Annotated in this window: 49 protein-coding genes and 5 pseudogenes (1 of these 54 running past the window's edge); 40 read left to right on the top strand and 14 right to left on the bottom strand. The window is 39.1% G+C overall.

From position 1 onward, the window contains the following. The 5 genes and pseudogenes from motA to IEX94_RS04240 form a co-directional block, all read left to right on the top strand. Positions 1-29, top strand: partial view of a flagellar motor stator protein MotA gene (gene motA / locus IEX94_RS04260; RefSeq protein WP_188856168.1) — the 3' end only. Its footprint begins 757 nt before the window's first position; the window shows 29 of its 786 coding nt (coding positions 758-786); the start codon falls outside the window, past its left edge; it ends in the stop codon at positions 27-29. Then, entirely contained in the window at positions 22-828 is an 807-nt protein-coding gene (locus IEX94_RS04255; protein ID WP_188856167.1) for a flagellar motor protein MotB, read from the top strand. Before motA ends, IEX94_RS04255 begins: the two co-directional genes overlap by 8 nt. A 199-nt stretch (positions 829-1,027) precedes the next feature. After that, on the top strand, positions 1,028-1,264 hold the full coding sequence (locus tag IEX94_RS04250) for a hypothetical protein (protein WP_156857920.1): 237 nt from the start codon (positions 1,028-1,030) through the stop codon (positions 1,262-1,264). A gap of 613 nt (positions 1,265-1,877) precedes the next feature. After that, positions 1,878-2,117 (top strand): annotated as a pseudogene (locus IEX94_RS04245) (PfkB family carbohydrate kinase); the annotation flags it as partial. 284 nt (positions 2,118-2,401) lie between these two features. Then, entirely contained in the window at positions 2,402-2,911 is a 510-nt protein-coding gene (locus IEX94_RS04240) for a type 1 glutamine amidotransferase domain-containing protein (protein ID WP_188856165.1), read from the top strand. Between the two features lie 65 nt (positions 2,912-2,976). On the opposite strand, the gene IEX94_RS04235 is transcribed toward IEX94_RS04240, so the two are convergent. Together IEX94_RS04235 and IEX94_RS04230 are read right to left on the bottom strand one after the other, a co-directional pair. Further along, entirely contained in the window at positions 2,977-4,497 is a 1,521-nt protein-coding gene (locus IEX94_RS04235) for an ABC transporter permease/substrate-binding protein (RefSeq protein ID WP_156857925.1), read from the bottom strand. Then, a complete protein-coding gene (locus tag IEX94_RS04230) occupies positions 4,490-5,449 on the bottom strand; it encodes an ABC transporter ATP-binding protein (protein WP_188856164.1) in 960 nt (319 codons plus the stop codon). The genes IEX94_RS04235 and IEX94_RS04230 overlap by 8 nt, the downstream gene beginning before the upstream one ends. A gap of 340 nt (positions 5,450-5,789) precedes the next feature. On the opposite strand from IEX94_RS04230, the gene IEX94_RS04225 reads away from it, so the two are divergent. The 14 genes from IEX94_RS04225 (at position 5,790) to IEX94_RS04160 (ending at position 20,334) form a co-directional block, all read left to right on the top strand. After that, the gene (locus tag IEX94_RS04225; protein WP_188856163.1) at positions 5,790-6,464 is read left to right on the top strand and encodes a GntR family transcriptional regulator; all 675 of its coding nucleotides are present in this window, start codon (positions 5,790-5,792) and stop codon (positions 6,462-6,464) included. A gap of 16 nt (positions 6,465-6,480) precedes the next feature. After that, positions 6,481-7,266 (top strand): carbon-nitrogen family hydrolase, encoded by a 786-nt coding sequence (locus tag IEX94_RS04220; protein WP_188856162.1) that lies wholly within the window; start codon positions 6,481-6,483, stop codon positions 7,264-7,266. Positions 7,267-7,298: 32 nt separating this feature from the next. Beyond that, positions 7,299-7,988 (top strand): DUF2848 domain-containing protein, encoded by a 690-nt coding sequence (locus IEX94_RS04215; RefSeq protein WP_229782561.1) that lies wholly within the window; start codon positions 7,299-7,301, stop codon positions 7,986-7,988. A gap of 31 nt (positions 7,989-8,019) precedes the next feature. Beyond that, the gene (locus IEX94_RS04210) at positions 8,020-8,856 is read left to right on the top strand and encodes an NHL repeat-containing protein (RefSeq protein ID WP_188856160.1); all 837 of its coding nucleotides are present in this window, start codon (positions 8,020-8,022) and stop codon (positions 8,854-8,856) included. A gap of 50 nt (positions 8,857-8,906) precedes the next feature. Further along, positions 8,907-10,124: an NRAMP family divalent metal transporter gene (locus tag IEX94_RS04205; RefSeq protein ID WP_156857959.1), complete on the top strand. Its 1,218-nt coding sequence runs from the start codon at positions 8,907-8,909 to the stop codon at positions 10,122-10,124. 285 nt (positions 10,125-10,409) lie between these two features. Further along, entirely contained in the window at positions 10,410-11,027 is a 618-nt protein-coding gene (locus tag IEX94_RS04200; protein ID WP_188856159.1) for a flavodoxin family protein, read from the top strand. Between the two features lie 147 nt (positions 11,028-11,174). After that, positions 11,175-11,735 carry a Uma2 family endonuclease gene (locus IEX94_RS04195; RefSeq protein WP_188856158.1) on the top strand — a complete coding sequence of 187 codons (561 nt, stop codon included), beginning with the start codon at positions 11,175-11,177 and terminating at the stop codon, positions 11,733-11,735. 541 nt (positions 11,736-12,276) lie between these two features. Beyond that, the gene (locus tag IEX94_RS04190; RefSeq protein WP_188856157.1) at positions 12,277-13,788 is read left to right on the top strand and encodes a fatty acyl-CoA synthetase; all 1,512 of its coding nucleotides are present in this window, start codon (positions 12,277-12,279) and stop codon (positions 13,786-13,788) included. A gap of 79 nt (positions 13,789-13,867) precedes the next feature. After that, a complete protein-coding gene (locus IEX94_RS04185) occupies positions 13,868-14,602 on the top strand; it encodes a plasmid pRiA4b ORF-3 family protein (protein ID WP_188856156.1) in 735 nt (244 codons plus the stop codon). A gap of 124 nt (positions 14,603-14,726) precedes the next feature. Continuing rightward, the gene (locus tag IEX94_RS04180) at positions 14,727-15,401 is read left to right on the top strand and encodes a FadR/GntR family transcriptional regulator (protein WP_156857964.1); all 675 of its coding nucleotides are present in this window, start codon (positions 14,727-14,729) and stop codon (positions 15,399-15,401) included. Positions 15,402-15,578: 177 nt separating this feature from the next. Then, a complete protein-coding gene (gene ilvD, locus IEX94_RS04175) occupies positions 15,579-17,249 on the top strand; it encodes a dihydroxy-acid dehydratase (RefSeq protein WP_188856155.1) in 1,671 nt (556 codons plus the stop codon). 787 nt (positions 17,250-18,036) lie between these two features. Then, positions 18,037-18,603: a diaminobutyrate acetyltransferase gene (ectA, locus tag IEX94_RS04170; RefSeq protein ID WP_308425578.1), complete on the top strand. Its 567-nt coding sequence runs from the start codon at positions 18,037-18,039 to the stop codon at positions 18,601-18,603. A 37-nt stretch (positions 18,604-18,640) separates the two neighbouring features. Further along, positions 18,641-19,900 (top strand): diaminobutyrate--2-oxoglutarate transaminase, encoded by a 1,260-nt coding sequence (gene ectB, locus IEX94_RS04165; protein ID WP_188856214.1) that lies wholly within the window; start codon positions 18,641-18,643, stop codon positions 19,898-19,900. 32 nt (positions 19,901-19,932) lie between these two features. Then, positions 19,933-20,334, top strand: a complete 402-nt coding sequence (locus tag IEX94_RS04160; protein WP_188856154.1) for an ectoine synthase — start codon at positions 19,933-19,935, stop codon at positions 20,332-20,334. Positions 20,335-20,385: 51 nt separating this feature from the next. On the opposite strand, the gene IEX94_RS04155 is transcribed toward IEX94_RS04160, so the two are convergent. Beyond that, positions 20,386-20,832, bottom strand: coding sequence for an Hsp20/alpha crystallin family protein (locus IEX94_RS04155; RefSeq protein WP_188856153.1), 447 nt, complete (start codon positions 20,830-20,832; stop codon positions 20,386-20,388). A gap of 461 nt (positions 20,833-21,293) precedes the next feature. Here IEX94_RS04155 and IEX94_RS04150 point away from each other — a divergent pair. From IEX94_RS04150 to IEX94_RS04115, 8 genes and pseudogenes are all read left to right on the top strand, one after another. After that, positions 21,294-21,872, top strand: a pseudogene (locus tag IEX94_RS04150) (family 4 glycosyl hydrolase); the annotation flags it as partial. Position 21,873: 1 nt separating this feature from the next. Continuing rightward, positions 21,874-22,045, top strand: a pseudogene (locus IEX94_RS20225) (NAD(P)-binding domain-containing protein); the annotation flags it as partial. A gap of 9 nt (positions 22,046-22,054) precedes the next feature. Continuing rightward, entirely contained in the window at positions 22,055-22,903 is an 849-nt protein-coding gene (locus tag IEX94_RS04140) for a four-carbon acid sugar kinase family protein (protein WP_373290795.1), read from the top strand. Between the two features lie 17 nt (positions 22,904-22,920). Next, positions 22,921-24,513 (top strand): long-chain-fatty-acid--CoA ligase, encoded by a 1,593-nt coding sequence (locus IEX94_RS04135; protein WP_188856152.1) that lies wholly within the window; start codon positions 22,921-22,923, stop codon positions 24,511-24,513. A gap of 125 nt (positions 24,514-24,638) precedes the next feature. Next, positions 24,639-26,111, top strand: a complete 1,473-nt coding sequence (locus tag IEX94_RS04130; RefSeq protein ID WP_194461790.1) for a GGDEF domain-containing protein — start codon at positions 24,639-24,641, stop codon at positions 26,109-26,111. 74 nt (positions 26,112-26,185) lie between these two features. Then, positions 26,186-26,515: pseudogene (locus IEX94_RS04125) on the top strand (branched-chain amino acid transport system II carrier protein); the annotation flags it as partial. 121 nt (positions 26,516-26,636) lie between these two features. After that, a complete protein-coding gene (locus IEX94_RS04120; protein WP_188856150.1) occupies positions 26,637-27,674 on the top strand; it encodes a lactonase family protein in 1,038 nt (345 codons plus the stop codon). A gap of 225 nt (positions 27,675-27,899) precedes the next feature. Then, positions 27,900-28,346 (top strand): OsmC family protein, encoded by a 447-nt coding sequence (locus IEX94_RS04115; protein ID WP_156856363.1) that lies wholly within the window; start codon positions 27,900-27,902, stop codon positions 28,344-28,346. Positions 28,347-28,914: 568 nt separating this feature from the next. On the opposite strand, the gene IEX94_RS04110 is transcribed toward IEX94_RS04115, so the two are convergent. The 4 genes from IEX94_RS04110 to IEX94_RS04095 are packed head-to-tail and all read right to left on the bottom strand — an operon-like array spanning position 28,915 to position 36,971. Further along, entirely contained in the window at positions 28,915-30,198 is a 1,284-nt protein-coding gene (locus IEX94_RS04110; RefSeq protein ID WP_229782560.1) for a TIGR02679 family protein, read from the bottom strand. Further along, positions 30,195-34,337 carry a TIGR02680 family protein gene (locus tag IEX94_RS04105; RefSeq protein ID WP_188856148.1) on the bottom strand — a complete coding sequence of 1,381 codons (4,143 nt, stop codon included), beginning with the start codon at positions 34,335-34,337 and terminating at the stop codon, positions 30,195-30,197. Before IEX94_RS04105 ends, IEX94_RS04110 begins: the two co-directional genes overlap by 4 nt. A gap of 1 nt (position 34,338) precedes the next feature. Beyond that, positions 34,339-35,490, bottom strand: a complete 1,152-nt coding sequence (locus IEX94_RS04100; protein ID WP_188856147.1) for a TIGR02678 family protein — start codon at positions 35,488-35,490, stop codon at positions 34,339-34,341. After that, positions 35,487-36,971: a TIGR02677 family protein gene (locus tag IEX94_RS04095; protein ID WP_188856146.1), complete on the bottom strand. Its 1,485-nt coding sequence runs from the start codon at positions 36,969-36,971 to the stop codon at positions 35,487-35,489. The genes IEX94_RS04100 and IEX94_RS04095 overlap by 4 nt, the downstream gene beginning before the upstream one ends. Positions 36,972-37,208: 237 nt before the next feature. Between IEX94_RS04095 and IEX94_RS04090 the strand changes: the two genes are divergently transcribed. Then, positions 37,209-37,940 carry an SDR family NAD(P)-dependent oxidoreductase gene (locus tag IEX94_RS04090; protein ID WP_156856368.1) on the top strand — a complete coding sequence of 244 codons (732 nt, stop codon included), beginning with the start codon at positions 37,209-37,211 and terminating at the stop codon, positions 37,938-37,940. 285 nt (positions 37,941-38,225) lie between these two features. On the opposite strand, the gene IEX94_RS04085 is transcribed toward IEX94_RS04090, so the two are convergent. Together IEX94_RS04085 and IEX94_RS04080 are read right to left on the bottom strand one after the other, a co-directional pair. Further along, entirely contained in the window at positions 38,226-38,657 is a 432-nt protein-coding gene (locus IEX94_RS04085; RefSeq protein ID WP_188856145.1) for a hypothetical protein, read from the bottom strand. A gap of 482 nt (positions 38,658-39,139) precedes the next feature. Beyond that, complete coding sequence (locus IEX94_RS04080) at positions 39,140-40,252, bottom strand: Rpn family recombination-promoting nuclease/putative transposase (protein ID WP_229782559.1); 1,113 nt, start codon at positions 40,250-40,252, stop codon at positions 39,140-39,142. Positions 40,253-40,458: 206 nt separating this feature from the next. Between IEX94_RS04080 and IEX94_RS04075 the strand changes: the two genes are divergently transcribed. The 3 genes from IEX94_RS04075 (at position 40,459) to IEX94_RS19645 (ending at position 43,993) form a co-directional block, all read left to right on the top strand. Continuing rightward, complete coding sequence (locus IEX94_RS04075) at positions 40,459-41,625, top strand: YeiH family protein (protein ID WP_229782558.1); 1,167 nt, start codon at positions 40,459-40,461, stop codon at positions 41,623-41,625. A gap of 95 nt (positions 41,626-41,720) precedes the next feature. Then, on the top strand, positions 41,721-43,247 hold the full coding sequence (locus IEX94_RS04070; RefSeq protein WP_229782557.1) for a TOTE conflict system archaeo-eukaryotic primase domain-containing protein: 1,527 nt from the start codon (positions 41,721-41,723) through the stop codon (positions 43,245-43,247). Continuing rightward, on the top strand, positions 43,208-43,993 hold the full coding sequence (locus tag IEX94_RS19645) for a DEAD/DEAH box helicase (RefSeq protein WP_229782556.1): 786 nt from the start codon (positions 43,208-43,210) through the stop codon (positions 43,991-43,993). Before IEX94_RS04070 ends, IEX94_RS19645 begins: the two co-directional genes overlap by 40 nt. A gap of 141 nt (positions 43,994-44,134) precedes the next feature. On the opposite strand, the gene IEX94_RS04065 is transcribed toward IEX94_RS19645, so the two are convergent. The 3 genes from IEX94_RS04065 to IEX94_RS04055 are packed head-to-tail and all read right to left on the bottom strand — an operon-like array spanning position 44,135 to position 47,627. Continuing rightward, complete coding sequence (locus IEX94_RS04065; protein ID WP_188856144.1) at positions 44,135-45,760, bottom strand: M20/M25/M40 family metallo-hydrolase; 1,626 nt, start codon at positions 45,758-45,760, stop codon at positions 44,135-44,137. Positions 45,761-45,782: 22 nt separating this feature from the next. After that, positions 45,783-46,454, bottom strand: a complete 672-nt coding sequence (locus tag IEX94_RS04060; protein ID WP_188856143.1) for a GntR family transcriptional regulator — start codon at positions 46,452-46,454, stop codon at positions 45,783-45,785. A 21-nt stretch (positions 46,455-46,475) separates the two neighbouring features. Further along, positions 46,476-47,627, bottom strand: coding sequence for an aminotransferase class I/II-fold pyridoxal phosphate-dependent enzyme (locus IEX94_RS04055; RefSeq protein WP_188856142.1), 1,152 nt, complete (start codon positions 47,625-47,627; stop codon positions 46,476-46,478). 341 nt (positions 47,628-47,968) lie between these two features. On the opposite strand from IEX94_RS04055, the gene IEX94_RS04050 reads away from it, so the two are divergent. From IEX94_RS04050 to solA, 9 genes and pseudogenes are all read left to right on the top strand, one after another. After that, positions 47,969-48,979 carry a DctP family TRAP transporter solute-binding subunit gene (locus IEX94_RS04050; RefSeq protein WP_188856141.1) on the top strand — a complete coding sequence of 337 codons (1,011 nt, stop codon included), beginning with the start codon at positions 47,969-47,971 and terminating at the stop codon, positions 48,977-48,979. 77 nt (positions 48,980-49,056) lie between these two features. Then, positions 49,057-49,527, top strand: a complete 471-nt coding sequence (locus IEX94_RS04045) for a TRAP transporter small permease (protein ID WP_188856140.1) — start codon at positions 49,057-49,059, stop codon at positions 49,525-49,527. Further along, complete coding sequence (locus IEX94_RS04040; protein ID WP_188856139.1) at positions 49,524-50,804, top strand: TRAP transporter large permease; 1,281 nt, start codon at positions 49,524-49,526, stop codon at positions 50,802-50,804. Before IEX94_RS04045 ends, IEX94_RS04040 begins: the two co-directional genes overlap by 4 nt. Positions 50,805-50,815: 11 nt before the next feature. Continuing rightward, a complete protein-coding gene (locus tag IEX94_RS04035) occupies positions 50,816-51,154 on the top strand; it encodes a cupin domain-containing protein (protein WP_188856138.1) in 339 nt (112 codons plus the stop codon). A gap of 146 nt (positions 51,155-51,300) precedes the next feature. Next, positions 51,301-52,200, top strand: coding sequence for a formyltetrahydrofolate deformylase (purU, locus tag IEX94_RS04030; protein WP_188856137.1), 900 nt, complete (start codon positions 51,301-51,303; stop codon positions 52,198-52,200). Positions 52,201-52,351: 151 nt separating this feature from the next. Next, on the top strand, positions 52,352-53,164 hold the full coding sequence (gene modA / locus IEX94_RS04025; RefSeq protein ID WP_188856136.1) for a molybdate ABC transporter substrate-binding protein: 813 nt from the start codon (positions 52,352-52,354) through the stop codon (positions 53,162-53,164). After that, positions 53,145-53,825 carry a molybdate ABC transporter permease subunit gene (gene modB / locus IEX94_RS04020; protein WP_188856135.1) on the top strand — a complete coding sequence of 227 codons (681 nt, stop codon included), beginning with the start codon at positions 53,145-53,147 and terminating at the stop codon, positions 53,823-53,825. The genes modA and modB overlap by 20 nt, the downstream gene beginning before the upstream one ends. 44 nt (positions 53,826-53,869) lie before the next feature. Beyond that, positions 53,870-53,971 (top strand): annotated as a pseudogene (locus IEX94_RS20090) (FAD-dependent oxidoreductase); the annotation flags it as partial. A gap of 4 nt (positions 53,972-53,975) precedes the next feature. Continuing rightward, positions 53,976-55,043 carry an N-methyl-L-tryptophan oxidase gene (solA, locus tag IEX94_RS04015; protein WP_308425577.1) on the top strand — a complete coding sequence of 356 codons (1,068 nt, stop codon included), beginning with the start codon at positions 53,976-53,978 and terminating at the stop codon, positions 55,041-55,043. Positions 55,044-55,208: 165 nt separating this feature from the next. On the opposite strand, the gene IEX94_RS04010 is transcribed toward solA, so the two are convergent. After that, entirely contained in the window at positions 55,209-56,882 is a 1,674-nt protein-coding gene (locus tag IEX94_RS04010; RefSeq protein ID WP_188856134.1) for a heparinase II/III domain-containing protein, read from the bottom strand. Between the two features lie 538 nt (positions 56,883-57,420). Beyond that, on the bottom strand, positions 57,421-57,671 hold a 251-nt coding region (locus IEX94_RS19640), incomplete at its 5' end, for a TOBE domain-containing protein (protein ID WP_229782555.1).

Raw genomic sequence — 57,671 nt, 5'->3', positions numbered from 1 at the left:
AGATAAAGCAGGTGACAGAAGATGAGTAGCCGGAGACGCAGAAGAAAGAGTGAAGCTCAATCAGATGATTCATGGCTGCTTCCCTATTCTGATATGCTGACATTGCTTGTGGCATTATTTATTGTATTATTTGCCATGGGCGAAATAGACGCCCAAAAGTATGAACAGCTTTCCAAAGTTTTTAAAAGTGAATTCTCTGGCGGTGGATCCATTATACTGGAACAAAGCCCAGCGGAGGATCCTTCAGAAACTGCCATAGATGAAGACCGAAGTAAAGAAGATAATGAGGCAAATGAAGAAGACTTAAGTGAAGGTATGAGAGAAGTAGAAAATCTTAAAAAACTTCAAGCGAGTATCAATGGTTATATCGAAACAAATGAACTAACTGATGCACTATCAACAGAATTAAGCAATGAAGGATTAATGGTCACGATTTTAAATGATGTCACGTTTGATATGGGGAGCGCTGAAGTTAATGAGGGCGGCAGGGAAATCATAACCGAAATCTCAAGGTTGTTAAACACCGATCCGCCTCATCATATTGAGATAAGCGGACATGCAGACGACCGGCCGATTCACAACGAAGAATTCCCTTCGAATTGGGAATTAAGTGTAATAAGAGCCGTTAACTTCATGGGATTAATTTTGGAAAATGGAGGACATGATCCAGCTCGCTTTAGTGCGAAGGGATTTGGTGAGTACCATCCAATTATGCCGAACACGAGTGAAGAGAACCGGGAGAAAAATAGACGAGTAGAGGTTCTTATTTTGCCTAACTACGAAATAGATGTTGAAGAAACTAAGCAAATTCACGGAAATGGAGTTTAAAATCGATTGGAGAAAGCAAGTGAGATTTATTTGTTGGTGGACTGACTCCCTATAGTTGAATCGGCACTTTGACTAAAAGGACGAAAAATAGTAGCATGCAAGATAACTTCTTCTAATCTCTTTTGTCGTATATTATCAGGCATTACGTTCTGTAATACCCCACTAAATGCGGTTTCATTTTTTGGTAGGAGGAATTAAGATGTATGAAGACAAAACCGAGTTAAATGCTACGATGGGCAGGATTTTTGGGCAAATTGTTAAAGAGCGTGTGGCAACAGAAGCACTTGCAAATCTATTAATCGAAAAAGGCGTTATTACTGCAGAAGAGCTGGATGAATCTTTTAGAAAAGTATATGAGGAAAAAGGGACAAAGTATTCTGCAGAAGCTTTGAATATGTCGGAAGAAGAGTATAGGAAGATTATTAATGGAGAGTGAGCCCACTCTTAAAATCCCACTCAACATGTAAATGTGATGAGTGGGATTTTGCATTACTGAACAGCCTTGAATTAAGAAAACTGGAACTTAAGGATTTTTCACTTTAATAAAAAGTTAAATTGGGAGAAAAATGCTCGATACATCTGTACCTACTGATAAAGGAGTTCATCATCATCTGTATAGGAATGTGCTGTTTCTCCACTATTATTTGGCCAAACTGGGGCGGAAAAATATATTTCCTCCCTAGCAAAATTGCAAAATAACTTGTGACTTTAATATAACTTTGCCTTTTTATTTAAAAAATAATTTGACATTTTTTTATAACAGTATTATTCTATATGTAACGGGTTACACAAATATGCGAACCCAAGTTTTTTCATCTATATGTAACCCGTTACACATATGGTTAAAGTATCCTTGATGTCGCCGAAATAGCAGCTGTTTCCAGGGGGTATGTTGAAAGGCTTGAAGGCTATTTAGATGAAGTACAGTAAGATAATTAATTTTAAACGGCTTTTTACAACGTGGATATATCCAAAACATAGGAAAACCGAATAAAAAGATCCCATCGGAAAAATATAAAATCAACTAATTACGAGAGAGAGGTGATCATATGGAAAAGCAACCGGCAGTTTGTGTCGTGGGAAGTATTAATATTGATATGGTCACGACTGCTAAAGAATTCCCTGAACAAGGTGAAACCGTTTTAGGTGGAGAATTTAAAACTTATCACGGTGGTAAAGGCGCCAATCAAGCAATAGCCGCTGCAAGATTAGGAGCTGAAGTTACCATGATTGGTGCGGTTGGGGATGATCAGTTTGGAAAGGATATCCTACAGAACTTCCAGAATGATAAAGATCGATAATCATTTTTTTAAAATCATCGTTATATCGTTTACCATTATTTTTTGTAATCATTGGACACATCCTCCTTGAAATTCATTGTATAAAATTTAACTTAGATGTGTCCATGAAACTATACTAGCATCAACATATATAATGATTCGCCTGCATACGCAATCACTTTTTATAATAAAGTTTACTATAATCCGGTTTTACCTGAAGCAGTTGTTTTGCTAATTTCTTGCTCGTAAATTAAAATAACCTTGTAAATAAATTTAAACTGGAGGTAGTTAATTTGGCTAAGGTAGCATTTCTTTTAGCAAGTGGCTTTGAGGATTCTGAAATGAAAAATCCATATGAAGCTGTTAAAGAAGCAGGGCACGAAACAGTCATTATTGGTTTGGAAAAAGGTGCACGCTGTGATGGGAAAAAAGGAACAATCTCCTATACTGCTGATCTTGGGGCATCTGAGGCAAAGGCTGACGATTTTGATGCGGTTATTATACCAGGTGGAGGTGCTCCGGAAGCATTGCGTGTAAATGATGACGTTGTTCGCTTTGTGAAGGAAATCAATCAAAACGACAAATTAATTGCTGGTATTTGTCATGGACCACAGGTCATGATTAGTGCTGACGTTCTAAAAGGAAAGGAAGCAACATGCTTCATCGGAATTCGTGATGATGTAAAACTAGCAGGTGCGGCCTACCACGATAAAGAAGTTGTAGTTAGTGAAAATTTGATTACCTCACGTACACCTAAGGATGAACCTGCTTTTATTCGGGAAATTTTAGCGAAATTATCCTAAACTTTAATTAATCAAGGAATACATAGAAAATCGGTTTCTAACAGTGAAGAAACCGATTTTCTGCTTTAGTTTGTATGGAGCACTTCATTCTCTAAAAACTCCCGCGCCACTTCCGCAGCACTTCTTCCTTCGACAGTCACCTGATAATTCATCTCCCGCATCTCGTCATCCGTTATTTTCCCGGCTAACTGATTTAAGATACCTTCCAGTTCAGGATATTCCTCGAGCGTTTCACTTCTCAGCAAGGCGGCACCTTGATAAGGAGGGAATAATTCTAGATCGTCTTCCAATACGGTAAGATTATAGCGTCTCAACTCACTATCCGTAGAATAAGCATCTAATACATTAATATCTCCCTGCTCAATCGCCGTATAACGCAGCTTCGGTTCCATTGTTACGAGATTAGGAAATTCGAGATTATAAAGTTCTTGAATACCAACATACCCATCTTCGCGATCCGTAAATTCCAAAGTGAATCCGGCTTTTACCTCGTTTTCTAATCCCTGTAAATCAGAGATTGATTTTACGTTATGCTCCTCGGCAAAGACTTTAGATACAGCTAATGTATACGTATTATTATAATCCATCGGTTCTAGCAAGACTAAATCGTTATTCTTTAGTAATCCGGATCTGGCCTGTTCGTATACTTCTTCCTTATCATTACTTACTGGGGTCTCATCCAGAAATTGCGTTATTGCCGTTCCTGTAAATTCTGGATAAATATCGATATTTCCTGATTCCAAAGCATTAAATAAAAAGGTTGTTTTCCCAAGACTAGGTTCTAATTCCACGTTCAAATCGGTTTCGTCTTCGATTAGGATTTTATACATATTAATTAAAATCTCTGGCTCGGAACCTAATTTACCCCCAATTACGATCGTATCTTCGTCTCCACCGAGCCAATTGGGGATCACGGATACACCGAAAGTGAAGACAACGATGATTCCAATTGTGACGAGAGTCTTTTTATACGAAAGTTTTTGGATGCCGCGTAACACGAGGTCAAATAATATAGCAAGTATTGCTGCTGGAATCGCTCCAAGTAAAATAAGTGCAGAATTATTGCGATCGATTCCAAGCAGGATCAGATCTCCTAAACCTCCTGCACCGATTAATGCAGCAAGGGTTGCAGTTCCAATAATTAATACCATCGCCGTCCGAATACCTGCCATAATCACCGGCATTGCAAGTGGTAGTTCCACTTTCAACAATCTTTTCCTTGTGTTCATTCCCATTGCCATCGCCGCTTCAATTAAAGAGGAATCCACTTCTTTAATTCCAGTGTACGTGTTGCGGAGAATAGGAAGTAAGGCATAGATGACTAAGGCAATAATAGCGGGAATTTTACCAATCCCTAGCAATGGAATGAAGAGTCCGAGTAATGCTAAGGAAGGAATCGTCTGCAGCATCGCAGCAATCCCAATAATACTCTCCGCAAAACGAAGCTTTTTCGTTAAATAAATACCGAGTGGTACAGCTATTAAGACAGCAAAAAAGAGCGCAATAAATGAAATCTGAATATGTTCGATGAGCGCTTGAAATAGTTCATGCTGGCGGTTTTGGAATACTTCGATCATGTTATTCATCGCTATTTCCCCCTTTCGCTACCTGTTGGGAGAGATAATCGATCATGATTTGCCGATTCACAATCCCAATCGGAACTCCGTTTTTTTCTACGGAAAGAGAATCATGGTCGGATAAACGCTCTAACACTTCGGCCAATGTTGCTTGGATGGAAATAGTAGGAGCTTCCTGTCCTGTCAGATTCGGCAGGGGATGAATAAATTTTTCCAAATCAAAATCTGTCCCTGGATGGCCGGCATTCCCAACGAAATCTCGGACAAAGTCGTTCGCTGGCTCGTTTATTAGTTCATCTGGTGTTCCTAACTGAATGATTTTCCCTTCCTTCATTAAACAAATCCGATCCGCTAGTTTCAGTGCTTCTTGAATATCATGTGTAACAAATACAATTGTTTTCTTAATGGTACGCTGCAAATGAATGATATCCTCCTGCAATTTTTCCCGACTGATCGGGTCTAATGCACTGAAAGGTTCGTCCATTAAAATGATTTCCGGATCGGCTGCTAAAGCACGGACAACGCCAACTCGTTGCTGCTCACCACCAGAAAGTTCGTCAGGTCTCCGGTTCCGGTACAAAATAGGATCAAGACCAACCATATCCAATAATTCAGTTACACGATTGCGGATTTTTTCTTTGTTCCATTGTTTGAGCTCGGGCACAATTGCAATATTTTCCTCTATCGTCATATGGGGAAATAACGCAATTTGCTGTAAAACATAACCGATATTCCAGCGAAGTTCATCTATTTTATAGTCGCTAATCCTTTTTCCATTCATATAAATGGTTCCTGTTGTCAGGGGAATGAGGCGATTGATCATTTTTAATGTCGTCGTCTTTCCGCTGCCACTCGGACCAATTAATACTAAAAATTCCCCTTTATTAACTGTAAAGTTGATGGAATCCACTGCAGGCGTACCGCCATTATATTTTTTTGAAACATTTTCAAAAGAAATCATTGGGAAAATTATCCTTTCTGTATAGGAGTTCTTTGACTTTCATTTAAGTGTAATGGGAGTTTGGTGAAAGCTCAATGAAAAAGGGCCGATTTTTGTTGGTTCAGGTGAAGGGCGGGATGTCTGCTTAATCTCAAATAAAAATACGATTGCTTGTGTATGTTTTTACCTTTTTTAAGAAAGGTATTATTATTTTCTTGAGCCTGGCTCGATTATTAATTAATCGCTGATAATCATAAGAGGCAAGGGAGAGAAAAAATAAAGTATTCATATTATTATATCTTTACTTATCTTTATGTATACTGTATTATGTATACATAAAGATTCGCAGAGGGGTAACGAAATGAGTAAGCTTAATTTTGGTAAATCTATTAAAAGAGAAACAGTTTTCGAAATTGCATACAAAGAATTGAAATCTGCTATACTTTCAAACCAGCTGGATTTTGAGGAATTTTATACAGAGGAAGACTTTGCGAAAGTACTAGGTATTTCAAGAACTCCTGTCAGAGAGGCGGTTCAGGGTTTGGTTTACGACGGCTTACTGCAAACGGTGCCAAGGAAAGGAGTAAAGGTAAGAGGATTTTCAAAAACAGAAATTAATCAGATCTTTATCCTTCGAAGAGCTATCGAAAAAGAAGTATTGATGGATTTTTTGAAAGTGGTTACAGAAGAACAGGTTCAGGAATTAAAGCACATTTTGTTGGAACAAAGAGAGACAGTTAGTAAGGAGAATAAGCAACTTTTTATGAAGTTGGATCAAAAATTCCACAATCAAATTATTCGGGGAACTAACTATTTTTTAATAGAAGAATTCTTCATGAGATTACATGATCTAACTGTTTTGATTGGCCATCGGGCCATCAGGAAAAAAGGAAGAATGCACGAAGTAATTGAAGAGCATGAAGCGATTCTCATGGCTATAGAAGCTAAAAATATTGAAGATGCAAAAACAGCTTTACTTCTACATTTGGATAATACGATGAAATCCTATAATAGTATGGACAAAAGTAGTAATTAAAACAGGGGGTTAAAGAATGAAATATGCAGTTTATCAAATGAATCTTATTGTTGGTAACCCGCAAGAAAATAGGGAGAAAGTGAGTAGTTGGATTAATGAAACGATGGAAAAAGAAAAACCCGATGTTCTTGTACTTCCGGAAATGTGGAACACCGGTTTTACACTAGCAGAATTGGACAAGCTTGCCGATGAAGATAACGAGCCAACTCAGTCCTTGCTGCAGAAACTAGCAAAACAGCATCATGTAAATATTGTCGGGGGTTCAATTGCAAACAAAAAAGAAGGGAAAATATATAACACAAGTCTAGTAATAAACCGAGAAGGAGCTGTTGTGCATAGATATGACAAAATACATTTAGTACCAATGCTTAATGAACATAAATATTTAACTGGTGGTACAAACCAGATAGAAACATTTGAACTGGAAGGAATCAAGATGGGGGTTATCATTTGCTATGATTTGAGGTTTCCTGAACTTGCGAGGAAGCTTGCCTTGGAGGGTGCCCAAATCTTGCATGTTGTTGCCGAATGGCCATTAATTAGAAAAAACCATTGGAAATATCTGCAATTAGCTAGGGCGATTGAGAATCAAATGTTCATTGTATCTTCTAATATTACTGGCTCTAATGATACCGAGACCTTTGCGGGGACATCGATGATTATTGATCCTTGGGGGGATGTAATAAAAGTTGGAAGTGAGGTAAAGGAAGAGACGCTCATTGCGACGCTAGATTTAGATGCTGTCCCTAAGATTAGAGAAAGTGTTCCGGTTTTCTCTAGCAGAGTACCGAAACTATATTAATAAATAAAAATATGAATAATGGAGGAATTATTATGAAAAACAAACTGAGCTTACATGTGCAAGGAGAAAATAAATCAATTGAATTTGACGTTAATCATGTATTTAATGCTGGATATGCGGGAAGTGACCAGGAAAAAGTCCAAGAACATATTGATGAATTGGTGAAATTAGGTGTGGAGGCTCCTACCACAACTCCGATTCTTTTCCCTGTTTCTGATTATATTGTTTCAACGACATCAGAAGTACAAGTCCAGCATAACGAAACAAGTGGAGAAATTGAATACGTACTTATTTGGCATGATGACGAGTTATTTGTCACTGTTGGTAGCGATCATACTGATCGGAAATTAGAAACATTCAGTGTACCAATGTCTAAACAGGCATATCCGAATGTGATTGCTGGAGATGTATGGAAATATGAGGATGTAAAAGACCATTGGAATCAATTAGAACTGATCTGTTGGGTAACTTCTGAGGGAGAAAAAAAGGTTTATCAACAAGGAACCTGTGCAGATTTGTTAAATCCAGAGCAATGGGAGGAGCATTTTTCCAAGCTCAATGTAAAAGATGATGGAAATATGTTCTTCTCAGCTACAATAAATACGGAGGAAAATACGCTAGATTTTGCTGACAAATATGAGTTTGAATTACGTGATCCTGTTTTAAATCGTTCTATTAAACATCATTATTATGTAAATGTACTAACTGAGCCAATCGTATAATTCTTATGAAAGAATTTGAGGTGATTCCTTTATGCATGTATTCCGACTTGGTCCGAAGCGGTATCAAGTAAATAAAGGGTGGGGGAAGCTTCCGACTTCCCTTTCTTACACGAATATTTCGGCATTAACAATTGACCATGAGGGAAAAATCTTTGTATTACAGAGAAGCCAACCTTTTATGTTGATCTTTAATCGTACTGGTGAACTGATTGATTCTTGGACAGATATGGATATCGTTGATGGGCACTATTTGTATACAACTCCTGATAATAAAGTATTTGTAGTAGACCGTGATTCTCATCGAATCGTATTTTTTAACCATACTGGTGAAAAGCTAGATAGTATTGGGGACAAACGATTTCCTGGAGCGTGGAGAAGACCTTTTAACCATCCAACGGACATTGCGATGACATCAAATGGACACTATTATGTGACGGATGGTTATGGGAATTGTTGCGTGCACCACTTCGATTCTAATTGGCAATTAGTGAATACATGGGGAGAAAAAGGGGCAGATGCAGGAGCATTTTCAACCCCTCATGCAATTGTAGCGGATAGCCAAGATCATTTATATATTACAGACCGTGAGAATAATCGAATTCAAATCTTTAACCAGCAGGGAGCCTTTCTTCAAGAGATGAGGAATCTGTATCACCCGATGGATATATGGTTTGATAAAGAAGGCTATATCTATGTAACGGATCAAACTCCAAGTCTTAACTTATTTGATTCGAAACAGAATTTGATAGGAAGGTGCCGAACCTTTGGGATATACGGTCATGGAATAGCAGTTGATGAAAGCGGATCCATTTATATTGCGGAAATGTTTCCGGACAGTATTACAAAGTTAGAGATAATAAGTTCATAAGAGTTTTATTTAATACTTTTTATCACAGTGGAAGTGGAGGGAGAAAGAAAATGAGTAATTTACAACCCGGGAATCAAATTGTAGGGCGTAGGAGAATCATACTGGGCGCTGTCTTCCTAATGGCAACATCATCAATTGGTCCAGCGTTTTTAACACAAACTACGGTATTTACCGAACAGTTTCTTGCGAGCTTTGGTTTTGCCATTTTAGCTTCTATCATCATTGATATAGGGGCGCAGTTAAATATATGGCGTGTCCTTGTTGTAACGGGAAAACGCGGACAAGATGTAACAAATATGGTCTTTCCGGGACTGGGATCTCTCATTGCGGTATTGATCGTGATTGGAGGACTGGCTTTTAATATTGGAAACGTAGCCGGTGGGGGACTTGGAATGAACGTCATGTTCGGCGTTTCAGCTGAAACAGGTGCAGTCATAACTGCAATTTTGGCAATTATCATATTTTTATTGAAAGATGCAGGGAAAGTTATGGATATTGTCGTGGTTATTCTTGGAGTAGTCATGATTTCGATGGTTGGGTATGTCATGTTTACAACTAGCCCACCGGTAGGAGAAGCCGTAGTAAAGAGTTTCATTCCGGATGAATTTAGGTCCCTAATCCTTCCAATTGTTACATTAGTAGGTGGAACCGTCGGGGGTTATATTACATTTGCAGGGGGACACCGTTTAATTGATGCTGGCGTAACTGGAAAAGAACATGTGTCTCTCGTATCAAAAGCAGCTAGCTATGGAATACTCACGACAGGTGTCATGCGAGTCTTTCTTTTTCTCGCGGTATTAGGTGTTGTAACAGCTGGGTATAAACTTGATGCCAGTAACCCTGCAGCCTCTGTATTTCAAATTGCTCTAGGGGACGTCGGATATAAAATATTCGGTATCGTAATTTGGGCAGCAGCATTGACCTCTGTAATTGGTTCTGCCTATACAAGTGTTTCTTTCTTGCGTTCTTTCCATAAAAAGTTTGCAGAATATAGTAAATATATTATTATTGGATTCATTGCCTTTTCAACTTTAGTATTTGTATTTGTTGGAAGACCAGTCGTCATTTTAGTTATTGTAGGGTCTTTAAATGGCTTGATCTTACCACTTACATTGGGCGCTGTACTGATTGCATCGCGGAAGAAAAGTATTGTTGGTGATTACCATCATCCAACATGGCTACTTGCTTTTGGTATTCTTGCCGTCATTATTACGTTAATTGCGGGTTGGTTCTCTTTAGAAGGTATCGCAGCACTTTGGAATGATTAACTTTAGAGTCCAATAGTAAATGAAGCCTGCTATAGAGAGTAGGACTGCCAAACTACTTTTTAGTAGAAGTAAGAATAGATTTTAAGATTCTAAGTTGATTCAACGAGTTAATCGGGAAATATCCCTGATTGACTCGTTTTTTATATCTGTCAACTCTTGAGTTGTATCAATAATTGTTAGGTAACGTACCTAGCGCAGCGAAAATGATCTAGTTATCTGAACAACGATTATACATTAAGGAAATCGGGAAGAAACAATATATATTAAAGAAAGGAAGTGTCTTTTATGAAAGCATTAATCTTAAACTGTTCCTTAAAACCCTCTAATGAAGTGTCCAATACTGATGCTTTGTTAGAAGAGTTCATCAATGTCTTTAGAGAAAAACAAATAGAAACAGAAACGATTCGAGTAGTAGATTATCATATAGCATTTGGCGTTGAGGCTGATATGGGCGACGGGGACGAGTGGCCAGTAATTGCAGAGAAAATAGAAAATGCTGATATTCTACTCTTTGGAACACCTTTGTGGATTGGTGAAAAGAGTAGTGTTGCCAAAATGGTTCTGGAACGAATTAGTGGGTCCGGTTCTGAAACGAATGATAAAGGACAACCCGTCTATTATAATAAAGTTGCCGGGGCTGTAGTGACTGGTAATGAAGATGGTGCCAAACATGCGGCAAGAGATATTCTCTTTAGCTTAGGACATTTTGGATTCTCCTTGCCACCTAATCCACTGTCCTACTGGGTGGGGGATGCCGGTCCAGGCCCATCTTACATTGAGGCCAAAGATAAAAATAATGAATTCACACAAAAAAATGCACAGATTGCAAGTCATAATCTTGTTCACTTAGCGAAGATATTGAAGGATAATCCGATCCCTGCGGAGGGAAATTTGAGTGAGTAAGTGAAATTATGGAGATTGACCCTCAAAGGTAAGAATGAATATCTTTGGGGGTTTTTTGTAATGAAGGAGGGCAGAAGATTACCTTAATTTGTGTAGAATAAAATGAAAATAAAGTGTAGTATACTATACAAGGGGAGGTAGAAAACGATGCCTTTAAGAAAAGAAGATAATATGTTAACTTATGATCAATATTTAAGTATGGGTGAAAATATAAAATACGAAATAATTGATGGCGAACTTTATAATATGTCCCCCTCTCCAAGTGTGAAGCACCAAACAATTGCAAAGGAACTCGTAACAGAATTTAACATTTATCTACGGGGGAAGAAGTGCGAAGTGATACCTGAAATTGATGTTTCATTAGAAGGTCTAGAGGACGTTACGAAAATAAGAGAGTGGGTTCGTCCAGATATCTCTGTTATTTGCGATAAAAGTAAGAAGAAAGAAAATCATATTGCGGGAGCTCCGGATTTAGTTATTGAGATATTATCTAAGTCAACTGCTCAAAAAGATAAGGTGACAAAATTTAATCTCTATAAAAATAGCGGTGTTAAAGAGTATTGGATAGTGGATCCAGCTTATGATTTAATTGAAGTTTATTTATTGGAGAACAAGGAATTTGTCAAAAAGGGAACATTTTCAAAGCAAGATAAAGTAAAGGTTAATATATTCGATGATTTGTTCATTGATTTAGATTTGATTTTTTAAATGTAGGCTGGAGAGGATATTTCGTGTCTAATGTGTTAAGGGGAGGGATGCTCTTCTTGACGGTGAACACCTGAGTGACATATGTACTTACTTTGTTTCCCATGTAGTATGTAGATTCTATCTCTTCTTTTGGTCCATATCACTCCATCGTAACATAGGTGAATATTTACTTGTAATATTCACAATAATCACATAATTGGTGTTCGAGAGTTGAATTACTAATATAATAAATAATAGCGAAATTCGTCAACCCAGCAACGATTGGAAAAAATCTGCGAACGATCCGATAATGGCAAAAAAGTTTCTATTTTTAATGCTAAAAGAGGAAACTAACTAATATGTTTAGGTTAACAGACAGAATCCCTATGGTGAACTAGAGGATATTGGAGTGGCAGTTTGTTTCTTTGCATCCGAAGAAGTTAAGTATATTAAGGGGCAATCTCTCGTAGTTGATAGAGGAAAAGTCTTACCTGTAGTTCCGGGTGAGGTTTTATTATTAAGCTATTAAAGCTACCACCAAATTAGAGAGGATGAATGAACCGTGAGAACAAGCACTATAGCCGAAACGATCCGACGTACAGCCGCGCGTGTCCCAAATAGCACTGCTATTATTTTTGATGACAGGGAATGGAGTTACTTAGAACTGGATAAAGCAGTTACACGTGTTGCGCAGGGCTTGCGTGGACAAGGTGTTACAAAAGGAGACCGTGTCGCCGCTTATGGAAGAAATTCCGATATGTATGTACTTTTATTCTTGGCAACTGCCCGTTTAGGCGCCATTCATGTCCCAGTGAATTTTCAATTACATGGAGATGAGCTTGACTATATTCTTAGCGATTCGGACCCGGTTCTTATCTTTGCTGACTGTGAATTAGCAGAGACAATCACTAAAACGAAGTCAAATCGTGAGCGGAGTGTTTTGCTTTTTGAAGAGGAAATCCTTACATGGGCTCTGAGTGACGATGATAAAACCTTGCAGGATGATGAATTTGCTGTGGAAGATACAGATATTGCGCAGCTTCTCTACACGTCGGGGACAACGTCTGATCCAAAGGGTGCGATTATGACACATCGTGCCTTGATTTACCATTATATGAGTTGTATTCAAGGATTGGACATTGAGGAGTCGGACAGGGCGCTTCATAGTTTGCCGCTCTATCATTCGGCACAGATGCATGTGTTCTTGCTGCCTGCTCTAATGGTCGGAGGCTGGAATAAGATTCTACCTGCACCAGTTCCTGAAGAGGTGCTAGCAACGATGGAACAAGAAGCGATTACTTCCTTCTTTGCCGCACCAACCGTTTGGGTTTCCTTAGCGAATCATCCGGATCTCGCGGTTCGTGAGCTTGATACGCTGCGGAAAGCGTATTACGGTGCTTCGATTATGCCTGGACCAATTCTTGAAAGGTTACAAAGTCATTTGCCGAAACTCGGTTTTTACAATGTGTTCGGCCAATCTGAAATGGGGCCAGCTTGTACGGTCCTGCGTCCAGAAGAGCATGCAGACCATCCAGGTTCAGCAGGCAGACCTCTATTGTTCGTTGAGGCACAAGTCGTGGGCTCAGAGGGTAATCGTGTCGCAATCGGTGAACTTGGTGAAATTGCTTACCGCTCTCCTCAACTTTGCCTTGGTTATTGGAACAAGCCCGCAGCTACAGAAGATGCTTTTGTCGATGGATGGTTCCGCTCTGGTGACCTCGTTAAGCAGGATGAGAATGGCTTTATCGAAGTGGTTGATCGTGTGAGGGATGTTATTAACACCGGTGGGGTGCTTGTTGCTTCAAGGGAGATTGAGGATTGTATTTATCAGCTGCCTGAGATTGCTGAAGTTGCTGTTGTCGGTGTGCCGGATGAAAAGTGGATTGAAGCAGTGTCTGCCTTTATCGTTGTAAAAGCTCCGATTACAAAAGAAAAAATCCTCGAGCATGTAAGGGCTCATTTAGCGAACTTCAAAGTTCCGAAACAAGTGGAAATAGTAGAGGAATTGCCGCGGAATGCTAGTGGTAAGATACTGAAGCGGCAATTGCGTGTTGTTGCAGATTCTCGGAACTAATTAAATTCTATTAATAGGCGAGGGAGAGGTGATGATACAATCACTAATAATAGAATCAAGCAAGGAGCGTATCAACAAAATGAAAGCATATATTATAACGATAGAACTAAAAGAATCCAATCCATTAATTTGGAGAAGCGTCATTATGCCAGCGGACGCAACTTATAAAAGATTGCATGATTCGATCCAAACTGTGACCAATTTTCAGGGAGGCTATCCTTCAGATGGCTATCACCTCTATGAATTTAACTTGATAGAAGAAAATATAAAAGTAACGAATAATGAAGAAGCATATCTGGAGTATCAGAATTATAAAAAGAACAAGGCTGTTTTCAAAAAACGATTAGAGACAATGCCAGATAATATGCGGGTATTCGAGCAAAAATATCAAGGGAGGGAGCAGGCAGAAGTTCGGAAACCTAGTGGTTTAAAAATTGATGGATACTTGGAAAAATACAAAGAAATTAACTATGTCTATGATTACGGCGATAATTGGAATTTCACGATTAAACTTGAAAAAATAGTCGATGATTACTATTTTGGTTATCCTACCCTTCTGGATGGAGCGGGAACTGCGCCACCTGAAGATGTGGGCGGGATGGACAATTTTTATGAATTTCTTGAAATTTACAGGGATCCAAATCATCCTGATCATGAAGATACCAAAGCTTGGGCGGACTCTTTCAATTTTAGAGAATATGACTTTGAATGGATTAATCACATGCTTAAGATGCTCAATTACAAGAAGACAGAGTGGGATAAGATTAACCATGTTGGGTATGTGGTGGTTAATGATAAGTATAGAAAGAAATAAGAAATCGATTCCGCGTGTTTCTTACTTATCATAGGACTTTTATTGCTTCCTGTCACTTATCGAAATCTGCTTTTATAACCTATATGCTATACTAATAAGAAAACAAAACAGGGTGATAAAGTATATGGTTCAAAAAAGATTATCTGACCATATTGCAGACGATATTATTGCGATGATTTCTATAGAAAAACGTTTTAAACCAGGAGATAAACTACCAAACGAAATCGAGCTATCCGAAGAACTTGATATCAGCCGGACAACGTTACGGGAAGCAATCCGCATTCTTGTGACAAACAGCATTTTAGAAATCCGCCGTGGAAAAGGTACATATGTCAAAGATGACGTTGACATCAACAATATCGAATCCTTAAGCTTCCTTGCCGATGCTAAAATCGACACGAAAGATTTATATGAAATCCGTCTCATCTTTGAACCAGAGGTTGCCTACCTTGCAACGATTCGAGCGAGTGAAGCCGAGTTAAAACGAATTATTGATTATGGTTTATTAATAGAAGAAAAAGTAAAAAACAACGAAGATCGCACAGAAGTGGAGCATAAATTCCATAAATGCATTGTGAAAGCGACACACAATGCATTTATGGAAAGACTAATGCCTGTCATTCAACGAGCGATTGCAAAAGGCGTTATTTTAACGAATGAAAAAGAAATGGCGATTAAAGATACAATCAGTGATCATCGTATGATTATGGACTTTATGCGAAACCGCAACCCAGAAGGGGCAAGAAGTGCAATGAAGATTCATATTTTACATGCGATGAAAGCACTGGGATTGGATTGAACCTCTTATGATTGAAGTCATAGGGGTTCTTATTTTTTATTACCCATTAACGGTCTGTAATCCTTCACTTTATAAACGCTTTAAAGTTCATAACGAAGTCATACAACGTTGTTGACAGCAGACAACTCAACATTTAAAATAACAATAATATTTAAATTTTTTTAAAGGGTGAATAAAATGAGAAGTGATAAAATCAAAATCGGACTTGATCGTGGTCCACACCGCAGTCTCTTATATGCGACTGGAAAAGTAAAACCCGGGGATTTACAAAAGCCATTTATCGGGGTATGTAACTCTTATATTGATATTATTCCAGGACATGTGCACTTGCGTGAATTTGCTGACGTCGTAAAAGATGCGATTTATGAAGCCGGTGGTATTCCATTTGAATTTAATACAATCGGTGTCGATGATGGGATTGCTATGGGACATATTGGAATGCGTTATTCTCTCCCAAGTCGGGAACTAATTGCTGACAGTGCAGAAACGGTCATTAATGCTCACTGGTTTGACGGTGTCTTCTACATTCCAAACTGTGATAAAATCACACCCGGAATGCTAATGGCAGCGGCTCGTACCAACGTTCCTTCTGTTTTTGTTTCCGGCGGACCGATGGAAGCGGGGGTTAGCCAAGATGGGAAGAATTTATCATTAACATCCGTTTTTGAGGGTGTTGGTTCGGTGAAAGCTGGTAAAATGTCAGAAGAAGAATTCGAATTCATCGAACAAAATGCTTGTCCGACATGCGGCTCTTGTTCAGGAATGTTTACAGCCAATTCGATGAACTGTTTAATGGAAATGTTAGGGCTTGCACTTCCTGGGAACGGATCGATTGTCGCCACAAGTGAAAAGCGGAAAGAATTAATCTATGAAGCTGCTAAACATCTCGTGCGCATGGTGAAAGAAGACGTTAAACCTCGTGACCTGATTACAAAAGAAGCGATTGATGATGCATTTGCATTGGATATGGCAATGGGTGGTTCCACCAATACAGTTTTACATACATTAGCAATTGCGAATGAAGCCGGTATTGAGTATTCGTTGGAAGAGATTAATAAAGTCGCAGAACGCGTGCCATATCTTGCAAAAATCATGCCTGCATCCGACATCTCGATGGATGATATAAACAAAGCAGGTGGCGTCAGTGCGATTATTAATGAACTAACGAAGACTCCAGGCGCCATGCACCCTGAACGCTTGACGATTACAGGCCAAACGATGGGGGAGCTTGTTAGCGATTATGAAATCACTAATGATCAAGTTATTCGTACGAAAGACAATCCATACAGCCCAGTTGGTGGACTGTCGATCCTTTTCGGTAACCTAGCGCCAGAGGGTGCCGTCATTAAAGTTGGTGCGGTAGACCCGAGCATTAAAGTGTTTGTTGGTGAAGCCATTGTTTTTAACTCACAAGATGAAGCGCAAGAAGCGATTGATAACGGTACAGTAAAAGAAGGGCATGTTGTCGTTATTCGTTATGAAGGACCCAAAGGCGGGCCGGGTATGCCGGAGATGCTCGCTCCAACTTCTGCTATAATGGGACGCGGACTTGGTAAATCTGTTGCACTTCTCACAGACGGCCGATTTTCCGGTGCATCGCGCGGAATTTCAGTCGGACATATTTCACCTGAAGCTGCAGAAGGTGGCCCAATTGCATTAATTGAAAACGGAGATATGATTACGATTGACCTACCAAATCGTACAATCAACGTTGACCTAACAGATGAAGTTTTAGCAGAAAGAAAGAAAAACCTGCCACCATTCGAACCGAAGATTAAACAAGGATGGTTAGGAAGGTATTCGAAGTTGGTAACTAATGCATCTAAAGGTGGCGTAATGAGTATATAGTTTGATGCAATAAATTACCTTAATGGATTAATCGTAAAGCATCAAAGCCTAAGGAAATAGACGTTTGGTCTCTTGGAAACCAAATGTTTATTTCCTCTTTTTTAACCAAATTTTTTAAACAACTAAAGGAATTCACACACTCCCCCGATAAAAAACTTACCCCATCCCGGGAGACAATTGTTCCGACCCCAATGTCACGTAATAGATGGATGAACTTTTCTAATTTCCACTGATAAAGCTCTTATTTAAACGAGGTGAAGTGGTTAATACACTTCCTAAATGCTGTCATCAATCGTAAAATGCCGAACTTTATCGAATTTGGATGGTTATTTAAAAACGAGGGTGTGCAAATACTTAAATATCAAATGAATTATAACGTAAAGAGGTACCTATGATAGATGGGGGGGAGCTCTTCCTTTTGGACCAAGAGCAGTCAAGTGAAATTTTTAAGGCTGTACTACAGTATGGACTGCCGGAGCACCGTTATAATATACAATCGTCCCGCACCAATTAATGATAAGAAAACATTACAAAAAATATCAAACAAAATTAAACGCCCCGATAAAAGGCTCTAGATCAAGCTCCAATGTTGTTTTTTTAATGAAGACGAAAAACAGAATCCGCAGTTATGCAGACAATCAGCAACTATTTACCAGTTATTTATAGACATCTATAGGCCACAGTAAGCTAATCCAGCTTAACCATGTTTAATCCCACTATATCCTGTTTTATCCGTTTTGACGTAACTTTTTATTAACGTTAAGCTTTAAAAGAATGAAAATTAAAAATTAACTTAGGTGGTGGGAGCATTAAAACGTTAGAAACGGCTGAGAAGCCAATTGTTAAAAAGGAACTTCATTTTAGGAAACCGAACAAGGAAGATGGGGCGGCTGTTTGGGAACTGATTAAGCAGACTAGCAACCTCGATTTGAATTCTTCTTACAGCTATATTATGTGGTGTGAGATATTTTCCGAGACATCCATTGTAGCGATTGAAGAGAGAGGTTATATTCGAAAGCCTGTTGCATTTGTATCTGGATTTATTCATCCGGATAATCCCGACACATTATTTATTTGGCAGGTCGCTGTTCACGCATCACAGCGGGGGCAAGGGTTGGCAACTCGAATGCTGAATCAGCTTTTAGAGCGTAAGTCTTGCGAAGAAATTCAGTATATTGAAACTACTGTAACAACGTCGAATACAGCTTCGAATAATTTATTCATTGGTCTTGCGAGGAAACATCAAGCCAATTATAAGATCAGTAAATACTTTGAATCGGAAATCTTTCCAGAGGCTGAAAATGAAACTCATGAAGAAGAATGGCTTTACAGAATAGGGCCTGTGAATAAATAAAAAATGATAAGGGATGAGTACTTTGACAACAGCAGTAATGGATAACGAGAAAATGAAAACTTTTAAAGAATTGGAATCAGCAGTAAGGAGTTACAGCCGCGGATGGCCGACGGTTTTTGAAAAAGCGAAGGGCTATCGTTTATGGGATACAGATGGCAAGGAGTATATTGATTTCTTCGCTGGGGCAGGCGCATTGAATTATGGGCATAACAACGACACGATGCAAGATAAATTAATCGAGTACATACAGGATGATGGAATTCTGCATAGCCTCGATATGGGAACGACTCCACGAAAGAAGTTTCTTGAAAAGTTTCAGGAAACCATCCTTAAACCTCGAAACCTCGATTATAAAATTATGTTTCCAGGTCCAACCGGGACAAACACGGTAGAAAGCGCACTTAAAATTGCAAGAAAAGTAACCGGAAGAGAAACAGTCATCAGTTTTACAAACGCTTTCCACGGCATGACAATCGGGTCTCTATCCGTAACAGGTAATTCAACGAAGCGAAAGGGTGCGGGAATTCCGTTAAACCACACAGTGTCAATGCCATTTGATCAATTCGTTGATGATCAAGACACGACTCTCTATTTGGAAAGTTATTTAGAAGGAAGCAGTACTGGTGTTGATTTGCCGGCTGCAATTATTCTAGAGACGGTACAAGGGGAAGGCGGCATTAATGCTGCTCGGATGGAGTGGCTGAAAAGAATCGAGGAAATCTGTAAACGTTTTGATATTCTATTGATTATTGATGACGTGCAAGCGGGTTGCGGAAGAACTGGAACATTCTTTAGCTTCGAACCAGCTGGAATTAACCCTGATATTGTCTGCCTGTCTAAGTCAATTGGCGGAATCGGCCTACCGATGGCAATCACATTGATTAAGCCGGAATATGACCAATGGACACCAGGTGAGCATAATGGAACATTCCGTGGAAACAACCTGGCATTCCTCGCTGCAACAGAAGCGTTAACTTACTGGGAAACAGATGATTTTTCCGAAAATATTATGGAGCGTGCAGACTTCTTGAAAGATACTGCCGAATCCATTGTTGAAAAATATCCAGAATTAAAGGCTGAAGCGCGGGGGAGAGGACTGATGCAAGGGATCGCAGTGCATGTCGATGGACTTGCGGAAGAAATTTGTGCTGAAGCATTCAAGCGCGGTTTAATCATCGAAACATCTGGACCGAAAGATGAAGTCGTGAAATTCCTTCCTCCATTAATAATAGATGAAGAAGGGTTAAGCAAAGGATTAGAAATTCTAGAAGCTAGTATCAAGCATGTACTTGCTTAAATTTAAAATGAACACAAAAGGAGAAGTAAAACATGATTGTAAGATCACTTGAAGATATTGTGGGGACGAAAGACGATGTAGCAGATGGGAATTGGAGAAGCCGCAGATTTGTTTCCGCACATGATAGATTAGGATTCAGTGTAAATGATACGGTAATTAAGGGCGGTACGAAAAACTATTTCTGGTATAAAAATCATATCGAAGCTGTCTATGTCATAGAAGGGGAAGGGGAGATTGAGCAGATCGAAACCGGTAAAGTTTGGCAGCTGAAGCCAGGAACGATTTACGTACTGAATGAAAATGACAAACATGAAGTACGTACGAAAACAGACATGCGCATGGTTTGCGTATTTAATCCACCGCTTGTCGGGACAGAAACGCATGATGAGGATGGGATTTATCCGGCGTTGACATTGGAGGATATTCAAAAATAAACGTCAAAAAAGGAAGGGGAATTTTTTCGAATCTCCCTTCCTTTTTTAGGGTTAATTAATTTCAATTTGTTTCGCTGATCCGCTGTCATCCGGATTTGCTTTTGGCAGCTTAACTTTCAGGACACCATCTTCCAAACTAGCTTCCACTTTATCCTGATCGATATTTTCTACGTAGAAGGAGCGCACAAACTCTCCAAAATGGCGTTCTTGGCGGATCACTCGGTCGTTTTCATCCCGTTCTTCCATCTGATCATCACGCTTTGCCCGGATGGTAAGCTGATTGTTTTCTAAATTGATTTGAATGTCATTTTTGGAGAATCCTGGAAGATCAGCTTGCACGACGTAAGCATCCTTGCTTTCCGTGATGTCTGTTCTGAGTGACTGAAAATCATTCTTGCCAGACGGAAGGAAGTCTCGATTGAACATATCCTCGAATGCTTTCGAAAATTGCTCCATCATATTCTGACTTCTGTTGCTGTACGGTCTTAGATCAAACATATTCCATTCCTCCTTAAATCATTTATTCCAATATATGTATACCCTCTTGTCCAATGTTTAAACATCCGAGAAAAACAAAATGTGCCTTGCCGGCTCTCTCAATCTCTATTTATTGATGCTGAATCAATAAATAGAGTGGGGAGTTAATAGTAGAGTGCCGGCAAGACACAGGCCTTAGTATAACAGATTAAGTAAAAAAATGGAAATTGGGCTGTGGAGTAATTTTTTAATGTAAACGTTGACACTAAACATAAAGTATGGTAAATTACAATTGTAATTAAATAAGTTAACTTCATTTTAAGGGATGTAACCTTAATTGGGCATAACCTGAATTGATATGGAAGCGCTGTACGTGCGTTTTCATACAGTTCGGGTTTTTTTATTGCCGAAACCGTTATGTATGCATAAGGAATCAATTGTCAAAGGAAGAATGAGAGGTTTTAGTATTAGGAGGTCATTTTATGAGTAAAGGCGTTAAAATTGTCACGATAGGGGGAGGATCAAGCTATACTCCGGAGTTAGTAGAAGGGTTTATTAAGCGGTATGTTAGTTTGCCAGTTCGTGAGCTTTGGTTAGTCGATATCCCGGAAGGAAAAGAGAAACTGGAAATCGTTGGTGGCTTAGCTAAGCGAATGATTAAAGAAGCTGGATTGCCAATCGATGTACATCTTACTTTAGACCGCCGGGAGGCATTGAAAAATGCAGACTTTGTAACAACCCAGTTACGTGTCGGTTTACTGGAAGCGCGTGCGAAAGATGAACGTATTCCTTTAAAATATGGTGTAATTGGACAAGAAACGAATGGGCCAGCTGGACTATTCAAAGGTTTAAGGACGATTCCAGTTATTTTAGATATCGTTAAAGATATGGAAGAACTCTGTCCGAACGCATGGCTAATTAACTTCACCAACCCAGCAGGAATGGTGACGGAAGCAGTTCTCCGCCATAGTAATTGGAAGAAAATCGTCGGTCTATGTAATGTCCCAGTCGGAATGAAAATGGGGATTGCCGACCAATTAGGTGTTGAGCCAGAACGAATTCATGGCTGGAGGTGCGGAGGAACATTTTAATAAGGTTCGGCCGCTTTTTGAAGCAATGGGGGAAAACATTGTTTATGTAGGTGACAATGGTGCTGAAATTGGCAAATCAAATTATTGTTAACGTAAATATAGCTGCACTATCCGAAGCGGTTGTTTTGGCAAGTAAGTCAGGCGGTATTCATGTGTATACAAATTGGGATGAAGCGTCGATATTAGATGGTTTCCAATCGGATGAGAAAATGTTTTTTATTTTAACGAATTCACGGGCATTTTCAAAAGAGAAGACGGAGCAGGTCCATAAAGATATTACGAATCGGGTTCAAAGAGTATCGAAGCAATTTAATAAGCCTTTTCTTATTATTAGTAGAAGTGATTCTACGCTTCGGGGACATTTCCCGCTTGAAACAGAAACGATTAATGCAACACTTGGAAACAGCGCTGATGGTGAAATTATCATTCCGTTCTTCAAAGAAGGTGGACGATATACGATTGAGAACATTCACTACGTGGAGAAAGACGGTGCATTAGTTCCGGCTGCTGAAACTGAATTTGCAAAGGATCGGACATTTGGCTTTACGAAAAGTCATCTTGGCGAATATGTGGAAGAAAAATCTCAAGGCCGATTTAAACAGAAAGATGTAACCTATATCGCACTTGACGATTTACGCGCAGTAGATATTGAAAAAATCACAGAACAATTAATGGGAATTGAAGGTTTTAATAAAGTTATTGTTAATGCTATTTCTGATGATGATTTAAAGGTATTTTCAATTGCACTTACAAAAGCAATTGAAAACGGTAAGCAATTTTTATATCGGACGGCAGCATCCTTTACAAAAATAATTGGGCATATTTCAGATAAAGATTTATTGTCCAGTGAGCAGGTGATCCTTGGAAGCAAGAAATCAGGTGGATTAATTATCGTCGGTTCCCATGTAAATAAAACAACTCAGCAACTGAATGAATTATTAAAATTAGATGCTGTTAGGCCGTTTCTGTTGTGTTATGATGATAATAAAATTTTCTGTTAATAATGAGGGGGATAAATATGGAAGTACCATTAATTCTGACTCAATTTCTAGATCGAGCTGTCAAACTTTACGGGGATAAGAAAGCAATCATTAATGATGATCGTGTATATACCTATCGCGAACTAAACGAACGTGTCAATCAATTATCACGTGGTCTTAGCGATCTTGGAGTGACAAAGGGTGACAAAGTGGCATATCTTGCACCAAATACGGTTGAGATGTTGGAGGGATTTTATGGGGTTTTCCAGCTTGGAGCAGTTATGGTACCTCTAAATATCCGTTTAACATCAGAAGATTACCTATATATACTAAATCATAGTGAATCTAGGATATTATTCATTGATCAGGAATTATATCATTTAATCGCACCAATCAAAGATCAACTGGATACCGTAGAAGATATTATTGTTCATTATCATGACGGAAGCTGTGACGAACGGGACTATGACGAGTTTTTACGTTCTTATTCAAATAGGGAATTTGAGCGGGAATACGTAGAGGAAACGGATATCTGCAGCTTGCTTTATACGAGCGGGACTACTGGTAATCCAAAGGGAGTGATGTTAACCCATCGCAATAATTATCTTCACGCTTTAACGAGTATGCATCATTTAAGGGTTGACGATGAGGACGTGCTGGCTCATGTGTTACCAATGTTTCATGTAAATGGTTGGGGCTCTCCTTTTTATTATACAGCAAACGGTGCAACCCAAGTTTGTTTGAGAAAGGCGTCTCCTGAAAGTATTGTTGAAGCGATTGAAAGGCATGGGGTTACCGTGATGCATATGGCACCGACAGTCTTAAATTCCTTGTTGCAGTATTATGAGAACAATACTCCTATATTTAACCAGAATATACGGGTGGTTATTGCTGGCTCTGCGCCTCCACCATCGTTTGTTACAAGGGTAGAAGAGGAATTGGGCTGGGAGTTTATTCAAGTCTACGGTATGACGGAATCCACTCCTTTAACTACTATCTCAACGATTCGTTCTCATTTTCAAGATCTTCCACAAGAAGAACAATACCGGATAAAAGCGAAGTCTGGTGTTCAAATGATTGGAACAGAGGTAAGGGTTGTTAATGAATTAGGTGAAGAAGTTGCTTGGAATGCTAAGGAAGTCGGTGAACTTATTGTTCGAGGAAACGGGGTGATGAAAGGTTACTGGAAAAATGAAGAAGCGACAAGAGAAACGATACGTGACGGATGGTTATATACTGGGGATATGGCCAATGTAGATGAAGAAGGAAATATCGAAATCATTGATCGGAAAAAAGATGTCATTATTTCTGGTGGGGAGAATATTTCTTCAATAGAAGTAGAAGGAGCCTTATATGAACATCCGATGGTTTTAGAAGCGGCTGTCATTGCTGTACCACATGAAAAATGGGGCGAAACACCCCACGCATTTGTGGTATCGCGAGAGGGAGCAGAAGTTACGGAAGAAGAATTGATTCAATTTTCTAGAGCTAAACTTGCTCATTTTAAAGCAATTACAGGTGTTACCTTTGTAGATGAGCTTCCTAAAACTGCATCAGGTAAAATACAAAAAGTCCGGCTGCGGCATGATTATTGGGAGTCAGTAGGTAAGAGTGGAAGGTTTGTGAATTAGAAAGTCTTTGTTATTTTAAAGGTAGTAACTGGCATCTCTACTTGAATTCCCTAGTTAAAAAGTATATCATACAAATGAACTATATATTTGCAGCTTCTATAAAGGGAATGGAGGAACGAATCTTCATGTGGCGCAGCTTTCGTATTAAATTAGTCGTTACGATGGTTATTTTTGCTGCAGTAATAGCTTTTGTTATTGCAACAATCAATCATAAAAGAATATCAGACCAGGCTATTCAAAATAATGCATTTCAATTGGAAAGCATTGAGGCTACGGTAGAGTATTCCTTAAATACAATAGATAAAGCCTATTATTATTTTGATAACGATGTAGCGGAGAAGATGAAAGCGAATACAAGGGAGATGTTAGAGCTTTATGAAAATAATCCAGCCGTCGATACGTGGGATATACAAAATTTAAAAAAGAAATACGAGATGGACGTGTATTTCATTAATCCGGACAATGTCATTTCACATAGTTCGAATGAGAATGATATCGGGATGGATTTTAATGAATGTTGTGGCAAGCTTGCTAAGATACTTGACACTCGGAGGGAAGCTGGTGCATTCTACCACGATGGAATGGACATTGCTCAAGCAACCGGCGAGATAACTAAATACAGCTACATGGCGACTCCTGATAAAGAATATATCATTGAGCTTAGTTATTCCTTGCAGGAAGGGGATATTTTCAAGGATTTTAATTTCCTAACGGTGACCCATGATTTGGAAAAAAGTTACCCATCGATTAATGAAATAAATATACTGAATCTAGGTGGTCTTGCATTGGGGGATCCTGCAGAAGAGTCGAAATTATCGCCGGAGCGGAGAACCGCTTTTGAAGAAACATTAGCTGAAGGAGAAACTACTGAAGTTCGCACCTTAAACGATAAGGGCGAAGCAGTCATTTATCATTACGTGCCCTACGATTCTGGCTATGATTTTGGTTCGACACAGAATAAAGTGGTTGAAATCGCTTATAACGAACAGGAACTTGAATCTATTCTTAAAGGGCACAAGGAATCATTTATTCTGCAACTGGCATTTATTTTAGTTATAACAATTATAATCGCTCTTATTATTTCAAAATGGGTGTCCCGTCCGATGTACATGGCGTTTCATGATAGTTTGACGGGCTTAAGGAATCGGGCGGCATTTGAAGAGGATTTAGATGGAATTTTGTGTGAGAGTGAAGGTGAAACAGGGTTATTAATGATTGATCTGGATCATTTCAAGTCTGTTAATGATTTGTTCGGACATGCAGATGGGGATGAATTATTGAAAAACATGGCAACTTCTATTCAGTCGACTATCCATTCAGAAGGGAAGGCTTATCGATTAGGCGGGGATGAATTTGCGATTGTACTTCAAAATACGAACCGAGATAAAGCAGAATTAGTCGCAAAACAAGTTATCACTGCAGTGAATGAAGCTGTAACAGAGTATTACAAAACAAGAGGTCTTGATTTAACAGCAAGCATTGGAATTGCGCTAGTTGATGATGAAGTAAAGGACGTGAGTGAGATTTACAAGCGGGCAGACCGAGCATTGTATGAGTCAAAGGGAAGAGGGAAGAATCAGTATCGGGTGTATGGGTAGAAATATAAAAGGAAACAACTATCCTACTCTTCCGGCAAATCCCAATATACCGTATGTAATTAGGTTTTCAACCCTATTTTACAAATGAAGGTAGTGGACCGCTTATACTGTTTGCCCTATTATTTTTTGCTATTGCTTATTATATTTCTTTAAATCCTAAGAAGATAGTTGACCGTGTGGGACAATTGCTCACACCAATTTTACTTGTTGCTCTAGCTATTTTATTTGTGCGTGCTTTTTTCCTTTTAGAAAATGTAGGACAAATCATCGGGTTTGTTCCGTTCTTTGATCTAGGTTTAGGCTGGATTGTTCCAGCGTTTGCCGGTGCAATTGTTGGATATGTTATGGACCGGTTTGTGACAGGTCACAAGGAGACAGTGGCTCTTGATAAAAAAGTAAGCTAGGTTGAACGAGACAGCTTTGGGAGTAGAGATATATAATACTAGTTAGAGGACAAAGCCGTCATGCTTATGGTAGTGTATGATGTAACTTGAATTATTGGCAATATTGAAGGAGGAATTTTAAGTGGGCAAAAAATATACAGGTTATCTCGGTAGTTACACAAAGAAAACGAGTGAAGGAATTTATCGTTTCACCTTGGATACCGAACAGAAAAAGATAACAGACGTAGAAGTGGCGGTTAAATTGAATAATCCGACGTACTTAGCTGTAAGTCATAATAATGATTATGTTTATGCTGTTTCTCAGGAAGGTGAGGAGGGAGGTATTGCGGCCTTTTCTGTTTCAAATGGCAACTTGGAAAAATTAAACAGTGAAGTAACAGCTGGTGCCCCGCCTTGCCACGTGAGTGTCGATAGTAGGAACCGTTTAGTTGTCGCGGCGAATTACCATACAAAACAAGTGGAAACATTCCTCACGAACGAAGATGGCTCCATCCAGGCTCCAAAGTCTGTAACTCATGAAGGAAGCGGCCCCCATGAGCGTCAGGAAAAACCGCATCTCCACTTTGCAGGATATACGCCAGATGAGAAATATGTTGTAGTTGTGGATCTCGGCAGTGATACGATTACAACTTACTCCCCGAATGGAGATGAATTACAAGAAGTTAATGTGTTAACTGTAAAAGCCGGCAGTGGTCCGCGCCATATTGCATTCCACCCGACAGCTCCCTATGCTTATGTAATGACAGAGATAAGCAATGAGGTTATTGTGCTTAAATATGATGAGAATACGGGATCATTTGAAGAAGTCCAGTATGTAGCAACAATTCCAGAAGATTTTACGGAAAATAACCAAGGAAGCGCAATCCATTTATCTTCCGACGGGAAATTTGTGTACGTAGGTAATAGAGGCCATGATTCCATCGCCGTTTACCGAATTGCAGCGGATTATTCGGTCGAGCTGGTTAAGTATACACATACAGAAGGAAACTGGCCTCGTGATTTTGTACTCGATCCCAGTGAGCAATTTATTGTAGCTGCAAACCAGGAAAGTGGCACATTAACATTGTTTGAAAGAGATAGCGAAACAGGAAAACTAACTCTACTGCAGAAAGATGTAGAAGCACCGGAAGCAGTATGCGTTAAATTCTTGCATGCTTAATTGATTGCGTAACTAAAAAGCTTGGCACGTTTCCTAATTATGACAAGAAAAAGTGGAAACATGCCAGCCGATGATAATCGAGGTAAAAAATCAAGTATTATATTTGATTTTTTACCTTTTTCATTATTTTGTTCAATATTTCACAATGTGTCTACAGACTATCAATGTGAAAAGGTGTACAATATAATTGAAAGGAAAAATATTAAAGAAAAGGTGGTTATCATCATGCCCCAGAGTATATTTAAAGCAACTGCACATCTGGAAAAAGGTGTTCAAGTGAAGGTGAAATCTAGGGATTTTGAAATTACGGTTGATGAGCCTAAAAGTTTGGGCGGGACAGATACGGGAATGAATCCGGTGGAAATGATTCTAGGAGCCCTTGGTGCTTGTCAAGCTATTACCGCCGCAACGTTTGCTGGAAAACATGATATGACGTTCCATAATCTTTGGGTAGAGCTGGAAGGTGACCTTGATACAGACGGATTTATGGGGATATCTGATGTTCGTAAAGGTTATTCAGAAATTCGTTATAATATTCATATCGACACAGACGAACCACGAGAAAAAGTTGAAAAATTCATTGAGTTTATCGAAGCAACCTGTCCCGTTGGTGACACCATTGCGAACCCAGTAACAATGAAATTGAATAAAGTTATTATTGAAAATAAATAATTCACCTTTTACAGTAAGAAACCCTCTGGTATAGTGAGTGAAACTAGTAATTCATTATAATTGTGAATGCGATTCCAAGATTTTTTTCGAGTAGAATAGAGCGTTTCATCTTTAATCGCCCGTTTGTCCTAGATTCGACTTCATTTCGGTTGATTAGAGGGGTTCTAATCACCTGAATAAGTCAGCATAGAAATCGTTCGGTCGATTAGAGGTGCTTTAATTCCTCGAAGAAACTAGATTAGAGTTCATTCATGCAATTAAAGGTAGTTTAATCCCTCGAAGAAACTAAGATTAGAGTTCGTTCACGCAGAGGGGTCTTATCAATTTGTGAAAAACTTTCCTTGTTCGATTCCGCCGTCCAGTAAAGCTGCACATTTATTATAGTAAGCTCATCAAGCATTATTTAAAGTCTTCTTGTACAGTGATGTAGAGTAATTTTTAAGAAGAAAAAACAATAGTAAAAAAGCTTTCTTCCAAGTTCGTAATAGATCTATTGGAAAGAAAGCTTTTTTACCTGAAAAAATCATTTATCCTCTAAAAATATCCTTGCTGCCATAAAAATTAATCTCTATCCTAAATACATCATTAATTCCTGCACCATATCAGGAACCAATGCTTCCTGATAACCTGCTTTTTTCTTTCTTCTTAATTCATTCGCGACTGGTATTAATGCAGAGGATGTGATCGAAGCTAACTTTTGGATACGCTCGGTGGATAGTTCTACCTCTGTGATCGATTTTTTGTACGATTCCAGATCCATTTTCCAAATCCGCACATTACTTGGGTGCCGGAGCAATAATCGTTCCGCTATATTTAAACCTTCTGGATCAATGTCACCTGCATAATGGATTGTACATCCTTCTTGCACGAGTAAGTCGATTAGAACAAGACCTGCTAATTTAAATTGTCCATGCGTGCACAGCAATGGAACACTTGGAAGTTCGTCAAGCAAGCTTGAATAGACACCCGAGTTCTCAACAATCCAAACATCGCATCCATGGTTAGCTGGGTAAGCATGTGATAAATCGACTAATTCCCGAAGTGGAACATTCATGACGCTATGTGTTTCTGCGGCTGCCTGCCACATTGGATGAATACCACTTTCTGTTTCACCAATGATGTTCGCGCATGTAACATAATTCGTTATATCATCCCTTAAAATTCGATGAGATAATAGCAAATCATTTATCCCTTCGCTGGTCGATGGAATAAATACGTTCCCGTCGTTCATGGAGTAAATGGACAGCATATGAATAAACAGTCGTCCTAAGTTTGTATTTTGGTCAAATGCATGTGGATCACGAGTGATACGTTGACTGAACAACGGTAGTCGTTCATATTGCTCAGGTAAATGTGTAATTGCTTTTTCCAAGCGTTCCATCCATTTTATAAAGCGAGGTTTAGACTCTTCTATTAACCGATAAATCCAGTATGTATCAGCCGGCTTTTTTCTGACATGGTTTAGCCAATCACGTAGTGCAGGGAAATTATCATTCAGTTGAATGAAAAATTGCCGGGTCTCTTCATCTTGTTTCTCTTTCATTTCCTTTTTTGAAAGAAGGGTTTCCCCGAAATACGCTTCGAGTAACGCTTTTAAATGGACTCCTTCAAATCTCGTTGATTGTAGCTGTTGCTCAAATTTCTCAAGGGAAACATTGCCCTTCCTTCTTAATTCTTTATCTGTTACACCTAAAAATCGTGCGAGTGCATCTAATTCTTCATCTGAAAAATATTCTAATCTAACTGTACCGCCAATTCTGCCAAGAGATTCATATTTTTTCTTAAAAAGAGAAAACAAGCGACGAAAATGATCTCCGTCGCTAAAATAAGCTAAAGCTTCTTTCATCATCATTGTGTCACCTTCATGTCGCTTTCTTCATCTGTTTCTATTTTATCAAGTTCGATGCGTTTATTTCCATCCCAGTAATAGCCCATGACGCCGACGAAATCAGCATTCTTCGGTCTTAGAAGTTCATAAATGGAAAGCTCACTGATCGTATCATAATCTCCCCAAAGCACTTGCGAGTTCATCATATAATCAAAACCTAATTGCTCCACAATCTCAAACATTTCCCTAATATTATTTTCGTCCACTCCAGCAAAAGCTTCGTCTAACGATATTATATAGGGTGCCTCCGGATCAGCCTCCAAGTAGCGCGAATAGCAAGCAGTGAACAGAGGAATATACATTGCCATCGCTTTTTCACCACCACTGAATTTATAAAACTGATTATTTGTCAGTTCACGTTTATTCTCTCCTTCACGGCGAAAATAGAGAACAAAGGAGAACCATTTACGATAATCAAGCACTTCTTTCAACACTTGAAGGAATGTCTGTAATTCATTTTCATTTTCGGCTACTTCTTTTGCTTTTTCTATTTTGGAGCGAAAGTGCATAATAATTTTATCTCTATCTGTTTCTTTTAAAAGCTTGGCATCCTGTCTTAGTAGATGGACAAGATCAACCGTATCCATCTCAGTCTCCGAATCGGCTGTTCGGGGCTTCCACTGGATAGAGAAGGATAAGCCGGATGAGGTGTCGCGAGATTCCATTAATTTTTTCATTTGCTTCACCCATTGCTCTGCTCGACGGATTCGTGCACGCAGCTTTTGCCCAACGGTATGGAAAAGGATTTCTTCATATAGTGCTCTGTCCTGATCGTCAAGGAAGCTTTCTTGACGAGCTTGTTCCATTTCTATTTGCTGTTTAAGCATCGAAGGACTCATCTGTTTTCCGAGATGATTCAATTCAATAAGCTGCCGGGACATTTTTTGTTTCCAATTATCAATATGAAGTTTCTGCTCATCACTTGTCTCGTTATTCATCCATTCAGGTGTCTGGTAGAGTGCACTGAAGCTGTTCAGACGATATTCCATCAAGTCGCCATGCTGTTTATAATATTCTTTTGTCAGCTGTTCCAAAAGTTTAGGACGTTCTTTCTCTTTTAAAAGATGTCCAAATTCGTTTGTAACTTTCCTAGCAGCCTCATGTGCAGGTTGATCATTTCCAGTTAGTACGAATTCCCGATGCAATTCGCTTAAGAAAGACTTCTCCCAAGTTTCCTTCAGGTGCAACCAGAATTGAACGGTTTGTCGGACATGTGTGAGCTGTTCATCGATCTGTTTTCGTTCTGTTCGTTTAACCGGCAGCTTTTCCTTCGTTTTATCGAGGGCATGATCGATTTCTTTTAACATGTCTTGTACTTCGTTGATCTGTTTACGAATATCCATTTCTCCGTGTTTTTCAAGTTCGAGTTTGATTTGTTTTAAGTTTACTTCGAGCTCTTTAATCAAGTCTTCTGCTATGTTGATGTCTCCTTGAATTTCCAATATTTCTTCTGTCAATTCGCGAAGTTGATCTTGTTTATCCTGATATTGGAGAGAAAAGTTAATGTACTGGATATGTGATTTCTCTGTTTCGGATAAATCTTTTTCATAACGCTTCATTACAACGATTGCTTCTTGAAATGAAGAGAGACTCACTTCTAAATTATAACTCCTCGTTTTTTCATCAATGGTACGTTTTATAGTTGTATAATCCGCATATATTGTCTGGATTGCAGTAGTTAATATTGCGATCTGTCCATTGTGGTGATTGATCGTTAATCGAACATCCTTAATCTGGTTGAAACTTTCAGCTAAGTCTTTGTCGGGTGGAAAAGCAGCAAGTCGCGTGCTCGCTTGTTTAATAGCTGTTTCTATTTGTTCGATTCTGCTGTCCAGGGATTGTTTTTCGTTTTGTAATGCATAGATTTCTTCCTGGATGCGTTCGATTTGTTCTGCTTGGTATCTTTTTCTTGCATTTTTACCGATATACCGAACATTTTCCACCGGGAGAGCATGACCTTTGAGAAGTCCTATTTTATAGTTACCCTGTTCATCCACGGAGAAATGAGTTTCATCGCTTTCATCGATTAAAATACTTCTTAATATATCATCAACTAAGCTCGTTGGTAGTTTGCTGTTTGAATCAAGGTCAGGTTTTAAATAATTAGCAAGCGTGTAAGCCATCATCTGCGGATCCGCAGTCAGTACTTTATCATGTTTTATTTCGATATTTTTTTCTACAATCAATGCGTTCAGCATACCACTATCAATCAAAGCAGCTTCAATCCGCTTCTGAAGTGACGCTTCGACATCATCATGAAATTCAACTGCTGCGTATAAAGGGGAGTAGGCAATCCCCATTTCTGTTAGTTGCTGCCTAGCTTCTTTTGTTAACGGATCAGTGGCTGGCTCGGGATCTTTTTTCGACTTCCATTCAGCCAGTTCTGCTTCCTTTGCTTCGAGCTCTTCTATTAATTGATTTTGCATGAAACGAAGCTCAGACAGTTTTTCTCGTTGGCTCTGTTCATATTGATATGTTGCTTGGCGGAATGGTTCCTTTATCGTTTCATAGGAGGTATCCTCATATAAACTTTGCAACGCACGAGCAGTTTCCTGCATAACTTCATCTGGAATATCAAGCCAAGATGTTTCATTTACCCAAGTGTGGATTTCATTCAATTTTATCTCTTTATCCTCTTCGAAAAGTCGTACCCATTCCTGTTCTTGATACAGGGCGTCATCCAATTTTTTATTTTCATCTGCCAATTGTTTGTTTTTTTCTTGGTATTTCTCTTTTAATGCTTCAAATTCTCTTAGTTTCTCTTCTAACCATTCAAGATTCGACAAATGGTTGCCTGCTTCTTTTTTCCATAAGCTGAAATCAAAGGTTGCTTGCCCGTGACGTTTAAAATCTTGTTCATTTATATGATGAGATTCCGTAAACGCAGCTTCTTCCGCGTCATTTACAAGATCGGTCAGCTTGTCTTTGATGTCTTTTTCTTGACTTGCAATAGTTGTTTCTAGTTTCTGTAAATCTATTCTTAGATTATGCTCTCGATTTCGCCTTGTTTGCAGTTGATCCGTTTTTCTGCGGTGTATCGCAGTTTCTTGTGTAAGTTTATTTTCTATTTCCGCACGTTCCTCTTCTAAGTTCCAAATTTTATGGGAGCGTAATCGCTTTTCTTGCGCCATATAGGTGGATTTTTTTAATTCTAGTTCTTTCCTGTCTACTTCCAGCTGCTCGATTTCATTTATTAGCTGTTCTTGTTTCAATTTGGTTTCCTGTTCATTTTCTTGCTCTTTTGCCAAACGTTTTTCGGCTTGTAAATATTCATGTGCCTGTTCGGCGAGTATATATTCATTATACGTTTGATAGAAATTATTTAAGCTGGTGATGGCAGCTGCTTCCCGGTCTAGTTGTTCGATCTGCTGTTTGGTCTGATCCATCTGTTCAATCGTATCCGACAGATGACGCAGGTCTTCGTCGGACAATGGGGGAAGAGCGGCTTCTAAAATTTCATAGATGACGGTCGGTTTAAAGTCTTTGGAAAGCTTTGGACTTCTGAGCTGGATAAGCAGTTTAATCAAGTCTTCATAAGCTTCGATTGTTTCAAAGTTGAATAGATATTTATTTACGAGCTTCGTATATTCTGATTTCGTCTGTACAACATGACCTCCATCTTGAAGAAGGTTTTCGAGTTCAACGCGGGAGAGAGGGAGTTTATGTTCTTCACCTGCACTCCGCTCCAATTTATACAGATGAAAGTCGATGGCAATCCTACGGTTATCATTTATGACAAACCCCCAGAATTTCATCTGTTTATTGCGTTTTGCTTGTAAGCCAATCCCAATTGTTAAATATTGCTCGGTGTGCTCCCGTTTAAATTCGATAAATAGGTAGCCGGTCCGTTCATCCCGATTGACGATCTCTTTTTCACCTAAAAGATAATCTTCCATCTTTCTTGCTTTGGAACCGAATGGATCTAAACGGTCAGGCGATGTTCTTCCGTCAAGAAGTACAGGGAGGAAGCTTTGCATGGTCACGGATTTTCCGGAACCATTACTACCTCGGAGCAATAGTTTTCCATTAGAAAAATTAAAAATTTCTTCATCGTAATACCAGAAATTCAGTAACCCAGCACGGTTCATTTTCCATTTATTCATTTTAATTGTTCACCTCGAAGTCTTTAGGATAATGCCCGACCATTCTTGCAATGGCAGGTTTTAATATGATCATGTCTGAATCGGCTTCGACTGTCGCTAATTCCCAATCTTTATAGAGCTGTAAAAGTTCTTCGGCAATCAGGTTATAGGACATGTCCCGGTATTTTTTACTCCAGCCTTGTCCGTAAATCTCTTTTACCGTTCCTGTTATTTGGCTGAATTCTGCCATCGTCAATTTGAGTTCACCAAGTGCATTAATGGAATAAGTCTCGCTATTCTCGCGCAGATACGCTTGAAAATGGAGTGCGACATTCATAATTGCTTTCTGGTCGGGAAATAGGGTATAGCGCTGTTTTCGTTCCGGCATGACGAGCATGGCTGCATTTTTAAATACCTCTAGTTGAAACTGTGTATGTGCTTCTAAATCTTCACGCAGTCTGTTTCTGAAGCTCCGGATATAACCGAAATCAGGATCTTCCTCGCTCTCGCGATAGACAGCGGGGGAGAAAAGCAGTTTCCGGTATACCCGTTTACGACGCACATCATCTTGATGTCTCAGCCATTCGCTCTCGAGTATTTCCTCTGTTGTTTGGTAGCAGAACAAATCATCTGGATAGGAGCGCATGAAATAGCGGGCGTAAACTGTCACTTCATAAAGAACTTCATGCTCCTCATTACCTGCAAACAATTCAATATCGCCATCGACAACTTTAATAATATCGAGTTCAACCATTTTCTTCAGTGCACGTACAAGTGATTTACGCTGCTGATAATTCGTCCAATCCAGCGGAAAATCTCCTGGATAGAGATCCTCGATTTCTTCCGTAATATCGGATAATAAAAATTGCTCCTCAACGGATCGCTGTTCGGTGAAAGACAATCCACAGCAAAAAATTGCATAATCAAGTGGCTCAGTAAAATCTTGAATTCCCATCCATCCTTTTGGAGTAACTGGTATTTTTTCCAATTTGATAAAATGTTGGTGAACGATTAAGTCAAATCCCAATTTATCGGAAATATATCGTTTCAATGTTTTTTCCCGTTCACGGATGAATTGGTATGTAGCAGGTTCTTTCGTGCGTAACACCCAAAACTGTTCAAATAATATGCTTAAAGCTTCAATTGTTTCTTCATCAAATCCGGTCTGATTCATGATGCTGATCCCTCCAGATCTATAAATTGAAAGGTTACATTAGGCATTTTGAGGACGCCGTCTTTTGCTCGTAGTAAAACTCGACCATCACGGATAACTACACGTACCTTTACACCAAGCTCTGTTTTTATCGTCCGATCTTTGCGAACCATCGCTTTACCGATCCAGGAGAGTAACAGTTTTCTAACATGGGATTCAACAAGCGGAAGATTTTCAATGTGGATTTCGTTTCCTTCAATATATTGTTCGATTAGTTTCTTCTCCTGTTGCTTCTGTTCTAAATATTGTTTTTTTAATTCTTCTTTCTTTTTGGTATTACTGGTAACTGCACCAGGTCTTGTTTTTTCCCGGTAGTTCCGTGTGATCGGTTTTGTTTCGTGTTCCATTGGTTCCTCGTCCCAGACGTCGGTATAAATGTTTTCCGTTGGGATGTGATCGATGTGGAAATGACGAGTATGTAAGACACCAAAGGCTACAGAGGAAAGCTGATGTGCTTCCTCCAAGTCTTCCAATGAGCTAAACCATTTTGCGAGATGAAGGTAATCCTTTTTCCTGCTCCGGAAATATTGATGTCTCTCCCCAAGTCGCTGAACTACTCGAGTAATCCGACGAATGGATTCGGTTGTACGTTGTTGTAACATTTCGTATTGACTTTCCCCGTGTTCGTTCCCGAGAAACCAATCTTTAATGCTTGCCCATTTTTCCTCCTGTTCTTTATATGGATCTGTTTCTTCTTGTTCTTGCTCAAAGCGGAAAACTTGATCTTTATGCTGGATGACCTTTTGAAGAAAGGCGCGCAGTTCACTTTTTGTGATTGCAAGTAAAATATCCTGAATTTGCAGGGATGTTCCTTGCAGCGCTATAATAAAGTCTCTTAAATAGGTAGTAAACTGATCCTTGTAAACGAGAAAAGCTTCCGTTTGCATTTGCTCTTCAACTTCTTCACTATTTAGGTAGGCAATATAGTCGGATGTGTTCTGGGTAATTTGCCGGAAATAGGAAAGAGTATCATCCCAAAGTTGAGCGCATTCTTCATTTTTTTCCATTAAGTTTCCTTTGATAATACGTTCAATTTTTGCAAGGGATTGATAAAGGCGTTCAAATTGGGATTTTTCAAGAGAGCCGCCAAATACTTCTCCCATGCCTTCAAGCTGGATGAGCATTCTCTCAAATTCGATGGTATAAGGTGTGGATTGGTAACGAAATCGCTTCTTTTTAAATTCTTCAACGGTTCGCGATTTACCCAATTCTTGTCTAGCTATGAGGTTTCCCCATTTCACCAGCGTGTCGAGGTCAATGTGAAGGGCTTCAATTGGATAGTCTTTGAATTCGTCATATTGAATAAGGTATTCATAGATTTCTTCTGGGAAAAGAAATTCTCTCATTCTTTCATGCTGAATAAAAAAATAACGGAGAATTGCCCGGTAGCTCCACGCCTTTTCAGCCGTCAAATAAGTTGCTTCTTTTACACGTTTAAACATATTATCACCACTCGGTTCATAGTTAGTTCTATTCTAACATGGTTCAGGTATATGTCACTACTCGAATTCTGTCGAATGGTTGTGGGAATCAGTGGAGAATAGGTTGCCTCTAATAAGTAAATTCTAAGTTAACCAAACAAGAGAGATAGATTATTTAAGTTGTTAATGATATAATAAAACTTATATGTTCAACAATTCACAATAAATTTAACTAATAATAATAACGGAGGTTTTCATATGATAAAAACAGCAATCATTACAGGTGGTGGTAGTGGCTTTGGTAGGGAAACAGCTTTAAAACTTGCGGAGAAAGGAACAAACCTTTCTATTGTTGATCTGTCAAAGGAAAGAGGAGAAGAAACAGTAAGGCTATGTGAGGAGTTAGGAGTGGAAGCAATTTTTGTTGAAGCGGACGTGAGCATGATGGAAGATGTTCAGCGTTATGTTGCCGAGACAATAGACAAATTTGGAAGAGTAGATTTATTCTTTAACAATGCAGGTATCTCTGGTTCAGGAGTTCGCACACTGGAATGCTCGATTGAAGAATTTCATTCCATCGTCAATGTGAACTTGAATGGTGCTTTCTATGGATTGAAATTTGTTGTGAATGAAATGCTGAAGACTGGCGGTGGCGTGATAGTGAATACGGCTTCCTTGGGTGGCGTGGCCGGCATGCCAACACTTGGGGCTTATTCTGCAACGAAACATGCGATTATTGGTTTAACCAAAACAATTGCTGGTGAATATGGCCGGGATAATATCCGTATTAATGCGATTGCACCAGGGACGAACAAGATACCGATGGCATTCCCACGGGGAGAGATTGATGCAATGGCCGAAGAAGTACCGACGGATAGATTAGGTCAGCCACATGAAGTAGGGGATGTCGTAGCATTTTTATTAGGTGAAGAATCATCTTATATTCATGGAGCGGTAATTTCGATTGATGGGGGAGCAGCTGCATTATAAATGGAAAAGTAGGACCTTATAAGAGCTAGTGAATAATATCTGAAGAGAATTGTTTCATCTGGGGCCACTCAACTAGTTTTTATAATGCCTTAGTGTTAATGTGCTTAATATATCGAATCAAAATTAGTGGCATATCGAAAGACACCTATACTTGATTTTTCAACCAAGATAAAGGTGTCTGATGATACGTCTAAAAGTGGTTTGTAGACGCTATTTATATATTCTTTTTTGTAGATTTAAAGCGATGTCTAATGCTTTAAGGTATTCTTTTCGTTACTAAAGATATTATTCTAAGCACGCTTTAATACTTTCTACAATAGCTGCATGAATATCATCTTCGTTATACTGTAAAATTGGCATTGTATCTGCTGGATCTAAATAAGCATCACGGTTTTGTATCTCTGCTGTTAATTCTAGATGGATACCATGTTCTTTCCCTTCTTTTGCAGCTTGTTCATCACCTTGTATATATCCTGGCTTCATCTGCTCTAAATCGACAACTTGAACAACCGTATTTTTTTGACCTAATACTTCCGCAATGATTTCAAAGAAGGCTTTATGTTTCATATTCGTTCCAGAAATTGCATACTTTCCACCATGTTCGCCATGTTCTAAAGCACCGATCGCTGCTTCTGCGACTTGTTTCACGGTAACCATTGCTGAACCGCCACCTAAAACAGGTACGAATTCATTACCTTGAATTTGTGGTAAAAACATTTCCCATAAAGGCTTGCGACCAGGCATTGTTCCAAATATATATGGCAGACGGTGAGCATTGATTCTATCTTTATTATATACGCTTAATAAGCCAAAAGTTGTGTATAATATGTGAACAATTTCACTAACCTAACTCTAGGAATTTGAAGTAAGGGACGCTTTAGCATTTTTATTCGGTGAAGTATCATATGATATTTATGGTGCTGTTGGTTAATGCTTTAGAAACACCTACATATGGAAGAGTAATCGTGAAAGATAAAGAGCTTGGTGCCTTACATAATTAGGAACTGTCGCAAGTGAAAATGAATATAAGCTTGATTTTCCAGCAGGAAACATTGAGATAAAACGTCTGGTATTTCCTGAGAGATGGTGAAATATGTAATATGAAAGACCACTTCATCCTTGATATGGACTGAGGTGGTCTTTTGCATTATCGCCCATTGAGAGTCATGATGATGAGTGGATAGGTAGCTGAAGATAACTTATTCAGCTATATCTTTTTGAATTTCAAGTACTTCCTCTTTTGATAGCCCTGTTATATTCATTACGTATTGGATTTCTGTACCATCTGAAAGAAGACGTTGGGCTATTGATTTTTTAGCTTTTTCCTCGCCCCGTTCCATTCCCTGTTCTATTCCACGTTTCATTCCTCGTTTCATGCCACGTTCCATACCATCTTTCTCTGCTTCCTGTGCTCGGAGCTCTGCCTCCCGCTTTGCCGCTTCTTCATCCAAAATATGCTTTAAGCGAGATTCATAAGCTAAATACTGTTCTGGTGTCATGCTGAGCTCTTCCCAGTTATGAAACGGTTTTTGAAGTGTCTTATCTTCCATTGCAATCTCCTCCAATTCATGATAAATATCTTCATAGAATTTTTTATTCCGATGATCAACCATCCCGAGCAGCAATTGCCATCTAGCTAAAACGTCTTTCCAAGGATCCAGTTTATCTTCTTTCCAAGCTTTCAACAGTTTCGGCATTTCAATATAGTGAAACTCCATGGCATTTGTCAGTTTGAATTGTTCTTCATCCTCAAATAGGTGATACATCGTATGGAACCGTTCCGTCTGATCAAAAATATTAAAATTCAACAGGTTGATGGAAATAACATCGCTTAGCTCTTCGTATCCCATTCCCGAAAGCAACTGGCTGCGGTAGATTCCTGACCAATAATAGATAGAGCGTCTAATCATGTTATATCGATCGGTAAACTGAATTTCAACATTGATTTTTTCACCAGTAGTGGTGACGACTAATAAGTCAAGTCTTGATTGCTTATCATCGACATGTTCTCCGCCTGCTTCGATATTATTGAAAGTAATGTCTTTAATCGGATCTCGTCCCGTTTCCTGTAAAAAAGCATTTAAAAATACAATGGTAATTTGTTTGTTTTTTTCGATACCAAAAAGTTGCTTAAAAGCATAATCAATCTTTAAATTCATCAACCTTGGCAGCGGTATCCGTTTTAATGCTCTGAATCTTTTGTTGCTTTGGAAATCTGATTCGTTATTGCTGTAGTCTGTAGGCTCGTCTCTTACTGTATCGTGTATGATGCTTTCTAGGGGGTACTGGCGAAGTGATTTTGTTAATTCCATTATAACACATCCCTTTTGAAGTTTTTAGAATTTAGCGAGAACTTACCGAGATGTGATTCTAGATATAGCATAACAGAATTAAAGGTTAGGAACAAGTGTTCCGTTCTTTAATTTCTATCATCCTTTAAATTTTTGTCGAAACTATCTTAGTTATGCGATAATAAGGGATGGAGAAAAAGTGCGCATATGAGGGAGGGTAGGTTACCTTGCAAAATGCAATACAACGAAAAGAACCACATTTTTTAATAAATATTTTACCCGGTCTTCTATTATGTCTTCTGATCATGCTTAGCGGGATGTACGGTGCTCAGCTCATTGGGACAGGTTTAAAAGCTATCGGTTTATTATCTGAAGGCAGCGAAACACCAATCTCAGGAATTTTTGTTGCAATTATACTTGGTATTATTATTCGGAATTCAATCGGGCTCTCCGATATTTTTACAAAAGGAATCTCCTTTTCGATGAAATATATCTTACGGGCAGGGATTATTTTACTCGGTCTCCGATTGAGTTTGATGGAAGCTTTAAAACTCGGGGCATTCGGAATCCCGCTTATTGTTGCATGTATATCTGTCGGTTTATTAGTAACCTTATTCTTAGCTAATAAAATGAATCAGTCCATACGTCTGGCAACTTTAATTGCAAGCGGAACGAGCATTTGTGGTGTCACTGCAATTATGGCGACATCTCCTGTAATAAAGGCGAAGGAAAATGAAATTTCTTATGCGGTAGCGAATATTACCATCTTTGGTTTAACAGGGATGTTGTTGTATCCATTTCTCGCTCATTTCTTATTTGCGGAGGATGCGATTAAGGCTGGGTTATTCTTAGGTACCGCTATCCATGATACAGCGCAGGTGACCGGAGCAGCGCTAATTTATGATCAGCTGTATCAGATGCCGCAAGTGGTGGATGCAGCAACCGTTACGAAATTAACGAGAAATTTATTTATCATTGCGATCATTCCTTTTGTCTCTTATTTATTTTTTAGCAAGTCGAAGGAGCTGGCTGCTCAGGTAGAAAATAAAGAGGACAGTTTGCCGAAATGGTATACATTCATTCCGTTATTTGTCATTGGATTTCTGATTCTTTCTATTATGCGAACGATCGGGGATGCAACATTGGAAAGTACAGGAAATGCATTTGGTATTTTCGCGTCTGATAGCTGGAGCAGTATCTATACAAATCTTAGTTCATTTGGAACGACCTATCTCCTTGGGATGGCGATGGCTGGAGTTGGACTATCAACGAATTTCAAGATGTTTAAAGGATTAGGGCTAAAGCCGTTTTATATTGGGTTTGTCGCAGCGATTTCTGTGGGAGCGGTTAGTGGAGTGCTGATTTGGTTATTTGGTGGGTTTGTTCAGCTTTAATGAAATGTCTGTTATATGTTGTTTAATACTGATTTGAGTGGGAATGCTGTATTATTAATTAATAGAAAAATTAAAACATAAGGATATGGTCTGTCATGGATAGTAAACTTATACAAGAGAATAAGCGGTTGATTAAAGAGGTAGGAGAATTAAAAGAGGAAAATAGGCAACTAAAGCATCTGGTGGAATACTATCAATCTAATATGAAACAGCATATAGAACCGAATCTGAATAAAGAAGCGATGATTCAAGCTAAAATGAATGAAAGAATTCAATTGTTTTCTAATTTGTTTAAAGGTCGCAAAGATATTTATGCCTATAGATGGGTAAGTAAAGACGGAGATTCTGGCTATGCACCTGCTAAGAATTCAAAGTCAAATTCTTATTATCCATTAACTAAAACGGTGATAGAGGGACATCTAACCGGTGATCTTACGCTTGGTATATACCCTCTTTTAAGAAATAATACTTGCTGGTTTCTTGCAATTGACTTTGACAAAAATGACTGGAAAGAGGATGTAAAACATTTTATTGGCACCTGTAAACAACTTCGCATTCCTGCATATATGGAACGCTCTCGCTCTGGAAATGGCTGTCATGTATGGTTCTTCTTTACGGAGCCAATATCGGCAACACTGGCTAGGGAATTTGGAACTCTTTTACTAACCTATACTATTGATCGGAGAAATAAACGAGAATTAAAATCCTTTGATCGCATGTTTCCAAATCAGGATGAATTAACGAAAGGCAAGTTTGGTAATTTAATTGCTTTACCATTACAAGGCCAATCCCGAAAAGAACACAATAGCGTGTTTATAGACGAGAACTTTAATCCGTTTAAGGACCAATGGGATTACTTGGCGAAAGTGAATAGAATAAGTAAAAAAGAAATACAGAGTTTAATCAATACCTCTTCAAATAAAAATATGTTTATTCAAGAAGGACCAGTCGTAGCACCTCTTTCAAATAAAATAAACATTATTTGCACGAATGGGATCTATATTAATACAAATGAAATCTCACAACATATTTTAGAGCAAGTAGTTGGATTGGCAAAGTTCAGTAACCCAGATTATTATCGTGCTGAAAAGAAACGCCATTCAACAAAAAGAATTCCTAGAGTGATCGATTGCTCTGAGCGAGATGGTAATTATTTAATTTTGCCAAGAGGTTGTTTGGAGGACTTAAAAGAGTTGTTAAAGAAAGCATCTATCGACTATACGTTAGTTAATAATACTTATTTGGGAAGTAGAGTAGATGTAAATTTTACAGGAGGATCGATGACTAAATTTAACACAGGAATATTGGAAGCGGCAATGGGATTTGGAAAAACAGTAATTGGCGCAGCACTTATTGCTGAGAGAAAAGTAAATACTTTAGTCATTGTTCATCGAAAGCAATTGATGAATCAATGGCGAGAACAATTAGGTGCATTTTTGGACATACAACCAGAACAAATTGGATTAATTGGAGGTGGTAAGAATTCCCGTCAAGGTAAGATAGACATAGCAATGATCCAATCAATTAAAGATGAAAAGAAATTAAAGGATTTAAATAAATATGGTCAAATAATTGTGGATGAATGTCACCATTTTCAGCTTATACATTTGAAAAAGTATTGAAACGATTTGATTCAGCTTATGTACATGGTCTAACCGCAACTTCTAAACGTAAAGACGGACATGAAGCAATTATGCGTATGCAATTAGGTCGAACAAGATATAAAATCAGTGCTAAAGATCTATCAAAACTTCGCCCATTCAAACACATTTTAATTCCCCGTTATACATCGTTTAAAAGTAAGTTAATAGATAAGGGGAATACGAATGAAGGACTGTATAAGGAACTAATACTGGACGAAAAAAGAAATACGATGATATTTAATGATGTACTAAAGGAGTTAGAGCAGGGGGCCGCACCGATCATATTAACTGAAAGAGTGGACCATGTGAAAATTCTGGCCGATAAATTTGCGGGTTTTACTAAGAATCTATTTATATTAACCGGAAACTTAAGTGACAGAGAGAAAGCAAGTAGATTAGATGCACTAAATAAGTTACCAGATGAAGAAGAACGTCTCATCATAGCCACCGGAAAATATATAGGAGAGGGCTTTGATAATCCCCGGCTAGATACTCTGTTTTTAATTTTCCCTTTTTCTTGGAAAGGTACTTTGCAACAGTATGTCGGAAGATTACATCGTATCCATGAACAGAAATCAGTTGTGAAAGTCTATGATTATATTGACCGTAAAGAAGGTATATTTGAAAATATGTATGAGAATAGGAAGAAGGGCTATAAAGCTTTAGGCTATGTAATGCCTAAGGAAGGGCAAGAAAAGTTAACTGAGCAGATGAAGTTATTTTAATAAATCTTGTTATACTAGGAATAAAAAGCTAGAACTCGTGTGTTTTACTTACATATCACAGTTCTAATTAAATTTCTACTTTTGGATAATTTCCATAAAAATAGATAGTGAACCCAAAAAAGAGTGAAGATCAAATCATCTTCACTCCTTTCCCACTCCAGCAATCACTCCATCAAACATAGTCTGCACCACCTTCTGCAAAACAAAAGGGGTATGCACGAAAGCACTTTGCTTATGAAGCCGTTCTGTCAATTTATGAGCATCTTTCCCGAAAGGTCCAATATTTAAGACCGGTGCTTGAAGCTTCTGCATTTCATCAAATGGAATCGTATATAAGTGATCCCAAACTGGAGTATTATTTTGATAAGATTCCCAGCCTTTATCATCCTTATCGTAATTCACATAACTCAAATCAGAAATTCCATTAAAATAATGCACTTGCTCTGCCTTAACATTAAAATGATCTTGAAGCAGCTGCTTCGTTAACAGAATTTTCTCCTGAACGAGCGGGTCATCTGAAGAATTTATTGCCGGATAATACGGCGGCGCAAAGAATAAAATGCATGCTGGTGCAAGTTCTTGGCAATGAGCCATTATTTGATCGCATACTTTCATGGAAATTTCCCGCTGATCCAAATTGGGAAGTGCGACGGTTTCTTTAATTATTTCCTCCGTCTTTTCTTTGCCAAGTTTACCCCTAGCATAATTCAATAGTTCTTCATATTCCCATACATCTATGTTGAAGTGCTCCTCACTATTTTCTTCCCTTGCTAACACACGTCTGTATTCTTCTGCGCATTCCTCCATAGCCTTTGTTGCGACTTCACGGAAAGAAGTCATCGTCTCTTTCGCATTTCGTTTCATTAAAAAGACGTTGTAAAGCGCTGCAACGTGGTTGGATGTTTGTGTGGAATAATCCGCTTTCAAATCATAGGTTTTTAAGCAAAGTGGAAGCGGTGTGCGCTCGCCATATACTTCCTCGCTAAACGCTTGATTATATTCCATTTTCTTCGTCAAAAAACTAGCCATATAGTGTGCATTGATTCCTTGCAAAGGTTCGCCGGCATGGGTTTCTCGCCCATAAAAAAGCGCTGAGGGCATGATTTTTCCAATCGTTCCGGAATATATATAATACTGCGCGTCTTGTGGCTGCATGGAAAAACTCGGTTCACTGTTTAAAAATAGGGTGTAATTTAAATCATAACGCTCCCGGATATCTACAAGTCCTTTAACAGCGGTAAGCATACCGCTTGAATTTACTTCTTCATCGGGAACGGTGACAAGGAGCAGGTTAATCGACCACTTTTCATAAATGGCTTGCTCAAGCAGATGAAGGTGCAGAACGAGACCCATCTTCATATCCATCGTACCACGCCCGAACAAATAATCACCGGATGTAACGTCACTTTGCACATCTTCTGGCAGCGAATCAAGCATTTCCTTAAATTTCTTTGTTAGTTCCCGAGGTTGAAAAGCTAAATCACCAAGTGCACCGAATTCCTCTGTATGTACCGTGTCGAAGTGGCTAATGAGTACGATTGTTTTTTTGATGTTTTCCTGTTTGTATAAAGCCGTTACGGCATTTCGTTCATTTCCTGCATCATGAAATTGAATGAGAGTGGGCCTTTCCTTAAAGTATTCTAACTCAAGCAGCTTACCTTTTATTTTTTCAGCAAACTGGATTTCCCCTTCTGTTCCAGTCCGACTATCCCAGCTAACAACTTCACATAGTAAATCTTCTAATTGTTGCTCTGTCTGCCAAAGCATGATTAATGCCTCCCTGTGTAGGTTAATTTTTATTTTTCGCGTGGTCGTAGTAACTTAAAAATCGTTTTTGGACGTTATTCATATGAATCAGCATACTATTTCTTGCCGCAACGACATCCTTCTGCTCCAATGCCTTTATAATTTCTTGATGTTCCTCGTAAGCATCTTCCGCACTCTTAGGGACGGTGCTGGACAAAATAAGAAATGCCCGGCTGACACCGGTATTCATACGATGGATTACCTTTTTTATCTCTTCATTATCATTGCAAGCCGCTAACAGTAAGTGAAAATCACGATCAAGCTCTATAAACTCATGATACTTGTTCTCATTAATTGCTGCGCGCTGGCTGACAAGATTTTCCTGCAGTTTTTCAATCGTCTCCTTATGCATCTTCACTGTTACTTTTTCAATGTTGTAAACCTCAAGCAAACTACGGAGTTCCATATATTCAAGAGAATCTTTTTTCGTAAAGCTAGCAACAATTGCCGGTGCGCCTTTTTGCTGTATAATAAGTCCTTCAGCTGCGAGGCGTGCAAAGGCGTCTCGGAGCGGGGTGCGACTGATTCCCAAGTTTTTTGCGAGCTTTTCTTCCGGCAATGATTCTTTATCTTTCAGTTTTCCATCTGTAATCGCTTGTTTAATAATCCGGTATGCCTGGTCAGATAGAGTTTCATGCTGAACTATTTTTTTCATTGTCTTCTCCTTTTCCTTTGATTATTTCTGCAGGAATCGCTCTAGCCTTACAAGGCCTTCATGTAAATTCTCCATGGAATTGGCGTAAGAAATTCGAATATATCCTTCGCCGTTTCCAGTGAACGAACTTCCAGGGACGACGGCTACCTGTTCATTTTCTAAAAGTTTAGTCGCAAATTCCATTGAAGTCAGACCGGTTGATTGAATCGATGGGAAAAAATAAAAAGCTCCGGTCGGAAGTGTTGTCTCAAGTCCCATTTCTCTTAGCCGCTTGTATACAAAATCCCTTCGTTCGATGTAAGCTTTGTTCATATCAGCAGGCGCTTCTCTGTTTGCGGTCAGTGCTTCAATGGCTGCGTATTGACTTGGCAGAGAAGCGCAAATCGAATTGTTTAAATGTACTTTTAAAACGTGTTCCATTAAATTTTTACTTCCGAGCACATAACCGATCCGCCAGCCCGTCATTGCATGGGATTTGGAGAGTCCATGGATCAGAAATAATTGCTCACGTATCTCCGGGAACGAAGCGAATGAACAATGTTCGCCATCGAATGTATTTTCACTATAAATCTCATCGGAAATAATGAAAATATTATGGTTCTTTAAAACAGCAACAATTTTTTCCATCTGATCGCGGCTAAGTGTGGCTCCGGTCGGATTCGATGGATAGTTAAGGATAATTGCTTTCGTTTTATCTGTTATTGCTTGTTCCAAACGTTCGGGATCGAGAATGAATCCATTGTCTGTTGTATCGATTGTGACAGATTTTGCGCCATTTAGATGGATAATCGATTCGTATCCAGAGTAAATGGGGGAGGTCAGGATGACTTCATCACCACTTGCTAAAATAGTACGCAGGACTGAGTCAATTGCCTCACTGGCACCGTTCGTTACGACAATTTCAGTTGCTGGGTCGTAATAAAAATGGTACGTTTCCTCAAAAAAGCGTGAGATCGCTTGGCGGACGTCTAATAAGCCAGCATTATGGGAGTAGCCGGTCAAGTTGTTTTCTATCGCTTTTATTCCAGCTTGCTTTACATTTTCAGGCGTTGGAAAATCAGATTCACCAATCGTGAAGTTGATACCGTTTTCATATTCGTTTACTTTATTTGCAAAGACGCGGATGCCTGGTATGGAAATACTTTTTACGCGAGAATTTATTTTGCTCAGCATGGATTTTATCTCCTTTATTCTAAAAAATGTACGCTGTCAGAGCTTGTATACTGTATACAGGTTTATCTTATATCATACATTAAGGGGAATATTTTGTAAACTCAAGAAATAAGATTAAACCTAATAAGCGTTGGGTATATAAGTGTACGACGTTGTTTACACACCATTTTTCTGTTTATTCAATTTCTATTGACTTTTATATTTTTGTATTGTAGTATACAGTATACGAATAATTCAAAAGACTCGTCAAAATAGAAGGAAGTACGCTAAATTACATAAGGGGAAACATTGTTTGACAGCGCTTTCTCGCGATTATTTTTGACAAAAAGAGGAGAGAGAAAATGTCTAATAAATGGAAAGTGAGTTTTTTTGCTGTACTACTAGTATTTGTATTAGCAGCTTGTTCGGATACCGATGGGGGAGGAGGTAGTGCCGATTCCGTCACATTGCAGCTCGGACATGCTTTGACGGAAGGGACTCCTGCTTCTGATTTGCTTGAAGAAATGGCGACCGAAGTAGAAGAGCAAACTGAGGGCCGAGTAACCTTTGATATTTATCCGAACAGCCAGCTCGGTTCTGAGACAGAAATGCTTGAGCAAGTACAGCTCGGTTCGATGGAAGCAGCAGCGATTATGGTTGGATCGATGCAAGCACTGGATACACGGATGGCAATTGAAGATTTACCATATATGTGGAAAGATATCGAACATGCGCGAGAAGCATATAAGGGAGCATTTGGCGATTATTTGGCAGATATTATGGCTGAACAGGACATGACTAAAATCGGGTACCTTGAATGGGGATACCGCCACATTACGAATAATAGAGGCCCGATTGTTGAACCAGAAGATTTGGAAGGGCTTAATATTCGAGTTGCTGAGACAAAATTACGGGTTGATGCGTTTGAGCAATTAGGAGCACTGCCTACTGTAATGGCTTTCAGCGAAGTATATGGGGCATTACAACAAGGGGCAATTGATGCGCAGGAAAATCCGCTCGCAAATACGTTGCTGCCGAAGTTTTATGAAGTACAGGATTATTTATCATTGACTGGACATTTTTATAATACAATCATGCTCATTGTGAGCACGGATGTATGGGATAGCATTTCCGAGGAAGATCAGGAAATTATATTGGCGGAAACAGAACGGATTCAAGATGAAGTGACGGTAATGAATGACGAACAGGAAGAAACGTATATTCAGGAATTAATCGACAATGGAATGCAGGTCAATGATGATGTGAATACAGATGCATTCCGTGAAGCGATGATGCCGGTTTATGATAAATGGGAAAAAGAAGTATTTGGTGAAGAGATGATGGATATTTATCGTGAGGCGTCGGGCTGGTAATGAAAAGGGAAGAGGGAATCGGCTCTCTTCCTTTCTTACTTTATAAGAAACTAATGGAATAGGGGGAAGTGATACCCATGAAAGTGAAAGAAATCATAGCCAAAATATTAGTCTACTTATGTGTTGTTGCAATTACGGGTTTAACGGTCATCGTATTTCTGCAAGTGTTAACGAGAATGGTGAGTATATCCTTCCCGGGTGCAGATGAGCTTGCTCGGCTTTTAGTCGTTTGGCTTACCTTTTTCGGTTCCAGTCTAGCAATCTATGAAAAGATGCACTTAGCGGTGACATTCTTTGTTAAGCGAGCAAGACCGACGATTCAAAAGATGATTCATTTTTCGGTTCATCTATTAACGATCCTTTTCTTTGGAATCTTGGCCTATTACGGCTTCGGGTTAACGATGGGCGCAATGTCGACTACTTCGTCCACGTTACAATTACCGATGGGATTATTTTACTTGGCGATTCCACTTAGTTCTCTCTTTTCAATTTACTTTATTGTAACGGATATTTTCCGTTCTACTGGAGAGGGGGAGCCGACTGTATGATTCTATTAATTCTTGCCGTATTCTTTGGACTTCTCTTTTTAGGAATGCCAATTGCTTTTATTTTAGGAATTGTAAGTGCGGGTATGATGATTCTTGGCAATGTTTCCCTGGAAGTACTCGTACAACGGATGTTTGCAGGGGTAAATAATTTCTCCTATCTTGCTATTCCGCTATTTATTTTGGCCGGAAATATTATGGGAGAGGGCGGTTTAACGCGTAGGTTGATGGAGTTTGCAAGAGCCTTTGTCGGACGCTTAACCGGTGGGCTCGGGATGACAACTGTTGTAACAAGTGCGCTTTTCGGAACAGTTTCTGGTTCGACGGTTGCCACGACTTATGCAGTTGGATCCGTTCTTGTGCCGCGTCTCAAAGAAGAAAAATATAGTAATTCATTTATTGCAAGTATTATTGGTCCTGCGGGTGTCCTTGGATTGATTATTCCGCCGAGTATTACAATGGTTATCCTCGGTATCACCGCGAATATCTCGATCGGTGACTTATTTATTGCTGGAGTAGTTCCGGGAGTTGTCCTTACGTTACTGCTCTGTATTTACGTAGCTTATATGTCAAAAAAGAAAGGCTATGGTGCTGACAAGCCTGCCCCGATGACAGGAAAAGAATTTCTGCGAGTAGGTGTGAAAGCTTTTTTCCCGCTGCTTACGCCGATCTTTATTTTAGGAAGTATTTTCAGCGGATTTGCGACAGCGACAGAGGCAGCGGTCATTGCTGTTGTCTATAGCTTTATTTTATCTATATTTTACAGAGAGTTAACGTTTAGAAAGTTTAAAGATATTATGGTTTCTTCTGCGGTGACATCTGCCACGATTTTAATTATTATTTCCGTGGCGAATGCATTTACATACGTACTAACTGCCAATAAAATTCCGGCGATGATCTCGGATTTCTTCTTGCAGTTTGCGAGTACACCGCTTCAGTTCCTGCTGATCGTATCTGTTATCTTGCTTATTCTTGGAATGTTGACGGAGGTGACGTCACTTATTATCTTGCTTAGTCCAATTTTCATGCCAATTGCCATGGAATATGGAATTGACCCAATCCACTTTGGAATGGTTCTCGTCATGAACTTTGCGCTTGCTAACGTAACACCTCCTGTAGGTTTATCATTAATTGCAGGTGCGAGTGTGACAGATCGAAATATGGGGATAGAAGATACATTACCTTATATTCTGCATGTGATTGGTATTCTCGTAGTTGTTATTCTGTTAATTATTTTTATACCAGGTATTTCCACATTCCTGCCAAGTCTTTTTAATTAGAGGGTGATTAAATGATTAAACGCTCCAATACAGTTGAATCGGTGGAGAATTTGCATGGTGGAAAAGGAATCGTGGACTTATCTCGTAAACTGACTAAAGAGGATCAGATTGCTGGTCTTGATATGTTTGCAGAAGTCAGCATACCAGTTGGCGGCTCGATTGGTTTTCATTCACATGATAAGGATGCGGAAGCCTACTATATTGTTGAAGGAACGGGGAACTTTCAGGATGACGAAGGAGAGCATGCCGTTTCGAAAGGTGATCTCTGCATTATTACGCGAGGCGGAAGTCATGGTTTGATTAATACGGGGGACGAGCCATTAAAAATAATCGCTGTTGTTTGGAGTTAAATAAAGTACCTGCCACACCCTAAATCTTTTTAAACGATTCAGGGCTGACAGGTACTTCTTATTTGTTAACAAAAAGCTTGAAAGTTTGAACTGAATTCCATAGAGTAGGTTATAAAGAAAATTTTTAGATGAGAAGAGGATCGTTTATGCATACCTATACAGAAGAGAAAATAGAAGCGTACCAAAATGAAAATAAAAATCGGGCAAGACTATTAATTCGTTGTCCAGATCAACCGGGGATTGTTGCAACTGTATCCCAGTTTCTTTATGAACATGGGGCAAACATTGTAACGTCTGACCAATATACACTTGACCCAGAGGGTGGACAGTTCTTTATGCGGATTGAATTCGATTGTCCGGGGTTAAGGGATAAGAAAGCCGATTTGGAAAAGGACTTTACTCCAATCGCTGAAAAATTCAATATGCATTATGATGTTAGGTACGTCCATGAACTGAAGAATGTAGCGATTTTTGCTTCAAAAGAGCCGCATTGTCTGCTTGAGCTGTTATGGGAGTGGGAGAGCGGTGACTTAATGGCTAATATTGCTGTTGTCGTCAGTAACCATGAAGTTGTAAGAGATATGGTAGAATCCCGTGGTATTCCGTTCCACTATATTCCAGCCAATCGGGATATTCGCAGCCAGGCGGAAGCACAGCAAAAAGAAATCCTAGAGCAGTATGATGTGGATCTTGTCATTCTTGCACGCTATATGCAGATTCTGACGCCTGATTTTGTAGAAGAATATAAGAATCAAATTATCAATATCCACCATTCCTTCTTACCAGCGTTTATCGGTGCCAATCCATATGAACGCGCGTTTAACCGGGGAGTGAAAATGATCGGTGCGACGTCACATTATGTGACAAATGATCTTGATGAAGGTCCAATTATTGAACAGGATATTGGGCGTGTTGACCATCGAGATGACGTGGCAGCAATGAAGAAGATTGGACAAGCAATTGAGCGCAGTGTACTTGCGCGCGCGGTGAAGTGGCATTTGGAAGACCGGATTATTGTGCATGGGAATAAGACGATTGTGTTTTAGTTAGGAAGTACTTCCCACGCCCTAAATTTTTTGGGGAAAATTATAATATGCTTCTCCTGATGTTCCCGCATCAGGAGATTTTCATTTTCAGCGTGAGTTATTATAATAGGATATAATGAAAGGTAAATGTGCGGAAGGAGGCAATTAGAATATGCAAAAACAAATGTCTTTTATTAGTATGCTCTTCTTCTTATTTCTACTATTAGGTGCATGTTCTAATACGAATAATTCTGCTCAAGATCCAGGAGACGAGGAAGCCGGGACAGCGGCTGAAAATGCTGCGTTAACGATTTCGGCAGCGGTAAGTTTGAAAGAGGCACTAGATACGATTCAAGCGGATTTTCAAGAAGAACATCCGGAAATAGCCTTGACCTTTAATTACGGAGCCTCAGGTTCACTGCAGCAACAAATCTCACAAGGTGCACCAGTGGATCTATTTTTCTCAGCGGCAGAAGATAAGTTTGCTAACTTGCTAGAAGAAGGATTGATTGCTGGAGAAGATAGGGTAGACTTGCTTGGAAATGAGCTTGTATTAATTACTCCAAAAGAGGATCAATCAGTCAGGGGACTGGAGGACCTTACGAAAGGAGAAATAAGTAACATTTCCATCGGTACACCTGAATCCGTACCTGCAGGCAAATATGCAAAAGAAGCACTGGAAGAGATGGATTTATGGGATAAGCTGGAATCGAAAGTCGTTTTTGCAAAGGATGTTCGGCAAGTTTTATCCTATGTGGAAACCGGGAATGTTGAGGCTGGACTTGTGTATCAAACAGACGCCCTCACTTCAGAAAAAATAGATATTGTTGCTTCCGTTGATGCCCAAACACATACACCTATTATTTATCCAGTCGGAGTGATCAAAGGTTCTGCCCAATACGAAATGGCAAAAGTCTTTTTGGACTATCTCCAAAGCGATGAAGCCTTAAAGGTATTTGAAGAATATGGATTTACAATTAAATAGTGCTTTTATGCAAGCATTTCTCAGTCCGATTTGGTTATCTCTTAAAGTTGCTGCGATATCAGGTGTTATCGTAATTGTAATGGGGACGTTAATCGGGAAAGTGCTTGCGAGGAGAAAATTCAAAGGGAAGGCCGTATTAGAAACGCTTCTGATGCTTCCCATGGTGTTGCCCCCGACGGTCGTTGGATTTTTATTAATTGTCGTTTTCGGAAAAAATAGTATTATTGGTCAAGCAATTGAATGGGTTTTTAATCAACCCATTATTTTTACATGGTGGGCCGCTGTGATCGCTGCAGTCGTTGTCGCATTTCCGCTGATGTACCAAGCAGCGAAATCGGGATTCGAGGAAGTGGACCGTGATATTGAAGAGGCGGCAAGGATTGACGGGGCGGGGGAGTGGAAAACCTTCCTAACGATCTCTGTTCCTTTAGCTTCTAAAATGCTGCTTGCTGGAAGTATATTAAGTTTTGCCCGCGCGTTAGGCGAGTTTGGTGCGACTTTAATGTTTGCGGGAAATATCCCAGGCGTCACCCAAACAATTCCAACAGCAATTTATATTGCACTGGACTCAGGGAATAAGGCGATGGCCTGGATGTGGGTGATTGCGATTATGATTCTTTCATTTTGTATGATGCTCGTTGTACGGGTGAAGCAAGAATAATGATAACGTGAATTTGGAATAAAGAAGCATATGAGGGGGATTCCATGAAGAAAAACTATGATGTCATTATAGCCGGGGCAGGTTCAATGGGGATGGCTGCTGGCTACTATTTAGCCCGTCAAGGGGTGAAGGTTTTGCTGATTGACGCACATAATCCGCCACATGATCAAGGAAGCCATTACGGGGAAACACGAATTATCCCGCCATGCATATGGAGAAGGAAGGGAATACGTTCCACTTGCTCTTCGTTCTCAAGAATTGTGGGAAGGATTGGAGAGAAAGAGTCACTTGAAAATATTCACCCAGGCAGGTGCGATGGGGTTTGGACCACAAGGAAATGCGCCATTTATCGATGAAGCGATAGCGAGTGGAAAAGAACATAACTTGCATATCGACTTTCTTAGCAGTGCTGAAATAAAGGAACGATTTCCTGGGCTTAATCTGCCGGATGATTATATTGGGTTTTATGAGGCAAATTCCGGGTTCTTATTTAGTGAGAATTGTATCGCTGCATATAAAGAGTTGGCTATTCACCACGGAGCTGAAACCTCCTTTCAAAATCCGGTAATCGATATAGAGACAAGTGATAGGTCGGTGAGCGTTATAACGGAAAACGCTACGTTTACTGGGGATAAGCTGATTATAAGTGCAGGTGCTTGGAGTGGAACGTTATCGGAAAAAATAGGCTTAAAGCTCCCATTAAAGACAACTCGTCAACCGATTGGGTGGTTTGAAGCGAATGAAGCGCTGTTTAATTTGCACAACTTCCCAACATTTGCGGCGGAAGTAGCAATTAATGGTTCTAAAGCACTTTATTATGGTTTCCCATCTTTTGGCGGATGCGGGCTGAAAATTGGGCGTCATGACTATGAAGATGTAATTGATCCGTCTACGATGAACCGTGAATTTGGTTCAGATATCCATGATGAGGGGCATTTGCGAGAGTTCTTGGATACCTTCATGCCAGAGGCTGCTGGGAAATTAAAGAAAGCGGCAATTTGCATTTATACCCGAACGCCTGACGGACATTTTATAATCGATCAGCATCCAGAACATGCCCATGTATTGATAGCGACAGGCTTCTCCAGTCATGGATTTAAATTCGCTAGTGTAGTAGGAGAAATCCTATCCCAATTAGCAATGCATGGAGTAACGGAGCATGATATATCGTTATTTAAGTTAGCTCGATTCGCCGATTGTCATATTAAAAAGGAATAGCTGTTCTTCTTGATGGGTGTGCGCAAGTCAGTCAGCAGAAATAATGAATAAAAGCGCGGGTTACATGTTTTGGGCATACCCGCGCTTTTACCTGATTTTCCAGTTACAAATACTACTAGCTACATCTTAGCAAAATCTAATACTCCAGATCACACCCGCTTGCAATCACAAAGCTATATCTAGCTTTTTACCATTTTTAGTTAACGTTAAAACTCTAGCGATTTCATCAAAAGTGACATCTTTAACAGAAGTATCATTTCCCAGATTAATCATCGTCAGATAATTCACGTTCTCACCCGTTTTTGAAAACTCCAATTGTGATATATCGATTAATTCATTGAAACGTTCGGACATGATTGCTCTCGGTTCAGTTCGATCCGCTTGGAAACTCGTAACGGAACTTGTTCCGAGCAGTTGCTCGATTTCAATGATATCGGCACCTGATTTTATTTTTGCGTAATTATCTTTTGTCTCAAGGATTTCAATATGTGGGGCAAGGTTGTACAATTGTAAAAATTTCTGATCTTCGTCACTTACAGCTTGGTCGAAAATAATTATGACATCCGGCTTGAAAAAGATAAGTGTCCGCTTTAGTTTCGCTCCGTTATGTGCTTTATTTTCCCCTTGAATTAGTTCATAGTGTAACGTTTTGTGATAACCGGTTATTTTAATTTTATCGCGGTAGACTAGCGGATCGCCTAATTTATATTCTTTTCCATCGATTGCAAGGGTGTTGTGTGCAATTGGGGAAAGGACGTATTGTCTGATCTTATCACTTTTAACATAATTATATTTTCCCGAATCAACGAAAATGTCTTTGCCATTATAAAACAGGTTGAACGATAAATCATCGAAATGTTTATGAGTCTTACTCCCATAACCACAGATAAAAGATAGCCAAGTTGATCTTTCTGGCTCCTCATGCTCATCTTGAAGGATTGCAATACCCGCTTCTTCATCAATGAAGGAATCAAATTTCTTTTTCTTCCGTTTTAAATGACCGGAAGAGGTGTCTCCAATGGTCGGGACTTTTAGGTTTGGCTTTAAAAAATAGTGAAAATAATCATCCGCTTGCTCTAATCTTTCTACGATGTCCTTTCCGAGGGTCAAATTATTTTTTACCAAGAAGGTTTCGACGGATTGAATAAGCCTCATCACCATACTATGATAGTCCGGCGAATTCTCTAAATGGACATTTTTGTAACTGAAATCTCTATTGAAAGCTTCCCTGACTCTATAAATTGCTTTCTCTTTCCAGTGTTCTGCTTCTGGATATTCGGACAAAACTAATGCAATCGATAGTAAAGCCCTGTCGACCATGATTCCATGGTTATTTTTCCGATAATTTTGGTCATCATTTAAAAATCTAGCATGCTTCAAGAGAAGATTATAGATCAGTTCCTCATCTATTTTTATTATATCTACAGCGGAAGTGTATAGATAAATAATTGCTAACGCACGCGTTGCCGTTGCGTGATCACTCCAGCGAGAACGGTAATTTTCCTTTGGATGGGCTTCGTCGTGTTTAGCCCAATCTTGTAAAATTTCATGAGCTTTTTTTAATGATTTTTTGTCTTTCTTTTTCTCGTAATGATTACAAAGATGATGAATGGTTTCCAACGAATGAAGATAAAGTTGATAAGTATTTGCACCCGAATGGTGCTGATAGTTCCAGTCAATTCCTTTTTTAAAATCAAGAACTTCTAAAGATTTTATAAGAAAGTACTGCCCTTCAAACAAACCTTCGACAATTTTATCTGTGTCTTTTGTGTAGTTGGTTTTCTTGATTGGTTCAATTATATTTAATGTAGGTTGCACGGTTTTCTTAAAAGGCCACAAAAAGATCCCTCCCCTATGTATAATGTAGTAATCTAAGTTTAATTGATATAAAGATAATAATCCATTCCAACCAATAAAACCTAAACATAAATTAACAAACGGATCCCAGTTCATTTCTTTGCAAAAAAAGATTGACAAGAATTCTTTAAGATGGTATTATAGTAAATCGAGTAACAAATAAGCACTCTGGCATTCTACAATGTTTTTGAAGATGCTTATTCAAACTGGAGCGACTAAGGGGTCGCAAGGACGCAAGAGCAGGTAGGGCTTGCGTTGCTTAAGTTAGAGAACACCCAGTGGAACACGTACCGCGGTTAAGTGAAATTCTTGAATTAACACGATGATTCATGCTGCGTTTTGAAATAATCACCCAATAATTAAAACGAAAACGAAGAATTTCCCACCCGAGATATTCGGGATATAAAATATTAAAAATAAGCTTATATGTTACTGAAAGATAAAAGGGATACTCCTTAAAGAGGGGTATCCCTTTTCCCATGGAGAAATAAGGTTGAACCATTTGACTAAAAGAAGTAACTTAATAAATTCTCTCTTCCGTCACCGCATCAAAGAAATGTGCTTTATTCATCTCAAAACCTAATTTCACGGTATCTCCAGCTTTAACATCAGAACGGGAGTCGACTCGGGCAATAAAGCTTTGATCCGCGACTTTCGAGTAAAGGAACGTCTCTGCTCCATTCAGCTCGGCAACTTCAATGCCAGCAGATATCGTAGACTCTAGATTTGCCTCTAGAAAGACAAGTTCATCTTTAATATCTTCCGGGCGAA

Origin of the sequence: Oceanobacillus indicireducens (genome assembly GCF_014647195.1) — a bacterium.
In the GTDB taxonomy this organism is placed as follows: domain Bacteria; phylum Bacillota; class Bacilli; order Bacillales; family Amphibacillaceae; genus Oceanobacillus; species Oceanobacillus indicireducens.
Note: the sequence above shows the minus strand (reverse complement) of the source record. Positions and strands in the feature narration are given on the sequence as shown.

What these genes read in the sequence shown, in the direction of transcription:
- IEX94_RS04060 (WP_188856143.1), bottom strand. Translation starts at nt 46,454, where the DNA reads ATGAAAAAAATAGTTCAGCATGAAACTCTATCTGACCAGGCATACCGG.
- IEX94_RS04135 (WP_188856152.1), top strand. Translation starts at nt 22,921, where the DNA reads ATGGAAGTACCATTAATTCTGACTCAATTTCTAGATCGAGCTGTCAAA.
- IEX94_RS04185 (WP_188856156.1), top strand. Translation starts at nt 13,868, where the DNA reads ATGAAAGCATATATTATAACGATAGAACTAAAAGAATCCAATCCATTA.
- IEX94_RS04180 (WP_156857964.1), top strand. Translation starts at nt 14,727, where the DNA reads ATGGTTCAAAAAAGATTATCTGACCATATTGCAGACGATATTATTGCG.
- IEX94_RS04040 (WP_188856139.1), top strand. Translation starts at nt 49,524, where the DNA reads ATGATTCTATTAATTCTTGCCGTATTCTTTGGACTTCTCTTTTTAGGA.
- IEX94_RS04085 (WP_188856145.1), bottom strand. Translation starts at nt 38,657, where the DNA reads ATGTTTTTACCACAAATTCAAGGTAATGAATTCGTACCTGTTTTAGGT.
- IEX94_RS04045 (WP_188856140.1), top strand. Translation starts at nt 49,057, where the DNA reads ATGAAAGTGAAAGAAATCATAGCCAAAATATTAGTCTACTTATGTGTT.
- IEX94_RS04095 (WP_188856146.1), bottom strand. Translation starts at nt 36,971, where the DNA reads ATGTTTAAACGTGTAAAAGAAGCAACTTATTTGACGGCTGAAAAGGCG.
- IEX94_RS04090 (WP_156856368.1), top strand. Translation starts at nt 37,209, where the DNA reads ATGATAAAAACAGCAATCATTACAGGTGGTGGTAGTGGCTTTGGTAGG.
- IEX94_RS04110 (WP_229782560.1), bottom strand. Translation starts at nt 30,198, where the DNA reads ATGATGATGAAAGAAGCTTTAGCTTATTTTAGCGACGGAGATCATTTT.
- modB (WP_188856135.1), top strand. Translation starts at nt 53,145, where the DNA reads ATGGATTTACAATTAAATAGTGCTTTTATGCAAGCATTTCTCAGTCCG.
- IEX94_RS04215 (WP_229782561.1), top strand. Translation starts at nt 7,299, where the DNA reads ATGAAAAACAAACTGAGCTTACATGTGCAAGGAGAAAATAAATCAATT.
- IEX94_RS04195 (WP_188856158.1), top strand. Translation starts at nt 11,175, where the DNA reads ATGCCTTTAAGAAAAGAAGATAATATGTTAACTTATGATCAATATTTA.
- IEX94_RS04155 (WP_188856153.1), bottom strand. Translation starts at nt 20,832, where the DNA reads ATGTTTGATCTAAGACCGTACAGCAACAGAAGTCAGAATATGATGGAG.
- ilvD (WP_188856155.1), top strand. Translation starts at nt 15,579, where the DNA reads ATGAGAAGTGATAAAATCAAAATCGGACTTGATCGTGGTCCACACCGC.
- purU (WP_188856137.1), top strand. Translation starts at nt 51,301, where the DNA reads ATGCATACCTATACAGAAGAGAAAATAGAAGCGTACCAAAATGAAAAT.
- IEX94_RS04220 (WP_188856162.1), top strand. Translation starts at nt 6,481, where the DNA reads ATGAAATATGCAGTTTATCAAATGAATCTTATTGTTGGTAACCCGCAA.
- IEX94_RS04035 (WP_188856138.1), top strand. Translation starts at nt 50,816, where the DNA reads ATGATTAAACGCTCCAATACAGTTGAATCGGTGGAGAATTTGCATGGT.
- IEX94_RS04105 (WP_188856148.1), bottom strand. Translation starts at nt 34,337, where the DNA reads ATGAATAAATGGAAAATGAACCGTGCTGGGTTACTGAATTTCTGGTAT.
- IEX94_RS04255 (WP_188856167.1), top strand. Translation starts at nt 22, where the DNA reads ATGAGTAGCCGGAGACGCAGAAGAAAGAGTGAAGCTCAATCAGATGAT.
- IEX94_RS04160 (WP_188856154.1), top strand. Translation starts at nt 19,933, where the DNA reads ATGATTGTAAGATCACTTGAAGATATTGTGGGGACGAAAGACGATGTA.
- modA (WP_188856136.1), top strand. Translation starts at nt 52,352, where the DNA reads ATGCAAAAACAAATGTCTTTTATTAGTATGCTCTTCTTCTTATTTCTA.
- IEX94_RS04225 (WP_188856163.1), top strand. Translation starts at nt 5,790, where the DNA reads ATGAGTAAGCTTAATTTTGGTAAATCTATTAAAAGAGAAACAGTTTTC.
- IEX94_RS04100 (WP_188856147.1), bottom strand. Translation starts at nt 35,490, where the DNA reads ATGAATCAGACCGGATTTGATGAAGAAACAATTGAAGCTTTAAGCATA.
- IEX94_RS04055 (WP_188856142.1), bottom strand. Translation starts at nt 47,627, where the DNA reads ATGCTGAGCAAAATAAATTCTCGCGTAAAAAGTATTTCCATACCAGGC.
- IEX94_RS04070 (WP_229782557.1), top strand. Translation starts at nt 41,721, where the DNA reads ATGGATAGTAAACTTATACAAGAGAATAAGCGGTTGATTAAAGAGGTA.
- IEX94_RS04065 (WP_188856144.1), bottom strand. Translation starts at nt 45,760, where the DNA reads ATGCTTTGGCAGACAGAGCAACAATTAGAAGATTTACTATGTGAAGTT.
- IEX94_RS04210 (WP_188856160.1), top strand. Translation starts at nt 8,020, where the DNA reads ATGCATGTATTCCGACTTGGTCCGAAGCGGTATCAAGTAAATAAAGGG.
- ectB (WP_188856214.1), top strand. Translation starts at nt 18,641, where the DNA reads ATGGATAACGAGAAAATGAAAACTTTTAAAGAATTGGAATCAGCAGTA.
- IEX94_RS04250 (WP_156857920.1), top strand. Translation starts at nt 1,028, where the DNA reads ATGTATGAAGACAAAACCGAGTTAAATGCTACGATGGGCAGGATTTTT.
- IEX94_RS04230 (WP_188856164.1), bottom strand. Translation starts at nt 5,449, where the DNA reads ATGATTTCTTTTGAAAATGTTTCAAAAAAATATAATGGCGGTACGCCT.
- IEX94_RS04235 (WP_156857925.1), bottom strand. Translation starts at nt 4,497, where the DNA reads ATGAATAACATGATCGAAGTATTCCAAAACCGCCAGCATGAACTATTT.
- IEX94_RS04115 (WP_156856363.1), top strand. Translation starts at nt 27,900, where the DNA reads ATGCCCCAGAGTATATTTAAAGCAACTGCACATCTGGAAAAAGGTGTT.
- IEX94_RS19645 (WP_229782556.1), top strand. Translation starts at nt 43,208, where the DNA reads ATGTCACCATTTTCAGCTTATACATTTGAAAAAGTATTGAAACGATTT.
- IEX94_RS04205 (WP_156857959.1), top strand. Translation starts at nt 8,907, where the DNA reads ATGAGTAATTTACAACCCGGGAATCAAATTGTAGGGCGTAGGAGAATC.
- IEX94_RS04200 (WP_188856159.1), top strand. Translation starts at nt 10,410, where the DNA reads ATGAAAGCATTAATCTTAAACTGTTCCTTAAAACCCTCTAATGAAGTG.
- IEX94_RS04080 (WP_229782559.1), bottom strand. Translation starts at nt 40,252, where the DNA reads ATGGAATTAACAAAATCACTTCGCCAGTACCCCCTAGAAAGCATCATA.
- IEX94_RS04050 (WP_188856141.1), top strand. Translation starts at nt 47,969, where the DNA reads ATGTCTAATAAATGGAAAGTGAGTTTTTTTGCTGTACTACTAGTATTT.
- IEX94_RS04130 (WP_194461790.1), top strand. Translation starts at nt 24,639, where the DNA reads ATGTGGCGCAGCTTTCGTATTAAATTAGTCGTTACGATGGTTATTTTT.